General features: G+C 71.5%; 53 protein-coding genes and 1 tRNA gene (1 of these 54 running past the window's edge). 33 read left to right on the top strand and 21 right to left on the bottom strand.

Annotated features, from left to right (window positions below; translation table 11 throughout):
* On the bottom strand, nt 1-561 hold the 5' portion of the coding sequence (locus ABT001_RS28775; protein ID WP_351283343.1) for a hypothetical protein. It extends 54 nt beyond the left edge of the window; 561 of the gene's 615 nt are visible here — the first part of the coding sequence; it begins with the start codon at nt 559-561; its stop codon lies beyond the left edge, outside the window.
* 223 nt (nt 562-784) lie between these two features.
* On the opposite strand from ABT001_RS28775, the gene ABT001_RS28770 reads away from it, so the two are divergent.
* A complete protein-coding gene (locus ABT001_RS28770) occupies nt 785-3,613 on the top strand; it encodes a penicillin acylase family protein (protein ID WP_351283341.1) in 2,829 nt (942 codons plus the stop codon).
* Nucleotides 3,614-3,667: 54 nt separating this feature from the next.
* On the opposite strand, the gene ABT001_RS28765 is transcribed toward ABT001_RS28770, so the two are convergent.
* On the bottom strand, nt 3,668-4,933 hold the full coding sequence (locus ABT001_RS28765) for an exo-beta-N-acetylmuramidase NamZ family protein (RefSeq protein ID WP_351283338.1): 1,266 nt from the start codon (nt 4,931-4,933) through the stop codon (nt 3,668-3,670).
* 171 nt (nt 4,934-5,104) lie between these two features.
* Here ABT001_RS28765 and ABT001_RS28760 point away from each other — a divergent pair, with 171 nt between their 5' ends.
* The 4 genes from ABT001_RS28760 to ABT001_RS28745 all read left to right on the top strand — a co-directional run bounded on the left by ABT001_RS28760 (nt 5,105) and on the right by ABT001_RS28745 (nt 9,969).
* A complete protein-coding gene (locus tag ABT001_RS28760) occupies nt 5,105-5,869 on the top strand; it encodes an SDR family oxidoreductase (RefSeq protein ID WP_351283336.1) in 765 nt (254 codons plus the stop codon).
* A complete protein-coding gene (locus tag ABT001_RS28755; RefSeq protein ID WP_351283333.1) occupies nt 5,866-7,533 on the top strand; it encodes an AMP-binding protein in 1,668 nt (555 codons plus the stop codon). The genes ABT001_RS28760 and ABT001_RS28755 overlap by 4 nt, the downstream gene beginning before the upstream one ends.
* A 36-nt stretch (nt 7,534-7,569) precedes the next feature.
* Nucleotides 7,570-8,163, top strand: coding sequence for a TetR/AcrR family transcriptional regulator (locus tag ABT001_RS28750; protein WP_351283330.1), 594 nt, complete (start codon nt 7,570-7,572; stop codon nt 8,161-8,163).
* Between the two features lie 498 nt (nt 8,164-8,661).
* Nucleotides 8,662-9,969 carry a M28 family metallopeptidase gene (locus ABT001_RS28745; RefSeq protein WP_351283327.1) on the top strand — a complete coding sequence of 436 codons (1,308 nt, stop codon included), beginning with the start codon at nt 8,662-8,664 and terminating at the stop codon, nt 9,967-9,969.
* Between the two features lie 45 nt (nt 9,970-10,014).
* Here ABT001_RS28745 and ABT001_RS28740 read toward each other — a convergent pair whose 3' ends face one another.
* Both ABT001_RS28740 and ABT001_RS28735 read right to left on the bottom strand, forming a co-directional pair.
* Nucleotides 10,015-11,229: an acyl-CoA dehydrogenase family protein gene (locus ABT001_RS28740; RefSeq protein WP_351283324.1), complete on the bottom strand. Its 1,215-nt coding sequence runs from the start codon at nt 11,227-11,229 to the stop codon at nt 10,015-10,017.
* A gap of 7 nt (nt 11,230-11,236) precedes the next feature.
* A complete protein-coding gene (locus tag ABT001_RS28735; RefSeq protein WP_351283321.1) occupies nt 11,237-12,259 on the bottom strand; it encodes a phosphotransferase family protein in 1,023 nt (340 codons plus the stop codon).
* A gap of 233 nt (nt 12,260-12,492) precedes the next feature.
* Here ABT001_RS28735 and ABT001_RS28730 point away from each other — a divergent pair, with 233 nt between their 5' ends.
* Nucleotides 12,493-13,428 (top strand): NADP-dependent oxidoreductase, encoded by a 936-nt coding sequence (locus tag ABT001_RS28730; RefSeq protein WP_351283319.1) that lies wholly within the window; start codon nt 12,493-12,495, stop codon nt 13,426-13,428.
* A gap of 12 nt (nt 13,429-13,440) precedes the next feature.
* Here the strand turns inward: ABT001_RS28730 and ABT001_RS28725 are convergent, their stop codons facing one another.
* Genes ABT001_RS28725 through ABT001_RS28710 form a run of 4 tightly spaced genes read right to left on the bottom strand, consistent with a single transcriptional unit; the run spans nt 13,441 to nt 15,575 of the window.
* Nucleotides 13,441-13,752: a DUF202 domain-containing protein gene (locus tag ABT001_RS28725; protein WP_351283317.1), complete on the bottom strand. Its 312-nt coding sequence runs from the start codon at nt 13,750-13,752 to the stop codon at nt 13,441-13,443.
* Nucleotides 13,749-14,144: a YidH family protein gene (locus ABT001_RS28720; RefSeq protein WP_351283314.1), complete on the bottom strand. Its 396-nt coding sequence runs from the start codon at nt 14,142-14,144 to the stop codon at nt 13,749-13,751. The genes ABT001_RS28725 and ABT001_RS28720 overlap by 4 nt, the downstream gene beginning before the upstream one ends.
* Nucleotides 14,141-14,671, bottom strand: coding sequence for an NUDIX hydrolase (locus ABT001_RS28715; RefSeq protein WP_351283311.1), 531 nt, complete (start codon nt 14,669-14,671; stop codon nt 14,141-14,143). The genes ABT001_RS28720 and ABT001_RS28715 overlap by 4 nt, the downstream gene beginning before the upstream one ends.
* A complete protein-coding gene (locus tag ABT001_RS28710) occupies nt 14,658-15,575 on the bottom strand; it encodes a DMT family transporter (protein ID WP_351283308.1) in 918 nt (305 codons plus the stop codon). The genes ABT001_RS28715 and ABT001_RS28710 overlap by 14 nt, the downstream gene beginning before the upstream one ends.
* A gap of 160 nt (nt 15,576-15,735) precedes the next feature.
* Between ABT001_RS28710 and ABT001_RS28705 the strand changes: the two genes are divergently transcribed.
* Nucleotides 15,736-17,391, top strand: a complete 1,656-nt coding sequence (locus ABT001_RS28705; RefSeq protein WP_351283306.1) for an FAD-binding dehydrogenase — start codon at nt 15,736-15,738, stop codon at nt 17,389-17,391.
* Between the two features lie 182 nt (nt 17,392-17,573).
* Entirely contained in the window at nt 17,574-18,797 is a 1,224-nt protein-coding gene (locus ABT001_RS28700; RefSeq protein WP_351283304.1) for an outer membrane protein assembly factor BamB family protein, read from the top strand.
* On the opposite strand, the gene ABT001_RS28695 is transcribed toward ABT001_RS28700, so the two are convergent.
* A complete protein-coding gene (locus ABT001_RS28695; RefSeq protein ID WP_351283302.1) occupies nt 18,776-19,270 on the bottom strand; it encodes an ASCH domain-containing protein in 495 nt (164 codons plus the stop codon). The genes ABT001_RS28700 and ABT001_RS28695 overlap by 22 nt on opposite strands.
* 242 nt (nt 19,271-19,512) lie before the next feature.
* Here ABT001_RS28695 and ABT001_RS28690 point away from each other — a divergent pair, with 242 nt between their 5' ends.
* From ABT001_RS28690 to ABT001_RS28675, 4 genes are all read left to right on the top strand, one after another.
* The gene (locus ABT001_RS28690) at nt 19,513-20,475 is read left to right on the top strand and encodes a hypothetical protein (protein ID WP_351283299.1); all 963 of its coding nucleotides are present in this window, start codon (nt 19,513-19,515) and stop codon (nt 20,473-20,475) included.
* A 35-nt stretch (nt 20,476-20,510) separates the two neighbouring features.
* On the top strand, nt 20,511-22,073 hold the full coding sequence (locus ABT001_RS28685; RefSeq protein ID WP_351283297.1) for an APC family permease: 1,563 nt from the start codon (nt 20,511-20,513) through the stop codon (nt 22,071-22,073).
* A 132-nt stretch (nt 22,074-22,205) separates the two neighbouring features.
* Entirely contained in the window at nt 22,206-22,871 is a 666-nt protein-coding gene (locus ABT001_RS28680; protein WP_351283362.1) for a molybdopterin-dependent oxidoreductase, read from the top strand.
* On the top strand, nt 22,813-23,478 hold the full coding sequence (locus tag ABT001_RS28675) for a cytochrome b/b6 domain-containing protein (protein ID WP_351283294.1): 666 nt from the start codon (nt 22,813-22,815) through the stop codon (nt 23,476-23,478). The genes ABT001_RS28680 and ABT001_RS28675 overlap by 59 nt, the downstream gene beginning before the upstream one ends.
* Nucleotides 23,479-23,491: 13 nt before the next feature.
* Here ABT001_RS28675 and ABT001_RS28670 read toward each other — a convergent pair whose 3' ends face one another.
* On the bottom strand, nt 23,492-24,889 hold the full coding sequence (locus tag ABT001_RS28670; RefSeq protein ID WP_351283292.1) for a GntP family permease: 1,398 nt from the start codon (nt 24,887-24,889) through the stop codon (nt 23,492-23,494).
* An 11-nt stretch (nt 24,890-24,900) separates the two neighbouring features.
* Nucleotides 24,901-25,410 (bottom strand): gluconokinase, encoded by a 510-nt coding sequence (locus tag ABT001_RS28665; protein WP_351283289.1) that lies wholly within the window; start codon nt 25,408-25,410, stop codon nt 24,901-24,903.
* 147 nt (nt 25,411-25,557) lie between these two features.
* Between ABT001_RS28665 and ABT001_RS28660 the strand changes: the two genes are divergently transcribed.
* The 3 genes from ABT001_RS28660 (at nt 25,558) to ABT001_RS28650 (ending at nt 28,053) form a co-directional block, all read left to right on the top strand.
* Nucleotides 25,558-26,259: a FadR/GntR family transcriptional regulator gene (locus tag ABT001_RS28660; protein WP_351283287.1), complete on the top strand. Its 702-nt coding sequence runs from the start codon at nt 25,558-25,560 to the stop codon at nt 26,257-26,259.
* Nucleotides 26,260-26,338: 79 nt separating this feature from the next.
* On the top strand, nt 26,339-27,424 hold the full coding sequence (locus tag ABT001_RS28655; RefSeq protein ID WP_351283285.1) for an S-(hydroxymethyl)mycothiol dehydrogenase: 1,086 nt from the start codon (nt 26,339-26,341) through the stop codon (nt 27,422-27,424).
* Nucleotides 27,424-28,053: an MBL fold metallo-hydrolase gene (locus ABT001_RS28650; protein WP_351283282.1), complete on the top strand. Its 630-nt coding sequence runs from the start codon at nt 27,424-27,426 to the stop codon at nt 28,051-28,053. Before ABT001_RS28655 ends, ABT001_RS28650 begins: the two co-directional genes overlap by 1 nt.
* Nucleotides 28,054-28,065: 12 nt before the next feature.
* Here the strand turns inward: ABT001_RS28650 and ABT001_RS28645 are convergent, their stop codons facing one another.
* Nucleotides 28,066-29,004 (bottom strand): pseudouridine synthase, encoded by a 939-nt coding sequence (locus ABT001_RS28645; protein WP_351283279.1) that lies wholly within the window; start codon nt 29,002-29,004, stop codon nt 28,066-28,068.
* A gap of 114 nt (nt 29,005-29,118) precedes the next feature.
* Nucleotides 29,119-29,206, bottom strand: a tRNA-Leu gene (locus ABT001_RS28640).
* A gap of 192 nt (nt 29,207-29,398) precedes the next feature.
* On the opposite strand from ABT001_RS28640, the gene ABT001_RS28635 reads away from it, so the two are divergent.
* The 3 genes from ABT001_RS28635 to ABT001_RS28625 all read left to right on the top strand — a co-directional run bounded on the left by ABT001_RS28635 (nt 29,399) and on the right by ABT001_RS28625 (nt 32,040).
* Nucleotides 29,399-30,733, top strand: a complete 1,335-nt coding sequence (locus tag ABT001_RS28635) for a M20/M25/M40 family metallo-hydrolase (RefSeq protein WP_351283276.1) — start codon at nt 29,399-29,401, stop codon at nt 30,731-30,733.
* A gap of 151 nt (nt 30,734-30,884) precedes the next feature.
* Nucleotides 30,885-31,118: a chaplin ChpH gene (chpH, locus tag ABT001_RS28630; RefSeq protein ID WP_351283273.1), complete on the top strand. Its 234-nt coding sequence runs from the start codon at nt 30,885-30,887 to the stop codon at nt 31,116-31,118.
* A gap of 139 nt (nt 31,119-31,257) precedes the next feature.
* A complete protein-coding gene (locus ABT001_RS28625; RefSeq protein WP_351283271.1) occupies nt 31,258-32,040 on the top strand; it encodes a chaplin in 783 nt (260 codons plus the stop codon).
* 58 nt (nt 32,041-32,098) lie between these two features.
* On the opposite strand, the gene ABT001_RS28620 is transcribed toward ABT001_RS28625, so the two are convergent.
* Nucleotides 32,099-32,287, bottom strand: coding sequence for a DUF5703 family protein (locus tag ABT001_RS28620; protein ID WP_351283270.1), 189 nt, complete (start codon nt 32,285-32,287; stop codon nt 32,099-32,101).
* A gap of 47 nt (nt 32,288-32,334) precedes the next feature.
* Here ABT001_RS28620 and ABT001_RS28615 point away from each other — a divergent pair, with 47 nt between their 5' ends.
* Complete coding sequence (locus ABT001_RS28615) at nt 32,335-33,021, top strand: hypothetical protein (RefSeq protein ID WP_351283268.1); 687 nt, start codon at nt 32,335-32,337, stop codon at nt 33,019-33,021.
* 64 nt (nt 33,022-33,085) lie between these two features.
* Here ABT001_RS28615 and ABT001_RS28610 read toward each other — a convergent pair whose 3' ends face one another.
* Nucleotides 33,086-35,326 carry a helix-hairpin-helix domain-containing protein gene (locus tag ABT001_RS28610; RefSeq protein WP_351283265.1) on the bottom strand — a complete coding sequence of 747 codons (2,241 nt, stop codon included), beginning with the start codon at nt 35,324-35,326 and terminating at the stop codon, nt 33,086-33,088.
* Entirely contained in the window at nt 35,323-36,306 is a 984-nt protein-coding gene (locus ABT001_RS28605) for an aldo/keto reductase (RefSeq protein ID WP_351283263.1), read from the bottom strand. Before ABT001_RS28605 ends, ABT001_RS28610 begins: the two co-directional genes overlap by 4 nt.
* 143 nt (nt 36,307-36,449) lie before the next feature.
* Here ABT001_RS28605 and ABT001_RS28600 point away from each other — a divergent pair, with 143 nt between their 5' ends.
* Together ABT001_RS28600 and ABT001_RS28595 are read left to right on the top strand one after the other, a co-directional pair.
* Nucleotides 36,450-37,502: an LLM class F420-dependent oxidoreductase gene (locus ABT001_RS28600; protein ID WP_351283260.1), complete on the top strand. Its 1,053-nt coding sequence runs from the start codon at nt 36,450-36,452 to the stop codon at nt 37,500-37,502.
* Nucleotides 37,503-37,743: 241 nt separating this feature from the next.
* Nucleotides 37,744-38,532, top strand: coding sequence for a ferritin-like domain-containing protein (locus ABT001_RS28595; protein WP_351283258.1), 789 nt, complete (start codon nt 37,744-37,746; stop codon nt 38,530-38,532).
* 18 nt (nt 38,533-38,550) lie between these two features.
* On the opposite strand, the gene corA is transcribed toward ABT001_RS28595, so the two are convergent.
* Nucleotides 38,551-39,537, bottom strand: coding sequence for a magnesium/cobalt transporter CorA (gene corA, locus ABT001_RS28590; RefSeq protein ID WP_351283256.1), 987 nt, complete (start codon nt 39,535-39,537; stop codon nt 38,551-38,553).
* Nucleotides 39,538-39,589: 52 nt separating this feature from the next.
* Here corA and ABT001_RS28585 point away from each other — a divergent pair, with 52 nt between their 5' ends.
* The 4 genes from ABT001_RS28585 (at nt 39,590) to mshC (ending at nt 43,184) form a co-directional block, all read left to right on the top strand.
* A complete protein-coding gene (locus ABT001_RS28585; protein WP_351283254.1) occupies nt 39,590-40,300 on the top strand; it encodes a histidine phosphatase family protein in 711 nt (236 codons plus the stop codon).
* A gap of 106 nt (nt 40,301-40,406) precedes the next feature.
* Nucleotides 40,407-40,997, top strand: coding sequence for a DUF3090 domain-containing protein (locus ABT001_RS28580; RefSeq protein ID WP_351283252.1), 591 nt, complete (start codon nt 40,407-40,409; stop codon nt 40,995-40,997).
* Nucleotides 40,961-41,824, top strand: coding sequence for an SCO1664 family protein (locus ABT001_RS28575; protein ID WP_351283249.1), 864 nt, complete (start codon nt 40,961-40,963; stop codon nt 41,822-41,824). Before ABT001_RS28580 ends, ABT001_RS28575 begins: the two co-directional genes overlap by 37 nt.
* Nucleotides 41,825-41,954: 130 nt before the next feature.
* Complete coding sequence (gene mshC, locus ABT001_RS28570; protein ID WP_351283246.1) at nt 41,955-43,184, top strand: cysteine--1-D-myo-inosityl 2-amino-2-deoxy-alpha-D-glucopyranoside ligase; 1,230 nt, start codon at nt 41,955-41,957, stop codon at nt 43,182-43,184.
* Nucleotides 43,185-43,273: 89 nt separating this feature from the next.
* Here mshC and ABT001_RS28565 read toward each other — a convergent pair whose 3' ends face one another.
* Nucleotides 43,274-44,341 (bottom strand): PAC2 family protein, encoded by a 1,068-nt coding sequence (locus ABT001_RS28565; protein WP_351283244.1) that lies wholly within the window; start codon nt 44,339-44,341, stop codon nt 43,274-43,276.
* A 231-nt stretch (nt 44,342-44,572) separates the two neighbouring features.
* On the opposite strand from ABT001_RS28565, the gene ABT001_RS28560 reads away from it, so the two are divergent.
* Both ABT001_RS28560 and ABT001_RS28555 read left to right on the top strand, forming a co-directional pair.
* Nucleotides 44,573-45,892: an L-fuconate dehydratase gene (locus ABT001_RS28560; RefSeq protein WP_351283241.1), complete on the top strand. Its 1,320-nt coding sequence runs from the start codon at nt 44,573-44,575 to the stop codon at nt 45,890-45,892.
* The gene (locus ABT001_RS28555; RefSeq protein ID WP_351283239.1) at nt 45,892-46,665 is read left to right on the top strand and encodes an SDR family NAD(P)-dependent oxidoreductase; all 774 of its coding nucleotides are present in this window, start codon (nt 45,892-45,894) and stop codon (nt 46,663-46,665) included. The genes ABT001_RS28560 and ABT001_RS28555 overlap by 1 nt, the downstream gene beginning before the upstream one ends.
* 12 nt (nt 46,666-46,677) lie before the next feature.
* Here ABT001_RS28555 and ABT001_RS28550 read toward each other — a convergent pair whose 3' ends face one another.
* Together ABT001_RS28550 and ABT001_RS28545 are read right to left on the bottom strand one after the other, a co-directional pair.
* Complete coding sequence (locus ABT001_RS28550; protein ID WP_351283236.1) at nt 46,678-47,349, bottom strand: FadR/GntR family transcriptional regulator; 672 nt, start codon at nt 47,347-47,349, stop codon at nt 46,678-46,680.
* A gap of 78 nt (nt 47,350-47,427) precedes the next feature.
* Nucleotides 47,428-48,324, bottom strand: a complete 897-nt coding sequence (locus ABT001_RS28545; protein WP_351283233.1) for a LysR family transcriptional regulator — start codon at nt 48,322-48,324, stop codon at nt 47,428-47,430.
* A 102-nt stretch (nt 48,325-48,426) separates the two neighbouring features.
* On the opposite strand from ABT001_RS28545, the gene ABT001_RS28540 reads away from it, so the two are divergent.
* The 6 genes from ABT001_RS28540 (at nt 48,427) to ABT001_RS28515 (ending at nt 54,166) form a co-directional block, all read left to right on the top strand.
* Nucleotides 48,427-48,528 carry a putative leader peptide gene (locus ABT001_RS28540; protein WP_351283230.1) on the top strand — a complete coding sequence of 34 codons (102 nt, stop codon included), beginning with the start codon at nt 48,427-48,429 and terminating at the stop codon, nt 48,526-48,528.
* 284 nt (nt 48,529-48,812) lie between these two features.
* On the top strand, nt 48,813-49,928 hold the full coding sequence (gene sfnG / locus ABT001_RS28535) for a dimethylsulfone monooxygenase SfnG (protein WP_351283228.1): 1,116 nt from the start codon (nt 48,813-48,815) through the stop codon (nt 49,926-49,928).
* A 32-nt stretch (nt 49,929-49,960) separates the two neighbouring features.
* Nucleotides 49,961-51,178, top strand: coding sequence for an acyl-CoA dehydrogenase family protein (locus ABT001_RS28530; protein WP_351283225.1), 1,218 nt, complete (start codon nt 49,961-49,963; stop codon nt 51,176-51,178).
* 79 nt (nt 51,179-51,257) lie between these two features.
* The gene (gene ssuE, locus ABT001_RS28525; RefSeq protein ID WP_351283222.1) at nt 51,258-51,812 is read left to right on the top strand and encodes an NADPH-dependent FMN reductase; all 555 of its coding nucleotides are present in this window, start codon (nt 51,258-51,260) and stop codon (nt 51,810-51,812) included.
* Nucleotides 51,805-52,986: an SfnB family sulfur acquisition oxidoreductase gene (locus ABT001_RS28520; protein ID WP_351283220.1), complete on the top strand. Its 1,182-nt coding sequence runs from the start codon at nt 51,805-51,807 to the stop codon at nt 52,984-52,986. The genes ssuE and ABT001_RS28520 overlap by 8 nt, the downstream gene beginning before the upstream one ends.
* Before the next feature lie 22 nt (nt 52,987-53,008).
* Nucleotides 53,009-54,166, top strand: coding sequence for an LLM class flavin-dependent oxidoreductase (locus tag ABT001_RS28515; protein ID WP_351283217.1), 1,158 nt, complete (start codon nt 53,009-53,011; stop codon nt 54,164-54,166).
* A gap of 40 nt (nt 54,167-54,206) precedes the next feature.
* On the opposite strand, the gene ABT001_RS28510 is transcribed toward ABT001_RS28515, so the two are convergent.
* A complete protein-coding gene (locus ABT001_RS28510; RefSeq protein WP_351283215.1) occupies nt 54,207-55,265 on the bottom strand; it encodes an LLM class flavin-dependent oxidoreductase in 1,059 nt (352 codons plus the stop codon).
* Nucleotides 55,266-55,547: the final 282 nt, after the last annotated feature.

Genomic DNA, 55,547 nt, shown 5'->3' with positions numbered 1-55,547 from the left:
CGCGCCCGCCGTCAGGACGGGCCGGGGGACCGCGATGCCGCAGCCGGTGCAGACCGGACCCGCCCACGGTTCCCGGTCCGGGTCCCGCCGCCACACGATGCCGGTCCCCGCGCAGACCGGGCACGTGGAGCCGGGTGCGGCTCCGAGGGCCGCGATCAGCCGTGCCAGCACCTCGGCCAGGGGGGCGCGCGGGTGGACCCCGGGATCCTCGCAGTGCGCGATCCCGTTGCCGCCCCACGTCCACCGGTGCCAGTCGTCGAATGTTCCGGGCCGGCGCAGCCCGTCATGCTTCTCGCGGCGCCTCCGCTCGGCGAAGCCCGCCTCGTACGCGAGCCAGACGGCCCGCGCCTCCTCCAGTTCCTCCAGTGCGCGGATCAGGCGCACCGGTTCGGGAGCCCTGTCCTCGGGCTCGATCCCGTGCCGGGCGCACAGATGATCCCAGGTCGCCCGGTGACCGTACGGGGCGAACCGCTCCAGGCATTTGCGCAGCGAGTACCGCCGCAAAGCCAGATCACCCCGTGGATCGCGGACCTGTCTCGCAAGACTCCGGAAACCGGCCATATGGCACTGCCACCTCCGTCGCTCGTACTTCGGCGTCAAGGGATGGACGTACGACTGCCCGATTCGGCTCCATCCAAGGGTGAATGCGTCCACGTGCTGAGACGGGCCACGTGGGGCCGCGCGCCGGGCGTGTGGTGATTCGGAAAAAGTGACTGGTGTTCATCTTACTCGTGGGGTGTACCGCCAGTAACCTCCGGCGCATCGGCCACTCGGAGGAGCACGCATGCCCCCTCGCACCCGCACGCTCGGAGCCGCCGCAGTCGCGGCCGTCCTCGCCCTCGGTACGTCCCTGCTCGCCGCCGCCCCCGGCGCCGGAGCGGCGGAGCCGGAACCCGTCGCCGTCATCGACCACTGCGGCAGCCGGTGCGCGGACATCCTGCCGCCCGGGGAGAACGGCAACGCCACCCTCGTCGAGATCCTCGGGAACAAGGCGTTCGGCACGCACCCCGCGCACAGCGACGACCAGCTCGACCGCTACAACGGCCTGGTCGCGGGCCATACGGGTCTCACCGACCAGAAGCTGACCGACTTCTTCAACGACGCCTCCTTCGGGGTCGCGGCCGACCAGGTCGAGTCCGTGACGAAGCCCCGCGAGGACGTCACGATCACCAGGGACAAGAAGAGCGGTGTCCCGCACATCAAGGGCACCACCCGCTACGGCACCGAGTTCGGCGCCGGTTTCGCCGCCGGACAGGACCGGCTGTGGCTGATGGACCTCTTCCGCCACATCGGACGCGGCCAGTTGACCTCCTTCGCCGGAGGAGCGCTCGCCAACCAGGGCCTGGAGCAGCAGTTCTGGCCACAGGCCCCGTACACCGAGGCGGACCTCGAGGCCCAGGTCGAACGCATCCGGACCACCGAGGGCGCGCGCGGTGAGCAGGCGATGGCCGACGCGCAGGCCTACGTCGACGGGATCAACGCCTACCGGGTGAAGTCGAAGAGCGGCCGCTACTTCCCGGGCGAGTACGTACTCACCGGGAAGATCGACTCCATCACGAACGTCGGCGAGATCCAGCCGTTCGGGCTGACCGACCTGATCTCGATCGCCTCGGTCGTCGGGGGACAGTTCGGCGGGGGAGGCGGCGGCGAGGTCCAGGCCGCGCTCTCGCTGCTCGCCGCCCAGCAGAAGTACGGCGTCGAGGAGGGCACCCGGGTCTGGGAGTCCTTCCGGCAGCGCAACGACCCCGAGGCCGTGCTCACCGTCCACGACGGCACGTCGTTCCCGTACGCCGGCAAGCCCGACAAGGCCCGGGGCACCGCCCTGCCCGACGCGGGCTCCGTCACCCCCGAACCGCTGATCCACGACCGGACGGGCTCGGCGGGCACGGACAGGAAGACACCGGTGAAGGCGCCGGCCGCGCTCGAACCGCTGCAGGGCATGTACGACGACGGAGTCATCCCGGAGGGCTCGCTGCCCGGAGCCGGCGACGGAGCGCAGAGGCGAGGCATGTCCAACGCCCTCCTGGTGTCCGGCAAGCACACCGCGAGCGGCAACCCGGTCGCCGTCATGGGCCCTCAGACCGGCTACTTCGCACCGCAGCTGATGATGCTCCAGGAACTCCAGGGCCCCGGCATCAGCGCCCGTGGCGTCTCCTTCGCCGGAGTCGGCATGTACGTCCAGATGGGCCGTGGCCAGGACTACGCCTGGAGCGCCACCTCGGCGGCCCAGGACATCACCGACACCTACGCCGTCGAACTCTGCGAACCCGACGGTTCCGCGCCCACCAAGGACTCCACGCACTACCAGGACGACGGCACCTGCACGGCCATGGAGAAGCTGGAGCGCGTCAACTCCTGGAAGCCCACCGTCGCCGACTCCACGGCCAAGGGCTCCTACCGGATGAGGGTGTGGCGCACGGACCACGGCCTCGTCACCCACCGCGCCACGGTCGACGGCACGCCGGTCGCGTACACCTCGCTGCGCACCACCTACCGGCACGAGGCCGACTCGATCGTCGGCTTCCAGCTGCTCAACGACCCGGCCTACGTGACGGACGCCGCCTCCTTCCAGCAGGCCGCGAGCCACATCGACTACGCCTTCAACTGGTTCTACGCGGACTCGCGCACCACGGCCTACTACAACAGCGGCATGAATCCCGTGCGCGCGCCAGGGGTGGACGCCGCGCTGCCCGTCAAGGCCGAGAAGGCGTACGAATGGCGGGGCTTCGACCCGGAGGCCAACACGGCGGACTACACCCCGTTCGCCGAGCACCCGCACTCCAGCGGCCAGGACTACTACATCTCCTGGAACAACCGGCAGGCGAAGGACTACTCCACCGCCGCGTTCGGCTTCGGCGCCGTGCACCGGGGCGACCTGCTCGACGACCGGGTGTCCGAACTGGTCGAGGAGGGCGGTGTGACCCGCGCCTCCCTCACCCGCGCCATGGCGGAGGCGGCCCTCACCGACCTGCGCGGCGAGCAGCTGCTGCCCGAGCTCCTGAAGGTGCTGCGCTCCCAGCCGGTCACCGACCCGGAACTCGACGCGGTGGTCCAGCGGCTGGACTCCTGGCGGGCGTCCGGGGCCCAGCGCAAGGAGACCGGCGCCGGATCGCACACGTACGCACACGCCGACGCGGTACGCGTCATGGACGCGTGGTGGCCGAAGCTGATCGAGGCGGAGTTCCGTCCTGGCCTCGGTGACGACCTCTACGCGGCGTTCACCGCGAGCCTGGGCACCGACGAGTCCCCGGCCGCCAGCCACGGGCCGAGCGGGGCGCACAGCGGCTCCGCCTTCCAGTACGGCTGGTGGGGCTTCGCCGACAAGGACCTGCGCCAGGTCCTCGGGCAGTCCGTCGAGGGGCCGCTGGCGAAGACGTACTGCGGCAACGGCGACCTGAGCGCCTGCCGGGCCGCGCTTCTCAGCACCCTGAAGGAGGCGGCGGCCACACCGGCCGCCGAGGTCTACCCGGGGGACGACAGCTGCGGGGCCGGTGAGCAGTGGTGCACCGACGCGATCATCCACCGCCCGCTGGGCGGGATATCGCACAGGTCCATCCACTGGCAGAACCGGCCCACCTACCAGCTGGTCGTGGAGTTCCCCTCGCACCGCTGAGTCCGAGCCCGTTCCCCGTCCCGCCGACGGGGAACGGGCTCACCGGCCCGGCACTCACCGGTACAGCAGGAACTCCCGCCGCACCCGCCGGAACGCCGCGAGGTCCTCCTCCCAGGCGCCCACCACCTCGTCGGTGTCCGCCCCGGCGTCGATCATCGTGCGGACCCGGGTGTTGCCCGTGAGCTTGTCGATCCAGTTGTCCGCCCGCCAGGCGAATCCGCTCCACGTCCGCTTCGCCGTGACCAGCAGGGCGATCCCGGTGCGTACGGGGTCGAAGGCCTCCCGGTCCTGGACGTGCACCTGTACGCCGCCCACCGTCTTCCCCTCGAACTTCGAGAACGACGGCGCGAAGTACGCCTCGCGGAACGCCACACCCGGCAGCTCCAGCGCGTTCGCAGCAGCCGCCCACCGGTGGTCGATCCCCTCCGCCCCCAGCAGCTCGAAGGGGCGGGTGGTGCCCCGGCCCTCGGAGAGGTTCGTTCCCTCGAACAGGCAGGTGCCCGGGTAGACCAGCGCCGTGTCGGGTGTCGGCATGTTGGGGCTCGGCGGCACCCACGGCAGGCCCGTCCCGTCGAAGAAGTCCGTCCGCCGCCACCCGGACATCTTCACCACGTCCAGGTCCACAGGCCCGGCCGACAGGAACTCCGCGTTGAAGAGCAGCGCCAGCTCCGCCACGGTCATGCCGTGCGCCTGCGCGATCTCCCGGCGCCCCACGAACGTGGCGAAGGCAGGATCGAGCACGGGCCCCAGCGCCGCCCGTCCGGTCACCGGGTTCGGCCTGTCCAGGACGACGAACCTCTTGCCCGCGAGCGCCGCCGCCTCCATGCAGTCGTACAGGGTCCAGATGTAGGTGTAGAACCGGGCTCCCGCGTCCTGGATGTCGAAGACCACCGTGTCCACGCCGGAGGCGGTGAAGACGTCGGCCAGCGGCTGTCCGCTCTTCAGGTACGTGTCGTGGACCGGCAGCCCGGTCGCCGGGTCGTCGTACCGGCCTTCCGAGCCGCCCGCCTGTGCGGTCCCCCGGAAGCCGTGCTCAGGGCCGAAGACGGCTGTCAGATTCACCCGGTCGTCGGGGTGCATCGCGTCGACGATGTGCCCGACGTCCGAGGTGATCCCGGTCGGGTTGGTGACGATGCCGACCCTCTGCCCGGCGAGCAGCCGGTACCCGTCGGCAGCCAGCCGCTCGAAACCGGTACGGACCCGGGAGCGCCCGCCGGGCCCCCGGCCGGCCGCCGCGGCCGCCCCAGGGCCCGCGGCGGTCGCCGCCAGGGCTCCCATCGCACCGCCGGCGGCCAGCACACCACGTCTGGACAGGGTCATTGCGGTACCTCCGTGATCGCGCCGACAGTCATGGCCACGCACGCTAGCGCGGGTGCGGGTCGCACGGAACGGCCGCGACCGGGCAGATTCCCAGTCCTGCCCCGGACCCCTTCCCCGATCACATACCGACTGGTTAGTCTGCCGTGAAGACGGCTGAGAGAGGCGGGACCGATGGACACGGTGCAGGGCGCTGGCGTAGTGGTGACGGGAGCCGGAGGCGGCATCGGGGCCGCTCTCGCCCGGAGGTTCGCCGCCGAGGGGGCGCGGGTCGTCGTCAACGACCTCGACGCCGACCGGATCAAGCCGCTGGCCGAGGAGATCGGCGGCACCGTCGTGGCCGGCGACGCCTCCGGCATCGTGGACGCCGCCCGCGACGCGCTCGACGGCACGGTGGACATCTACTGCGCCAACGCCGGCCTCGCCTCGGGAGGTGACGCCTTCGCCGAGGAGGACGTCTGGGCCAGGGCCTGGGACGTCAACGTCATGGCGCACGTCCGCGCGGCCAAGGCGCTCCTGCCGGAGTGGCTGGAGCGCGGCAACGGCCGCTTCGTCTCCACCGCGTCCGCGGCGGGGCTGCTGACGATGATCGGCGCCGCACCGTACAGCGTGACCAAGCACGGTGCGGTCGCCTTCGCCGAGTGGCTCTCGCTGACCTACCGGCACCGGGGCGTCAAGGTCCACACCATCTGCCCCCAGGGCGTGCGTACGGACATGCTCACCGCGGCCGGCTCCGCGGGCGACCTCGTGCTGGCGCCCACCGCCATCGAGCCCGAGGCCGTCGCAGACGCCCTGTTCGACGCGATGGAGCAGGACCGCTTCCTCGTCCTGCCGCACCCCGAGGTCGCCGGCTACTACCGCGCCCGGGCCAAGGACCCCGACCAGTGGATCGGCAACATGAACAAGCTGCAGCAGAAGTGGGAGGGAGCCGGCGCATGACCGACTCGATCTACGCGGCCAAGCCCTGGACCGCCCTGCTCAGCGAGGCCCAGCTCGCGCCCCTGCACCCGGCCGAAACCATGGTGCACGCCTTCCGCGCGGCCGTCGGACGGGCCCCGGACCACACCGCGCTCGCCTACTTCGACGGGCGCCTCAGCTATCGCGAGACCGACGAGCTGTCCGACTCCGTGGCGGGGCACCTCGCGGCCGAGGGGCTACGGCGTGGCGACCGGGTCGCGATCATGCTCCAGAACACCCCGCACTTCGTGCTCGCGCTGCTCGGCGCCTGGAAGGCCGGCGCGACCGTCGTCCCGCTCAACCCGATGTACAAGTCCGGCGAGGTCGGGCACGTACTGAGCGACGCCGGCGTCACCGCGCTGATCTGCTCGGACCGGGCCTGGGAGTCGTACCTGCGGGCCACCGCCGAGGCGGCTCCGGACGTGCGGATCGCCGTCACGGCCTGCGAGCTCGACCTCCAGTCGACCGACGACCCGCGCGTGCTCGGCTTCGAGCGGCTCCCCGCGCCAGGACCTGACGACTGGGCCTCCGACCTGGTGGCCGTGGCCCGCCGTGGCCTCGCAGCCCCCGGGGACCGGGAGCTCACCGCCGCCGACACCGCCCTCATCAGCTACACCTCCGGGACCAGCGGCACCCCCAAGGGGGCCATGAACTCCCAGGGCAACATCATGATCAACGCCGAGCGGCAGCGGGTCGGCCACCCCATCGAGGAGGGCGCGTCCTACTTCGCACTCGCTCCGCTCTTCCACATCACTGGCATGGTGTGCCAGCTCGCCGCCTGCGTCGCCAACGCGGGCACCCTGGTCCTCGTCCACCGCTTCGAGACGAGCGTCGTCCTGGAAGCCTTCACGGAGCACCGCCCGGCCTACACCGTGGGCCCGTCGACCGCCTTCATGGCGCTCGCCGCGCACCCGGGGGTCACCCGGGAGCACTTCGCCTCCTTCAAGGTGATCTCCTCGGGCGGGGCGCCGCTGCCGCCCGCCCTGGTCGAGAAGTTCCGCGACGGCTTCGGCCCGTACATCCGCAACGGCTACGGACTCACCGAGTGCACCGCGCCCTGCGCCGCCGTGCCGCCGGAGCACGAGGCACCCGTCGATCCCGTCTCCGGGACCCTCTCCGTCGGAGTCCCCGGCCCCGACACCCTGGTGCGGATCATCGACGAGAGGGGCGACGACGTCCCCTTCGGCGAACAGGGCGAGATCGCCGTGCGTGGGCCGCAGGTCGTCTCCGGCTACTGGAACCTGCCCGAGGCCACCGAAGCCGCGTTCCCCGACGGGGAACTGCGCACCGGGGACATCGGCTTCATGGACACCGCCGGCTGGCTCTACGTCGTGGACCGCAAGAAGGACATGATCAATGCCTCCGGCTTCAAGGTCTGGCCCCGGGAGGTGGAGGACGTCCTCTACACCCACCCGGCGGTCCGCGAGGCGGCCGTCGTGGGCGTTCCCGACGCCTACCGGGGAGAGACCGTGCGGGCCTACGTCAGTCTGCGGCCGGGCGCCGGGACGGAACCCGGCGAGCTCAGCGCGTACTGCAAGGAACGGCTGGCCGCGTACAAGTACCCGCGCGAGGTCGAGATCCTGACGGAGCTCCCGAAGACGGCGAGTGGGAAGATCCTCAGGCGGGAACTGCGTTCCCCCCGTTAGAACAGTTCACGCGGTACGAGAGGGCAGGTGGCGGCAATGGCCAAGGCGACGGACGGGGACGGTACGCCCGTCCCCCAGAGGCTGCTGGCCGCCGCCACCCGGCTCTTCGCGGAGCAGGGCTACGACCGGACCTCCGTCCAGGAGATCGTCGAGGCGGCGGGCGTCACCAAGGGGGCGCTCTACCACTACTTCGGCTCCAAGGAAGACCTCCTGCACGAGGTCTACGCCCGGGTGCTGCGCCTCCAGCAGGAGCGGCTCGACGCCTACGCCGACGCCGAGGAGCCGATCGAGCGGCGCCTGCGTGACGCGGCGGCGGACGTGGTCGTCACCACCATCGACAACCTCGACGACGCCTCGATCTTCTTCCGCTCGATGCACCACCTGAGCCCGGAGAAGAACAAGCAGGTGCGGATCGAGCGCCGCCGGTATCACGAGCGTTTCCGTGCCCTGATCGAGGAGGGCCAGCGGGCCGGGGTGTTCTCCGCGGCCACCCCCGCCGACCTGGTCGTCGACTACCACTTCGGCTCGGTCCACCACCTGTCCACGTGGTACAGCCCGGACGGCCCGCTCAGTCAGCAGGAGGTCGCGGACCACCTGGCCGACCTGCTGCTGAGGGCTCTGCGCCCCTGACGGTCCGTCTCGGACGGTCAGTCCCGGTCCGGTATGCCCAGGGCGGCGAGCAGCAGCGACGAGAGCTCCTCGGCGAAGACCGCCGATCCGGTGAGGGCCTGACGCACGCGTTCCTCGTCGGGTGTCAGGCCGGCCGCCGCCGCCCAGGCCAGGGCCCCCGCACGGCGGGCTCGGCCGGGAAACGGTCCAGCGGTATGCCGTGGTCGCCGGCCACGGACCGGACCATCAGTGTTCCTCCGGAATTTCCCATGGTTCCCACGCCACGGACCGCCACTGACAGTCCCGTGGCACGTCCGGCGTGACCGATAAACGGACGACCTTGTCCGAATCCCACCCTTGACGGTACTCGGTCATCTCGCCGAGCATCGGGGGCGCGCTTCCAGCCCCACCGCTCAAGGTCCTACCGCTTCCCGCCCCACCGCTCCAGTCCCCGGGCCGTGCACGTCCCGGGGACCCCCGCACGTTCCGTCAGTCCCCGAACGGAATCCGGAGCCCCCGATGAGACCTGCCCGACTCGGAACCCTGTCCGCCGCCGCGCTCGCCGTCGCGGCCCTGCTGGCCACCGCCGCACCGGCCGTCCAGGCCGCGCCCGTAGCCGTCGCCGCGGCCCCCGACATCCCGCTCGCCAACGTCAAGGCGCACCTCACCCAGCTCCAGTCGATCGCCACCGCGAACGGCGGCAACCGCGCCCACGGCAGGCCCGGTTACAAGGCGTCCGTCGACCATGTGAGGGCCGAGCTCGACGCCGCCGGATTCACCACGGCACTCCAGCAGTTCACCTCCGGTGGAGCAACCGGCTACAACCTGATCGCCGACTGGCCGGGCGGCGATCCCGGTCAGGTCCTGATGGCAGGCGCCCATCTCGACTCGGTGGCGTCCGGCGCCGGCATCAACGACAACGGCTCCGGCTCGGCCGCCGTGCTGGAGACCGCCCTCGCGGTCTCCCGGGCGCAGCTCGCACCCGACAAGCACCTGCGCTTCGCCTGGTGGGGCGCCGAGGAACTGGGGCTCGTCGGATCGAAGTACTACGTCAACAGCCTGTCCACGGCCGAACGCGCCAAGCTCACCGGGTACCTGAACTTCGACATGATCGGCTCGCCCAACGCCGGTTACTTCGTCTACGACGACGACCCGGTCATCGAGCAGACCTTCAAGGACTACTTCGCGGGGCTGGCGGTACCCACCGAGATCGAGACCGAGGGTGACGGCCGCTCCGACCATGCCCCGTTCAAGAGCGCCGGCGTGCCCGTCGGAGGCCTGTTCACCGGGGCGAGCAACACCAAGACCAGTGCCCAGGCCCAGAAGTGGGGCGGTACGGCCGGTCAGTCCTTCGACCGCTGCTACCACTCCTCGTGCGACACGACGGCGAACATCGACGACACGGCCCTGGACCGCAACAGCGACGCGATCGCCCACGCCGTCTGGACCCTGTCGGCGGGCACGGTCACCCCGCCGGCCGGCACGGTGTTCAGCACCACCGTGGACGTCGCCGTGCCCGACAACGGGGGCGCCGTGACCTCGCCGCTCGCCGTCACCGGCCGTACGGGCAACGCCCCTTCGGCACTGAAGGTGGCCGTCGAGATCAAGCACACCTACCGCGGTGACCTGGTCGTCGACCTGCTCGCCCCGGACGGCACCGCGTACCGGCTGAAGAACTCCAGCAGCGGCGACTCGGCCGACGACGTCAGCGCGACGTACACCGTCAACGCCTCGGGCGAGGCCGCGAACGGCACCTGGAAGCTCCGGGTCCAGGACGTCGCCGCGCAGGACACGGGCTACGTCGACAGCTGGCAGCTCACCTTCTGACCCACCGGGGAGGCGGCCACCCGGGCGCCTCCCCGCACCGGTGACTCAGAGGTACTTCTTGATCTCGCGCCGCGCCAGCGACCGCTGGTGCACCTCGTCCGGTCCGTCGGCGAGCCGCAGCGTCCGTGCCGACGACCAGAGTTCGGCCAGCGGGTAGTCCTGGCTGACACCGCCGGCGCCGTACAGCTGCACCGCCTTGTCGAGGATGTCGACCACCGCGCGCGGGGTGGCGATCTTGATCGACTGGATCTCGGTGTGCGCCCCGCGGTTGCCCACCGTGTCCATCAGCCAGGCCGTCTTCAGCACCAGCAGCCGCAGTTGCTCCACCGTCACCCGGGCGTCCGCGATCCAGTTCTGCACGACGCCCTGCTGGGCCAGCGGCTTGCCGAACGCCGTGCGGGCCACGGCCCGCCTGCACATCAGCTCGATCGCGCGCTCGGCCATCCCGATCAGCCGCATGCAGTGGTGGATCCGGCCCGGCCCCAGCCGCGCCTGCGCGATGGCGAAGCCGCCGCCCTCCTCGCCGATCAGGTTCGATGCGGGCACGCGCACGTCGGTGAAGACGACCTCGGCATGGCCGCCGTGCGAGTGGTCCTCGTAGCCGTACACCTGCATCGCCCGGCGCACCTCCACGCCCGGGGTGTCGCGCGGGACCAGGATCATGGACTGCTGGCGGCGGATGTCCTCGTTGTCCGGATCCGTCTTCCCCATCACGATGAAGACCGCGCAGTCCGGGTTCATCGCCCCGGAGATGTACCACTTGCGCCCGTTGATGACGTACTGGTCGCCCTCGCGCGCGATCCTGGTCTCGATGTTCGTCGCGTCGGACGAGGCCACCTCGGGCTCCGTCATCGCGAACGCCGATCGGATCTCCCCGGCGAGCAGCGGCTCCAGCCACCGCTTCCTCTGTTCCTCGGAGCCGAACTGGGAGAGCACCTCCATGTTCCCGGTGTCCGGGGCCGCGCAGTTCAGCGCCGTGGGCGCCAGGTGCGGGCTGCGGCCGGTGATCTCCGCCAGCGGGGCGTACTGGAGGTTCGTCAGTCCGGCACCGTACTCCGCGTCGGGCAGGAAGACGTTCCACAGGCCCTGCCTGCGCGCCTCCGCCTTCAGGTCCTCCACGATCTGCGGGGTGTCCCATGGCGACGCCAGCCGCGCGCGCTGCTCCTCGGCGACCTCCTCGGCGGGGTACACGTGCTCGTCCATGAACGTGAGCAGCCTGGTGCGCAGCTCTTCGGTACGGGCGTCGAATGCGAAGTCCACGGGGTGATCAGCCTTCCTTGAGGGTGGTGAGGCCGTGCGCGATGAAGACCGGGACCAGGTCGCCGATGCGGTCGAAGCCGGCGCCGACGGTCTGGCCCAGGGTGTAGCGGTAGTGGATGCCCTCGAGGATCACGGCGAGCTTGAACCACGCGAAGGCCGTGTACCAGGAGATGGCGGAGGTGTCGCGGCCGGACCGGGCCGCGTAGCGCCCGATGAGCTCGGCGGGGGTGGGGTGGCCCGCGGCGCCGCTCGTCGTGGAGACCGGTGACTCGGGCAGGCCCAGGTCGGAGCTGTACATCACCAGCAGACCGAGGTCGGTGAGCGGGTCGCCGAGGGTGGACATCTCCCAGTCCAGCACGGCCTTGATCCGGTCGTCCCGGCCGATCAGCACGTTGTCCAGGCGGTAGTCGCCGTGCACGACGGTGGGCGCGGGGGAGGTGGGGAGCCGTCGGCCGAGCGCGGCGTGCAGCTCGTCGATGCCGGCGAGCTCGCGGTTGCGGGAGGCGTCCAGCTGCTTGCCCCAGCGCCGCAGCTGCCGGTCCAGGAAGCCGTCCGGGCGCCCGAAGTCGCCGAGGCCGACGGCCGCGGGGTCCACGGCGTGCAGGTCCACCAGTGTGTCCACGAGCCCGAGGACGACGGCCCGGGTGCGGTCGGCGCCGAGCGGGGCGAGCTGTTCGGCCGTGCGGTACGGGGTTCCCTCGACGTACTCCATGACGTAGAAGGGCGAGCCGACGACCGCGTCGTCCTCACAGAGCAGGAGCGTCTCCGGCACCGGGACCGCCGTGGTGTGCAGGGCGCTGATCACCCGGTGCTCGCGCTTCATGTCGTGCGCGGTGGCGAGCACATGGCCCAGCGGAGGCCTGCGCACGACCCACTGCCCGGAGCCGTCGGTGACGACGTAGGTGAGGTTCGACCGGCCACCCTCGACGACCCGGGCGTCGAGCGGTCCGTTCACCAGCCCCGGCCGCTCACGGTCGAGATGGCCGCGCAGCCGGTCGAGATCGAGACCTGGCGGGTGGACTGGGCTCATGGGGCGCACCTCCGGGGCGGTTGGACGGTCGGCACCATGATGCCGACCAGTCGGTATGTCGTCCAGTGCCTGCCCGGAAAAGGAGAGGTGATCTCCGGCTCCCCGGTCAGGGCCGCAGGGCTGATCTCACCGGGGCGGCGAGGCCCCGAGCGCGTACAGGTCCACCGGATCCCAGGTGCCGGGCGGTCACGGCCTGAGTTGCGGACACCTCCACCCGCCCCGATCGTCGGAACATGAAGGCGATCAGTTACAGCAGCTACGGCTCGGCCGACGTACTGGAGTACGGCGAGCGGCCCGACCCGAAGGTCGGGCCCGACGCGGTCCTGGTGAAGGTGCGGGCAGCCGCCGTGAACCCCGTCGACTGGAAGGCCCGCGAGGGGTATCTCCAGGCGGGGCTGGAAGCGGTGTTCCCCGTCATCCCCGGCTGGGACGTCTCCGGTGTCGTGGTCCAGCCGGGCGCGGCCGTGGACGAGTTCGCGGTGGGGGACGAGGTCATCGGCTACGTACGCGAGGACTTCCTCTCGCGCGGCACCTTCGCCGAGTACGTCGCCGCGCCCGTGCGCACCCTCGCGCGCAAGCCGCTGAGCATCGGCTTCGAGGAGGCGGCGGGCCTGCCGCTGTGCGGCCTCACCGCCCACCAGGTGCTGCACCGCACCCTGAAGGTCCAGGAGGGCGAGACCGTCCTCGTCCACGCGGCCGCCGGCGGCGTCGGGTCGCTCGCCGTCCAGCTCGCCCGGCACGCGGGCTGCCGGGTCGTCGGCACGGCAGGGCCCCACAACCACGACTACGTACGCCGGCTGGGCGGGGAACCCGTGGAGTACGGCGACGGGCTGGCCGCCCGGCTGAGGGAACTGGTCCCCGAAGGCTTCGACGCGGCGTTCGACACGGTCGGCGGCGAAGCGCTCCGGGTCTCCGCCGAGACCCTCGCGCCCGGCGGCCGGCTCGCGTCCATCGCGGACGCCGAGGTCTTCTCCTACGGCGGGCGCTACGCCTTCGTGCGGCCCGACGCGGCGGACCTCGCCCATCTCGCCGAACTCGCCGAGCAGGGCATCATCGCCGTCCACGTCGACCGGGTCTTCCCGCTGGAGCGGGCCGCCGACGCCTACCGGCTCAACGAGGAGGGCCGCACCCGGGGCAAGATCGTCGTCACCGTGGACTGGGAGGGCTGAGCGGGGCCCCGGTCAGAACAGCGTCACGACGGCGAGCACCGCGAGCGCGACCGTGCACGCGGCCGCCGTCAGCGCGTGGCGGGGCGACAGCGCGGCGGGCCGCGCGGTACCCATGCCCGTCACCCGGCGGTGGGCCACTCCGAGGAACCCCAGCCAGGCCAGCAGGCTCAGCGCCACCGCGAACACCCCGGCACCGGTCGCCCCGACGTGCAGTGCCTGCCGGACCGCGAGCAGCGCCACCACCGTGCACGTCAGAGTGGTGCGGCGCCAGGCCAGCCGGGTCCGCTCGGGCTGGAGACCGGGATCGCGCCCCTCGGTGGTCACCGGCCCTCCCAGCCGAACAGGACCACCACCACCATCGCGAGGGCCACCACGGCGACCACGAGGCCGAGCAGCGCGGGGAAGCGCGACACCGGCAGATCCTCCCCCCGCCGCATCGCGCGCTCGCACCGCACCCAGTGGTTGACGGACCGCAGCGCGCAGAGCACCCCGGCCGCCAGCAGCCCGAGCGCCAGGCCGGCGCGGACGCCCCAGGCCAGTGAGGGCAGGAACTGGTCGACGGCGAAACCGCCGCCGACGAGCGCGAGAGCCGTCCGGATCCAGGCCAGGAAGGTGCGCTCGTTGGCGAGGGAGAAGCGGTAGTCCGGGGTGTCGCCCTCCTCCCGGATCCGCTCCGGGGCGAACCACAGCCGCAGTCCCCGTACGAAATCGCTCACGCGGTGGCTCCCGCTCCGCGTCCGGCCCGGAACTCCCGCAGCCGGTGGTACGTCTCCAGCCCGTCGGGCACCCACGTCCAGTCACCGAGGCGCGCCTCCAGCTCGGCATCGGTCAGGAAGGTGTGCCAGGCGACCTCCTCGGCCTGCGGCCTGACCGGAAGTTCGCAGCGCACCTCGTAGACGGACGACCACCAGGTGTGCCGGGGGCTCTCGTAGAGGTACGTGAAGAGGTGCGTGGGGCGGGGGAGCCCGGAGACCCCCAGCTCCTCCTCGGCCTCCCGCAGTGCCGCCTCGTCGTACGACTCGCCCGCGCCGACGACACCGCCGACGAACATGTCGTGGTGCGAGGGGAAGACCAGCTTCGTGGCCGTCCTGCGGTGCACGAACAGCCGGCCCGCCGCGTCCCGGGCCTCGACGAAGACGCAACGGTGGCGCAGGCCGCGCGCCGTCGCCTCGCCCCTGGGCGCCTGCCCGACGACCTCGTCGTTCTCGTCGACAATGTCCAGTACCTCGTCAGCCGGAGTCATGGGGCCCATCCAACATCAGCCGGTCCGCCGCGGTGGATCCGTGTCTCCGCTTCCCCTCGGGCATCGCAGGATGCAGCCCCAGGAGCACGATCCCGGCCACGATCGCCGCAAGCCCCACGGCCTGCCAGGCAAGGGCGCCCGTGTCGGTGCGCACCCGGTCGCCGAGGAATCCGATGCCGCAGATGATCCCCGCCAGCGGCTGCGCGGCGGTCAGCGCCGGCAGGGACATCCGCAGCGGCCCGGCCTCGAACGCGCTCTGGACCAGGACCAGTCCGGTCACTCCGAGGACGAGGACGACGTACGGCTGCCAGGTGGTCAGCATCGCCGCCCAGCCGTCGTCGGCCAGCCGCTCCCCGCTGACCCTGGTCAGGGCGTCCTGCAGGCCGTAGAGCAGCCCCGCCGCCAGCCCGAGCAGCACAGGGGTCCCACGCGTACGCGGGTGCCTGGCGCTCGCGGTCAGGATCACGGCGACTCCCGCCACCACGCCGATCACCAGCCACTGCCGCAGCGACGCCGTGACCGCCTCGCCGCCGCGGGGCTCGCCGGCCAGCAGGAACGCGGTGACCCCGCCCGCCAGCAGGCAGAGGCCTCCCCAGCCCTGTTTCCCCAGCCGCTGGCCCGTGCGGTGCCGTGACAGTGCCATCGCGAAGAGCAGGTTGGTCGCCAGGAGAGGCTCCACGACCGACACCTCGCCCTGGCCGAGCGCCAGGGCGCCGAGGGCCATTCCGCAGACCATCAGGCCGAGCCCGGCCAGCCAGCTCGGCACCCGCATGAGGTCGAGCAGCAGCCTGGGGGAGAGGAAGTCGCTCAGGGGCGCGCGGCGGGCGGCGTCCTGCTGGAGGACGAATCCGAAGCCCAGGCAGCAGGCCGCGCCCACCGACAGCAGCAGTACCAGCACCGACACGGTCCGACGATAGCCCGACGACCCCGCCGGATCGGTGAGGGCGCCACCGGCAGGACGGTTGACGTGGACGTGGCCCGTACCGAAGATCTGACCCACAAGTAACTTCGCCCGCCCCGCCAGCCGGCTGCACCGCACCGCACCGCTCCGAAGGATGGAACCCATGCCGTACGACGCTGATGTGATCGTGATCGGGGCAGGACTCGCGGGGCTGGTGGCCACCGCCGAGCTCGTCGACGCGGGCCGCTCGGTGATCCTGCTCGACCAGGAACCCGAGCAGTCCATCGGTGGCCAGGCGCACTGGTCCTTCGGCGGCCTCTTCCTCGTCGACTCGCCCGAGCAGCGCCGGCTGCGGATCAAGGACAGCCGCGACCTGGCCCTCCAGGACTGGTACGGCACGGCCGGCTTCGACCGTGCGGAGGACCACTGGCCACGGCGGTGGGCCGAGGCGTACGTCGACTTCGCGGCAGGGGAGAAGCGGTCCTGGCTGCACGCCCAGGGGCTGCGGCTCTTCCCCGTCGTCGGCTGGGCCGAACGCGGCGGCTACGACGCGAACGGCCACGGCAACTCCGTCCCCCGCTTCCACATCACCTGGGGCACCGGCCCCGGCGTCGTCGCCCCCTTCGAGCGGCGGGTCCGCGAAGGCGTCGCGAAGGGTCTCGTCCACCCCCGCTTCCGCCACCGGGTGACCGGCCTCGGCCGCTCGGCCGGAGCGGTCGACACGGTCACCGGCGAGATCCTCGCGGAGAGCGGCGCCGAGCGGGGCACCGCGAGCAGCCGTGAGGTCACCGGCACCTTCGAGCTCAGGGCGCAGGCCGTGATCGTCACCTCCGGAGGCATCGGCGGCAACCACGACCTCGTGCGCGCGCAGTGGCCCGAGAGGCTGGGCACGCCGCCGGAGAAGATGCTCTCCGGTGTCCCCGCCCACGTCGACGGGCTGATGCTGGGCATCGCCGAGAAGGCCGGCGCCCACCACATCAACAAGGACCGGATGTGGCACTACACGGAGGGCATCGAGAACTGGAGTCCGATCTGGGACAAGCACGGCATCCGCATCCTGCCCGGCCCGTCCTCCCTCTGGCTGGACGCCCGCGGCAAGCGGCTCCCGGTCCCGCTCTTCCCGGGCTTCGACACGCTGGGCACCCTCGAACACATCATGCGGTCCGGCCACGGCTACACCTGGTTCGTCCTCGACCGGAGGATCATCGGCAGGGAGTTCGCGCTCTCCGGTTCCGAGCAGAACCCGGACCTGACCGGGAAGTCGGTGCGCGACGTGATCGGCAGGGCGCGCGCCGATGTCCCCGGCCCCGTGCAGGCGTTCATGGACAAGGGCGTGGACTTCGTCGTCGAGAAGGACCTCGGCGCGCTCGTACGGGGAATGAACGCCCTCACCGGTGAAGGGCTCATCGACGAGGAAGCCCTGCGCGGCGAGATCACGGCCCGCGACCGAGAGGTCGCCAATCCCTTCACCAAGGACCTCCAGATCACGGCGATCAACGGAGCCCGCGCCTATCTGGGCGACCGGCTGATCCGCACGGCGAAGCCGCACCGCATCCTCGACCCGGCGGCGGGCCCGCTCATCGCCGTACGGCTGAACATCCTCACCCGTAAGTCCCTCGGAGGGCTGGAGACCGACCTGTCCTCCCGCGTCCTGACCGGGGACGGTGCCCCGCTGCCCGGGGTGTACGCGGCGGGGGAGGCGGCGGGCTTCGGCGGCGGCGGGGTCCACGGGTACCGCTCCCTGGAGGGCACGTTCCTCGGCGGCTGCATCTTCTCGGGCCGGACCGCGGGCCGGGCGGCGGCGGAGGCCACGGGCTGACGGACGCCCCGGCGGTGACGGCTGACGGGGCGTCCGGCCCCGGTGGTGACGGGAGCTTCACGAGCTTGTCCCGATTGTGTGCCGTCACGGGGGGCGGCCGAAAAGCGACGGTAGCCTTGCGGCGCTCAGGACGTCCCGGGTCCTGGGACGTCGTACCAGGTGAACCGAAGCGGGGGACGGACATGGTCGGACGTGGCGGGAACGCGATGTCGCGCAGGCAGATACTCAGGCTGGCCGGGACGGGGCTCGGGCTGGCCGTGCTCGGGGCCGGGGCCGTGGGATGCGGTCCCGAGGAGGACGCTCCGGCCGGCGGCGCCACGCCGGGCGCGGAGAAGAACGGCGATGCCTTCACCACCCCGCCGCCCGGCACCGCGCCCGAGCCGCTGTGGCAGGCGGACACGGCGAACACCAGCCTCTCCGGGAGCGGCGCGCTCGCCGTGGCCGACGGCCTGGTCCTGGTGGCGGGCGACCCCCTCGTGGGACGGGACGCGGTGAGCGGCAAGGAGACGTGGTCACGCGCCGGCATCACCACGCCGGGCGCCCAGCTCGTCCTCGGCGGGGGCACGCTCCACCTCGCCAGTGCGGAGTACGACGGCGACGTGGTGGGGCTGGATCCGGCCACGGGCAAGGAGACCTGGCGCAGCCGCCTGGGCGACGAGTACCAGCAGCCGCGCCCCATGGCGGCCGACGAGAGCCGGGTCTACGTGCTGGCCGGCATCCTGGAGAAGGACTTCACCTCGCCGAACAACGTGATCGCCGCGATCGACACCGCCTCGGGCAAGGTCGCCTGGCGCGAGCAGCGCGACGCGGGGACCGAGGAGTACGGCATCAACGCCGCGGTCGTCGGCGAGCACCTCGTCTACACGGACTACCGCGAGAACGTGACCGTCCGGGACACCGCCACCGGTAGGCAGGTCTGGACGAAGAAGCTCGGCCGGTCCAACCACCGCCGGTTCGCCGTGCACGAGGAGCTGGTGGTCGTGGCGGACGGACAGCGGCTGCGGGCGTTCGAACTGTCCGGGGGCAAGGAGCGCTGGTCGCTCACCACGGAGGAGTTCAGCAGGTTCAACGACCCGCATCTGCTGGACGGCGTGCTCTACGCCTCCGACAGTGCGCGCGGCCTGTGGGCGGTGGACCCCGCCACGGGCAAGGAGATCTGGCACAACGAGGACCTGCGGGACACGGCGACGCAGGCGTGGCAGTTCGTCAAGGTGGGCGGCGTGCTGTACGGCGCCACCGAATTCGACAAGGACGGCGGGGTGCACGCCTTCGACGCGGCGACCGGGAAGCTGCGCTGGACCTACAACGACGGGACCGGCGACATCCAGCGTTGGTACGTGGCGGCGGCGGGCGAGCGGCTGGCCGTGATGCACGGGAAGCGGCTCTACGCGCTCCCCGCGGTCTGACCGGTCCCGTCCCGCGGTCCCGGCTGCCGCGAACCGTGCGCGGCGGCCGGGACGAGCCGTTCCACCACCCGGAAGCGCTCCGCCACGATCATCGTGTCGTCGTCCACGGTGAACAGCGGGTCACCGAGCGCCTCCCGCATCTCCTCGCCGTGCCAGAACGCCTCGTGTCCCGCGCGCCACTGGGCCACCGAGGTGTAACCCTCGCCCTCGTCCAGGGCGTGCCGCAGATCCACGGCCCCCAGCGGCAGCACCCGCACCTCCGTCAGCTCGACCACGGCGACCTCCCGGCCGTCGGAGTCGACCAGAGCGGACCGCTCGCCCACGGGAGGGAGCTCCTCCCGCTCCATCTCGTACTCCAGGAGCAGCCCGGAGGTGGAGACCTTCTCGCCCGACAGCACGGCCGCCACCAGCCGGTCGCGCAGGGGCCCGGGAAAGGCGAGGACGAGGGGTTTGAGCGCTTCACGGTTCTCCATCGCGGCAGTGTGGCACGTGTCACGCCCTCCTCGCCCGTCGGTGCCGCAGGCGGCGCGCGAACTGCGTGAATGGTTCAGTCCACTCCCCGGAACCGGTCAACTCCGGTGTGGATCAAGGTGGTTGGGGGCGGGTCGACCTTGACGCAGAGCATTGCCTACCGCTTTGCTGTGCGCGATCGCCTGCTCGCACACAGCATCGAAATGTGCTGGTGTCATGTCGAAGCCGAAAAGGAAACCCGCGGATGTCTCCGCCTCCGCCGCCCCTGGGCCGTGCCCGCCGTAAGGGCGGACGCCCGGACCACGCCTTCGACCCGGCGCTCGACGACAGCGAACTCATCGACGCACGCGGACAGTTCATCCAGGGGCGCTGGACCAGGGCCCGCGCCCTGCTCGTCGCGACCGGGAGGGACTGGGACCGCCGGGGCCATCGCGTGCTCTCCCTCGCCGCCGTCCCGTCCGCCACCGGCTGGGCGGATGACTGGCTGCTCGCCGAACCCGACAGCTCCGACGCCAGGACGCTGCTCGCCTGCGCCACCGTGATCCGCGCCCAGCGACCCGAGGCGACCGCCGCCGACGGCGACCGGGCCCGCGAAGCCTGCCGGGCCGCCGTCGAGAGCGACCCCGCCGACCCCACCCCCTGGCTCGGCCTGATGATGCTGGCGCGGACGCACGGCACCCACGGGGCTGCCGCCCGGCACTTCGAGGAGATCCGCGCCCGCCACCCCGAACACCACCACGCCCACCACCTCATGACGGCCGTCCTCGCCGAGGCGCACCCCGAGAGCGACCCGCTCCACGAGGTGTACGACTTCGCCGCGTGGGCCGCCGAACAGGCCCCGGCGGACTCGCCGCTCGCCGTGCTCCCCGTGGTCGCCCACGCCGAGCGCTACAGGGTGCTGGCCGCTGCCGGTGCCGTGTCCGACGAACCGGCGGCCTCGGGCCACTGGTCGGGACGCCGGGCCAGACAGGTGATGAAGGCGGCCTTCGACTGGTGGCTCGAGTGGGAGCGCGAGGACCACCCGCGCCACCGCGCCGACCTCAACTTCCTCGCCCACGCCAAGACCTGCGAGGGCCGCCCCGCCGAGGCCGCCGCGATCTTCCACCGCATCGGACCCCATGCGACCGAAGCCCCGTGGTCGTACGCCGGACGTGACCCGTATCCCGCATTCCTCGCCGCGCGCACCCGCGCGATCGGCGCCCCCTGACGCACAGTGATATCGACGAAGGGACCACCCCCGCCATGTCGACGGGCAGAACAGGTACGAGCGAGACCGGCACCACCGGCGACACCGGCGGGATCAACACCTACAAGGGCGAGGAACGCGCCCTGCGCGCCGACCGGCTCGGCACCCCCGGGTTACTCCTGTCCGTCCTCGCCGCCAGCGCCCCCCTGATGGTCGTCGCGGGGGTGATGCCGACCGTCTTCGGGGTGATGGGCATCGTCGGGCAGCCCCTGCTCTACGTCATCCTCGGCATCGTCCTGATGCTGTTCGGCGTCGGCTACGCGGAGATGAGCCGGCACGTCCACAACGCAGGCGCCTTCTACGCGTACATCGCCCGCGGCCTCGGTCCCACGGCCGGCGCGGGCGCCTCGCTCGTCGCCCTGGTCGCCTACAGCGCCATGCAGGTCGGCATCTACGGCATCCTCGGCTTCGAGGTCTCCGGCCTCTTCGCCACCTATCTCGACATCGAGCTCCGGTGGTGGATACCCGCCCTCGCGGCCGTGGCCGTCGTCGGCGCACTGGGCTGGCTGAAGATCGACCTCAACGCCAAGGTCCTCGGCGTACTGCTCGTCATCGAGTGCGCCCTCGTCGTGATCTTCGACATCGCCGCCGTCGGCGATCCCGGCCCCGAGGGACTCTCCCTGCACGCGTTCGACCCCGAGACCCTCACCGGCGCGGGCCTGGGCACCGCCCTCTGCTTCTGCATCGCCGCGTTCGTCGGCTTCGAGCAGGCCCCCGTGTACGCCGAGGAGACCAGCAGGCCACAGGTCGTCGTGTCCCGTGTGATGTTCCTGGCCGTCGGCTACGCAGCCCTGTTCCTCGCCGTCAGCTCCTGGGCCCTGACCGTCGCCGCGGGTCCCTCCTCCATCGCGGACACCTCCTTGGAGGAGGGCCCGGGGATGCTCTTCGGCCTCACCGAGGAGCGGCTCGGCGCCACCTTCACCGACGTCCTGCACGTCCTGTTCGTGACCGGCATGTTCGCCGCGCTGCTCAGCTTCCACAACGTGGTCGCCCGCTACGCGTTCGCCATGGGCCGGGAGGGGCTGCTGCCCGCCGGCTTCGGCCGCACCAACAAGTCGAGCGGGGCCCCTGCCACCGGCTCCGTGCTCCAGTCCGCGGTGTCCGTCGTGATCGTGCTGGCCTTCGCCCTCACCGACGACAAGCCGGCCGGGGACCCCACCGCGCCGGTCCTGCACCTGTTCACCTGGATGGGCAACGTCGGAGCGCTCGGCGTCATCGTGCTGATGGCGGCCGCGTCCTTCGCCGTCATCGCGTTCTTCGTACGGCGCGGTGCCGGCCGCGCCCAGGCGCCCCGGCTCGTCGCCTCCGCACTCGCGGGCCTCGCCCTGCTGGCCATCGCCGTGTTCACCGTCCGGGACTTCGACGTCCTGGTCGGCTCCGGCCCCGGCTCGACGCTGAACTGGCTGCTGCCCGGCGTCATCGTCCTGGCCCTCGTCGGCGGCCTGGCCTACGGGGCGCTGCTGCGCCGCACCAGGCCGGACGTCCACGCGAGGATCGGACTCGGCAACGAGGCCTTTCAACTGGAGAAGGCGGCCGAGAGCGGCCAGGGCCCGCGCTGACCCGCTTCCTTTCGGAAGTGTGACGCCCGCCCGCGGGCCCTGGTGGCGGACGGCCGCGGGTGGTCGACTGGGAGGGTGAACAATCATCCTCCTGCCGACGGCACACCCGTCGGCCGCCGTCTGGTGCTCACCATGCTCGGCCTCGGCGCCGCGGGGGTGGCGGCCGCCCCCGTGCTGCAGCGCACGCTGGAGAGCGGGCTGGGCGCGGTCGCGGACAAGGACCCCACCGGACTCACGGGCCTGCTGCCCAACGGCGGTGGGTTCCGCTACTACTCGGTCGTCACCTCCGTGCCCGAGAGGACCACCGCCGACTACCGGCTCACCGTGGACGGCATGGTCGACCGCCCGACGACGTACACGCTGGACTCGCTCAGGGCACTTCCGCAGACCCGGCTCGTGCGCGACGTCCAGTGCGTCACCGGCTGGCGGGTGCCCGAGACCCCGTTCGAGGGAGTCAGGCTCTCGGCGCTGCTGGACGCGGCAGGGGTACGGCCCGGTGCGAGCACGATCCGGTTCACCTGTTTCGACGGCGCCTACAGCGAGAGCCTCACCATCGGACAGGCCAGGCGCCCGGATGTCCTGGTCGCCCTGCGCATGCAGGACAAGCCGCTGGTCCACTCGCACGGCGGCCCGGTCAGGCTCTACGTGGCACCGATGTACTTCTACAAGTCGGCGAAATGGCTGTCCGGGATCACCGTCACCGACTCCGTGCGCCCCGGATACTGGGAGGAGCTCGGCTATGACGTCGACGCCTGGGTCGGCCGGTCCAACGGCCGCGAAGACGCCCCCACCGTCTGAGCCCTCGTCGAGGCTCCGGCGCTTCACCGTCGCGGAGCGCTGGGTGCACCGCACCACGGCGTGGCTGACGCTGCTCTGTGTCGCCACGGCCGCCTGTCTGTACATCCCCCAGCTCGCGGAACTCGTCGGCCGCCGGCGCCTCGTGGTCACCGTGCACGAGTGGTCCGGGCTGCTCGTCCCCGTGCCGCTGCTGGCCGGGCTGGTCTCCCGCGCCCTGCGCGCCGACCTCTCCCTGCTCAACCGGTTCGGACCGCACGACCGGCAGTGGCTGCGGGCCGCCCTGCGCCGCGACCGCACGCCCGGATCACGGCCGGCCGGGAAATTCAACGCGGGCCAGAAGCTCTACGCGGCCTGGATCGCGGGCGCCGTGCTCGTGATGCTGGGCACCGGGCTGCTGATGTGGTTCACCGATCTGGCCCCGCTGGTGTGGCGCACGGGGGCGACCTTCGTCCACGACTGGCTGGCGCTCGCGATCGGCATCGTCCTCGCCGCACACATGGCGAAGGCGCTCGCCGACCCGGAGGCACGCCGAGGCATGCGTACCGGGTCGGTCGAGCGCCACTGGGCCCGTTCCGAGCACCCGCTGTGGCGGGAGCCGGAGGAGTAGGACGGCCGGACCGCTACAACACCAGCGACAGCAGCATGATGAAGCCCAGCGAGACGACGGAGATGATCGTCTCCATCACCGACCAGGTCTTGATCGTCTGCGGGACGTCCATGCCGAAGTACTCCTTCACCAGCCAGAACCCCGCGTCGTTGACATGGCTGAAGAAGAGCGAGCCCGCACCGACCGCGAGGACGAGCAGCGCGACGTGCGACGTCGACAGGTCGGCGGCGAGCGGGGCGACCAGACCGGCCGCGGAGATGGTGGCCACGGTCGCCGAGCCCGTCGCCAGCCGGATCGCGACGGCGATCAGCCAGCCGAGCAGCAGGGCGGGGATCGACCAGTTCTCGGAGAACTCCAGGATCATCTGGCCGACACCGGCGTCGATCAGGGTCTGCTTGAACCCGCCGCCGGCGCCCACGATCAGGAGGATGCCCGCGATCGGGGCGAGCGACTTCTCGACGGTGCCGGAGAGACGGCCCTTGGTGAACCCGGCCGCACGGCCCAGGGTGAACATGCCGACGATCACGGCTGCGAGCAGCGCGATCAGCGGCGAACCGATGACGTCGGTGACCCGCTGGACGTGGTTCTCCGGGTCGTCCACCACGATGTCGACGAGTGCCTTGATCAGCATCAGCACGACGGGGAGCAGGATCGTCGCCAGGGTCGCGCCGAAGCTCGGCCGACGGTCCAGTTCCTCCGACGGGCGCTGCGGGATCATCTTCTCCGGCGGCTGGATGTCCACCCAGCGGGCGGCGTAGCGGGAGAAGACCGGACCCGCGATGATCACGGTGGGGATGGCCACCAGTACGCCGAGGGCCAGCGTGACACCCAGGTTGGCACCGAGGGCGTCGATCGCGACCAGCGGACCGGGGTGCGGGGGGATCAGCCCGTGCATCACGGAGAGACCGGCGAGCGCGGGGATCCCGATCCGCATCAGGGAGTAGTTGCCGCGCTTGGCGACCAGCAGCACCACCGGAATCATCAGGACGATTCCGACCTCGAAGAACAGCGGAAGTCCGATGATCGAGGCGATCAGGACCATCGCCCACGGCATGGCCCGGCCGCTCGCCCTCGCGAGGATCGTGTCGACGATCTGGTCGGCGCCGCCGGAATCGGCGAGCAGCTTGCCCAGGATGGCGCCGAGGGCGATGAGGACACCGACACCCGCGACGGTGGAACCGAGGCCCGCGGTGAAGCTCGCGATGGTCTTCGCCGGGTTGGCCCCGGCGAACGAGCCGAGCGCCAGCGAACCGATGGTCAACGCGAGGAACGCGTGCATCTTGAACTTGGTGATGAGCAGGACGATGACGGCGATACCCGCCAGGACTGCGATGCCCAGCTGTGCGTTGCCGGCCGAAGTGATCGGTTCGACGGCATCCGCTGCCAGCATCTCGACGCTGAGACTGGTCACGGTGGTGTTCCTTAGTTCGCGAGCTGCCGCAGCGCGGCGACGGCCCGGTCGGTGATTTCCTCAGGAGTGCCGGACACGTCGACGGAGACGCCCGCCTCGTCCTCCTGCAGGGGCTGCAGGGTGGCGAACTGGGAGTCGAGCAACGCGGTCGGCATGAAGTGGCCCTTGCGGTCCGCCATGCGGCGTTCGATGAGGGCCCGGTCTCCGGTCAGATGAAGGAAGACGGCATCAGGGGCCCCGGTCCGGAGCCGGTCGCGGTAGACGCGCTTGAGCGCCGAGCTGCTGACCACGCCGCCGAGCCCCGCCCGGCCGTGTGCCCACTTCCCGATCGCGTCCAGCCACGGCCACCTGTCGTCGTCGTCCAGCGGCGTGCCGGCGGTCATCTTGGCGATGTTGGCCGGCGGGTGGAAGTCGTCGCCCTCGGCATAGGGGACGCCGAGCGCGTCGGCGAGCAGAGGACCGATCGTGGTCTTGCCGGTGCCTGCTACGCCCATCACCACGACGACATGGGGGGTGCTCATTGGGTGCCTCGCTGTCTTCATCGACATTCGGTCCGTCGACGTCGGTCCGTCGCGCTACTGAAACCCATTACATACGACTTATTCAAGTAGCTGTGACATAAACGTCGTACTTTTTGTTCCCGCAGGCCGCCCCGTAGGCTTGTGGGCATGACCACACCTGCCCAGGGGCTCCATACGCATGTGCTGGACGCCCTGGGTCTGGAGATCGCGGCGGGTGACTGCCCGCCCGGCCGGGTGCTGCGCACCGATGAGCTCGCCCAGCGCTTCGACGTGTCGCGCACCGTCGTACGCGAAGTGATCCGCGTCCTGGAATCCATGCACCTGGTCGAGTCCCGGCGCAGGGTCGGAGTGACCGTGCGGCCCACCGACGAGTGGAACGTATACGACCCCCAGGTCATCCGCTGGCGCCTCGCCGGATCCGACCGGCCCCGGCAGCTGCGCTCCCTCACCGTGCTGCGGTCCGCCGTGGAACCCGTCGCAGCGGGCCTCGCGGCCCGGCACGCCAGCGCCGAGCAGTGCGCCGCCCTCACCGAATGCGCCCTCGGCATGGTCGCGACCTCGCGCGGCCAGCAGCTGGAGGGCTACCTCCGGCACGACATCGCCTTCCACCGCATCGTGCTCAACGCCTCCGGCAACGAGATGTTCGCGCGGCTGGGCGACGTCGTCGCGGAGGTCCTCGCGGGGCGTACCCACCACCAGGTGATGTTCGAGGACCCGGACCCGGCCGCCGTCACGCTCCACGTCCGGCTCGCCGAAGCGGTACGGGAGGGTGACTCGGCGGAGGCCGAACGGCTGACCAAGGAGATCGCCGTCGGCGCGCTCCACGAACTGGACGTCCTCGCCCCCTGAGCAGGGGGCCCGCCCCGGTACGGTGGTCGGTGAACGATCTTCAGCAGAAATCGGGACAGTCGGGATGGGAGACCACGGTATGGCGCAGCAGGTGAAAGGTGTCATCGCACCGGGGAAGAACGAGCCGGTACGGGTCGAGACGATCATCGTGCCCGACCCGGGACCCGGTGAGGCGGTCGTGAAGATCCAGGCGTGCGGCGTCTGCCACACCGACCTCCACTACAAGCAGGGCGGCATCAACGACGACTTCCCGTTCCTGCTCGGCCACGAGGCCGCGGGTGTCGTGGAGTCCGTCGGCGACGGCGTCACCGACGTCGAGCCCGGAGACTTCGTCGTCCTCAACTGGCGTGCGGTGTGCGGCCAGTGCCGCGCCTGTCTGCGCGGCCGCCCCTGGTACTGCTTCGACACCCACAACGCGAAGCAGAAGATGACCCTCCTGGACGGCACGGAGCTCTCCCCGGCGCTCGGCATCGGCGCGTTCGCGGAGAAGACCCTCGTCGCCGCGGGCCAGTGCACCAAGGTCGACCCCGGGGTCTCCCCGGCGGTCGCCGGACTGCTCGGCTGCGGCGTCATGGCCGGCATCGGCGCCGCCATCAACACCGGCCAGGTCGGCCGCGGCGACTCCGTCGCCGTCATCGGCTGCGGCGGTGTCGGCGACGCGGCGATCGCCGGAGCCAGGCTCGCGGGAGCGGCGAAGATCATCGCGGTCGACATCGACGACCGCAAGCTGGAGACGGCGAAGAAGATGGGCGCCACCCACACCGTCAACTCCCGCTCGGACGACCCCGTCGAGGCGATCCGCGCACTGACCGGCGGCAACGGCGCCGACGTCGTCATCGAGGCGGTCGGCCGCCCGGAGACGTACAAGCAGGCGTTCTACGCCCGGGACCTCGCCGGAACCGTCGTCCTCGTCGGCGTCCCCACCCCGGAGATGCAGGTCGAACTCCCGCTCCTCGACGTGTTCGGACGCGGCGGTTCGCTCAAGTCCTCCTGGTACGGCGACTGCCTGCCCTCGCGTGACTTCCCGATGCTCATCGACCTGCACCAGCAGGGACGCCTCGACCTGGGCGCCTTCGTCACCGAGACGATCCAGCTCGACGAGATCGAGCAGGCGTTCGCCCGGATGCACGACGGCGACGTCCTGCGCTCGGTGGTGATCCTCTGATGGCCGCCCGCATCGACCACCTGGTCACCTCCGGCACCTTCGCCCTCGACGGCGGGGAGTGGGACGTCGACAACAACGTCTGGATCGTCGGCGACGACACCGAGGCCGTCGTCATCGACGCCGCCCACGACGCCGCCGCGATCCAAGCGGCGCTCGGCGGCCGTACGCTGCGCGCGATCATCTGCACCCACGCGCACAACGACCACATCGACGCCGCTCCCGCCCTCGCCGACGCGACCGGGGCGCCGATCCTGCTGCACCCGGACGACCTGCCGCTCTGGAAGCAGACCCACCCGCACCGCGCCCCCGACGCCGAACTGGCCGACGGCCAGGAGCTGGAGGTCGCCGGGACGCGCCTCACGGTGCTGCACACCCCGGGCCACGCACCGGGCGCCGTCTGCCTCCACGCCCCGGGGCTGAACACCGTCTTCACCGGCGACACGCTCTTCCAGGGCGGGCCCGGCGCCACCGGGCGGTCCTTCTCGCACTTCCCGACGATCATCGACTCGATCAGGGACCGGCTGTTCGCCCTCCCGCCGGAGACCGCCGTCCGGACCGGACACGGTGACTCCACCACCATCGGCGCGGAGGCCCCGCAGCTGGAGGACTGGATCAACCGCGGGCACTGACCGCGGCGGGGCTCACCGGTCCGGCCACGCGGAGAGCCGCAGCCCGCTCTCGAAGCGGTGCGGCTCACCCGTGACCGGATCGGTGAACTCCAGCGTCTTCGCCAGCAGTTGCAGCGGGCGCGCGTAGTCCTCGTGCTCCGGCTCGGGCTCCACCACCGGATAGACCGGATCGTTCACCAGCGGCAGCCCCAGCGCGTTCATGTGCACCCGCAGCTGATGGGTGCGGCCCGTCGCCGGCAGCAGACGGTAGCGGCCCAGGGCGCCCCGGTGCTCCAGCAGCTCGACCCGGCTCTCACTGTTCGCAGGCCCCGGCTCCTCGCGCGCCGCGATGACCCCGCGCTCCTTGACGATCCGGCTCCGCACGGTACGGGGAAGCGCGAGCCGCGGATCGTACGGAGCCACCGCCTCGTACTCCTTGCGCACCAGCCGGTCCCGGAACAGCGTCTGGTAGGCGCCCCGGTCGTCCGGCCGTACGACGCAGAGCACCAGGCCCGCCGTCAGCCGGTCCAGCCGGTGGGCGGGCTGCAGTTCCGGCAGGTCCAGCTCCCTGCGCAGCCGGGCCACCACGGTCTGCGTGATGTGCCGGCCGCGCGGGGTCGTCGCGAGGAAGTGCGGCTTGTCGGCGACGACGAGACGCTCGTCCCGGTGGACCACGCCCACCGGGTACGGCACGGGCTCCTCCGGCGCGAAGTCCCGGTGGAACCAGAGACGGCGCCCGGCCGTGTACGGCTCGTCCGCACGCACCGCACCGCCGTCCTCCCCGACGAACCTGCCCTCCGCAAGCATGACGTCCACGCGCCCGGCGCCGATCGCCCCGGCGAACCGGTCCAGCAGATGCTCCCGGACGGTCGGCCAGGCGCCGTCCGGGTCCTCGGGGAGTCTGACCCGCACCGGATCGACACCGTCCCGCTGGGGGAGCGGGGCGGCGGGTGGCCTGGCCCGTCTTCGCATGGGTTCGTTCCTTGCCGCGGGGGCCGGAGAGGCCGACAACGACGAATCTCCGGAGAGTCGTACGACTCTCCGGAGATTCGGTAACACATCGGGACGATCCAATGAACGTCTCGCTGGTGTCCGAGGGGGGACTTGAACCCCCACGCCCGATAAAGGGCACTAGCACCTCAAGCTAGCGCGTCTGCCATTCCGCCACCCGGACCGGGTGTGTCTTCCGGGGCCCTGCCCGTTCCGACGTGGAAAACAATAGCAAACCTTCGGGGGTGCTCGATCACGCCCCGGGCATGCCCGGGGCGTGTGAACGACGCATGACGGGGGCCGGGCGGCCTTGGGTGTGCGGAGCCGGCGCGCGAGGATGAGGGGGAGCACCACCGCGACAGTGGAAGGAAGCAGCGTGAGCGAGACCAACACGGCCCGGGCCGGCATCGGCGAGACCGCCGAGAATGAGGTCGTGGACCTCTGTCGTGACCTGATCCGGATCGACACCAGCAATTACGGCGATCACTCGGGCCCCGGTGAGCGGGCCGCCGCCGAGTACATCGCCGAGAAGCTCGCCGAGGTCGGGCTGGAGCCGAAGATCATCGAGTCCCACAAGGGCCGTGCCTCGACCGTGGCCCGGATCGAGGGCGAGGACTCCTCCAGGCCGGCGCTCCTGATCCACGGCCACACCGACGTCGTGCCGGCCAACGCGGCGGACTGGACGCACGACCCGTTCTCCGGGGAGATCGCGGACGGGTGCGTCTGGGGCCGTGGCGCGGTCGACATGAAGGACATGGACGCGATGACCCTCGCGGTCGTACGGGACCGCATGCGCAGCGGCCGTAAGCCCCCGCGTGACATCGTGCTGGCTTTCCTCGCCGACGAGGAGGCCGGCGGCACGTACGGGGCCCGCCACCTCGTCGACAACCACCGGGACCTCTTCGACGGCGTCACCGAGGCGATCGGTGAGGTCGGCGGCTTCTCGTTCACCGTGAACGAGAACCTGCGGCTGTACCTCGTGGAGACCGCGCAGAAGGGCATGCACTGGATGCGGCTCACCGTGGACGGCACCGCCGGACACGGCTCGATGACCAACGACGACAACGCCATCACCGAGCTCTGCGAGGCCGTCGGCCGGCTCGGGCGGCACAAGTGGCCGGTCAGGGTGACCAAGACCGTGCGGTCCTTCCTGGACGAGCTGTCCGACGCGCTGGGCACTCCGCTCGACCCCGAGGACATGGAGGCCACGCTCGCCAAGCTCGGCGGGATCGCCAAGATGGTCGGAGCCACCCTGCGCAACTCCGCCGCCCCGACCATGCTCGGCGCCGGGTACAAGGTGAACGTGATCCCGGGACAGGCCACCGCGCACGTGGACGGACGCTTCCTGCCCGGTTACGAGGAGGAGTTCCTGGCCGACCTCGACCGGATCCTCGGGCCGCGGGTGAAGCGCGAGGACGTGCACGGCGACAAGGCGCTGGAGACCGGCTTCGACGGCTCCCTGGTGGACGCGATCCAGCTCGCGCTCAAGGCCGAGGACCCGATCGCCCGCGCCGTGCCGTACATGCTCTCGGGGGGCACCGACGCGAAGTCCTTCGACGACCTCGGCATCCGCTGCTTCGGCTTCGCCCCGCTGAAGCTCCCGCCGGAGCTGGACTTCGCCGGCATGTTCCACGGTGTGGACGAGAGGGTTCCGGTGGACGGCCTGAAGTTCGGCGCCCGGGTGCTCGACCGGTTCATCGGCCACTCCTGAATTCCCCGATGCGCCGCGACAGAATTCGCCTGTCTGTGCGTACTCATCAGAAAGGGTGAAAGGGGCCGCGTGCTCGTAGCCCCGTCACTCCCTCCTCGTTACATGTGATGCGGTCCGCGGCTGGGACCGCACTTGTCAACCAGGAGGAATAATGATCAAGAAGGTCGTCGCAATCGCGGCTGCTACCGGTGGTCTCGTGCTCGCGGGTGCGGGTATGGCTTCCGCCGACGCCGGTGCCCAGGGTGCCGCCATCGGCAGCCCCGGCGTGCTCTCGGGCAACGTCGTTCAGGTGCCGGTCCACGTTCCGGTGAACGTGTGCGGCAACACGATCAACGTGATCGGGCTGCTGAACCCCGCCTTCGGCAACACCTGCGTCAACGCGTGACGATGCGCGTCAACCCGTGAGGGTGTGAGTCCGGTCGGCCCCGGAGTGCGCTCCATGCACTCCGGGGCCGCTGGGCATTCGGTCCCGGCCACGACTGTGCCCGGGACATTTCGGTAGGCAGAAGGCAGGAAAGCAACCTATGCGACAGGTCACACGTAAAGGCCTGATCACCATGGCAGCGGCGGGCGGCGTGCTCGCGCTCGGCAGCGGTTACGCGCACGCCGACGCGGGTGCGGCGAGCGGCGCGTCGAATTCACCGGGAGTGCTCTCGGGGAATTCGATCCAGGTCCCGATCGATGTACCCGTCAACGTGTGCGGAAACTCCGTGGACGTCGGCGGTCTGCTCAATCCCACGAGCGGAAACGACTGCGGAAACGGATCTGCGGATCCAGGTCACGCGTACACCTCGGACGGCGGATCCTCGTCCGGACACGGGTCCGGAGGTCAGGCTTCCGGACACGGCTCCGGGAGCCAGGCGTCCGGTCACGAGAACGTCCAGGACAGTGGAGCGGGGACGGGCCGGCACCGTGCGTCCGGTACCTCGGCACAGGCGGAGACGACCGGTTCCCCGGGGATCCTCTCCGGCAACCAGGTGCAGGCACCGGTCGAGATCCCGGTGAACCTCTGCGGCAACAGCGTGACCATCGGCGGACTGCTCAACCCGGTCTTCGGCAACGACTGCGAGAACGACACGGAGACGGCCCCACCTCCCGTCGTGCCGCAGACACCGCAGACACCGCACACCCCGGAGCGGCCGGCCACGCCGGACGCGCCTCCGGCTCCCGAGACCCAGCTCGTGGCGGGCGAGCAGCTCGCGCACACCGGTGGCGGCGGGCTCGACCTGCTCGTCCCGGCGGGCGCCGGCCTGCTGCTCGCCGGTGCGGGCACGGTCCTGTACCGGCGTTCGCGGAGCGCCGCGTAGCGGTACGGAGACATCCGGTGTGACGAGCGGGTTCCGCATGGGCGGAGCCCGCTCCCTGCTACCAGGTGGGCCGGAGCTGGCGGATGATGCGGCGGCGCAGCCGCACCCGGCGGCTGCCGTCATGGCGCAGCGCAAGCCGGTCCAACTCCCAGTGCCCGTACTCGGCATGGTCGGTCAGCAGTCTGGCCGCTTCCTTGCGGGACACCCCGCGCGGCACGTACACGTCGATGAATTCGTATTCCGGCATCGCATCTATTGTGCGGGCAGGCCCCCGGTACGGATAGCGTCTGTCCCATGTCTGATGCTGCGCAGCCCACCGCTGCCGAGGTACGCGCCGCCGCCGATGCAGTCAAAACCGCGCTCGACCGCCACCTGCAGGCAGTCGAACGCCGTACCGGGGACGACGACCCCGCTGTGTACGACGCGTTCAACGCACTGGCCGCTGCGGCCGAGGTCTACGACGAACTGCTCTACGACCGCTACGACGAGGTCACCCCCTTCGAGATCCCCTCCGCCGAGGACTCCCTCCCGCCGTACGCGGGTCCGGAGGAACCGCACGCCGTCAGCGTCCTGATCAGGCGTGACTACGCGGTGGCGGAGCCGGCGCGGCTGCTCGCCCAGGCGGAGCGGCTCGCCGACCTCGATCCGGAGGGGCACGAGGGTGAGGCCCTGCCGACCGGGGGTGCCGGTGTGCACGCCGCGCTTGGGGTGGTGTTCGGCGAGTACGAGGCGGATGAAATCGCCTCCCGGCACCATGAGTTCGGCCTGGAGGAGGGGGACTCCACCCTCTGGGTCTCCGCCGCGGAGGAGCTCCCCGAGCCGGGGGAGTGGCTCCGGGCGCCGTTCGACGAGGTGGATCCCGCCATGGTGGTCTGCCGCTTCGACGTCAGCTCGGTCTTCGACGAGGACGACGACATGGCCGACGAGGCGGAAGAAGACGCGGAAGAAGACGCGGACGGGGCGGCCCCGGGCCGCGCCTGACCCCCCTGAGCACGGAGACGGCCCCGGTACCGCACCGGGGCCGTCTCCGTGCTCGGGTGACTGCCTACGAGGCGTCCGGAGCGGGCAGCGCCTCCAGCAGCGGGCGGAGCCGGGTCGTCCGCTCCTGCGCCGGGACCTCGGCCACCGCGCGTGGCAGGGCCTGGTCCACGCCGTGCACCACGGAGAGGTGCCGCTCGGCACGGCTGAACGCCGTGTACACCCAGGGCCTGCTGAGCGCCTGGGCGGCGTCCCCGGGCAGCACGACGACGACGGCGGGCCAGCGCATCCCGGCCGCCTGGTGGGCGCTGAGCGCCCAGCTGTGGCGCACCGAGGTCTCCACCCGGTCCTGCGGTACGACGACGGGGGTGCCCGCACAGTCCAGGTGCAGGCCCTCCTCGTCGGCCGACACGACCGAGCCGGGCACCGCCCTGCCGGGTGCGGGGACATGGACCACACGATCGCCGGGGTCGAAGCCGCCGAACCTGCCGGGTCCCGGATTGAGCCGCTGCTTGAGCGCCGCGTTCAGCGCCTTCGTGCCCGCCGAGCCGCCGTGCCCGACCGTGATCACCTGGGTGTCGGTGGAAGGTACGCCGATGGCACGCGGCACCGAGTCGGCCACCAGCTGCACCGTGCGGTGGACGGCCTCGCCCGCGTCCCGGACGGGAACGATCACCACTTCCCTGCCCGGCGCCTCGACCTGGGTGAGCTCTCCGATGCCGATGCCGGAGACCAGCTCGCCGATCGGCCCGGGGTCGGGAGTGCGCGAGATCACGTGCGGGCAGGAGCGCGCCGCGATCACATCGGCGAAGACCCGGCCGGCACCGGCCGAACCGAGCACTCCCGGGTCCCCGCTCAGGACGAGCCGTGTGCCGTCGGCGAGGGACTCCACCAGCATCGCGGCCGTCTCCACGTCGAGCTGCGGGGCGTCCAGCACCACCAGCACGTCGAGGGCGAACGCGCCGTCCGCGTCCCGGCCGGGCCCCTCCTCGCCGGAGAGCAGGGCGGAGAGCGTGACGGCGGCACCCGGATCACCGACCGCGTCCGCCAGCCTGCGCCGGCCGTCGGCGCTGTGGGTGGTGCCCAGGGCCCGGAGACCGAGGCCGTGCGCGGCGGCGAGGAGGGCGGCGGGTTCGGCGCGGGCGGCCTCGCCGCCGCTGTGGGCCACCAGGCCCGCGGTCGAGGCCGCCCGGATCAGTTCGCCGGCCGAGGGGGACGGGGCGGCGGCCGCCGCGTCCGTCCAGTCGGCGCTCCTGTCGCAGGAGTTGACCAGCCGGGCCAGACCGTCGGCGAGTGCCTCCTCGGCCAGGGCGTACCGGTCGAGCCCGAGCAGGACCCGCGCCGGTTCCGCGTCGGCCCGCGCCTCGCCCTCGGGCGCCTCGTCGGCCCCGTCCGCCGGCTCCGGCTCCATGGCGTCGGCACCGGCATCGGCTTCGTCGTCCTGGAAGACCAGCACCACGCCCTCGGCGACGGCGTGCTGGACCGCCTCCCCGGGATCGGCCACCGAGAAGGCGGCCAGTGCCGTGCGCACCTCGTCGGCGTCCTGCGCGGTGTGCCCCCGCAGAGCGGCCCGCTCCAGCAGCCAGGCCACCAAGGCCGCCGTACGCCGCTCGTCGTCGGGGCCGCACTCCGCGCCCAGCAGCGCACGCGCGAAGCCGTCCGCCTGCTCGGGCCGTACGCCGGGCAGGGCCAGCAGCTGCCACGGGTCCTCCCGGAGGACCTCGGCGGCGCCCTCGCCGAGCGTCGTCACCGCCGGCCGTGCCAGGACCTCGGGTGCCCCGCCCTCGGCGAGCACCGCCGCGACGGTGGCCGCGGCCTCGGGGGACGCGGCCCGCGGAGCCTGCTGCTCGGAGGGCCGTGAGGCGCGGTCGGGCGCGGCAGGAGCGGCAGGGGCCGCCCTGCGGGGTGCCGGCGGCGACGCGGGCGAGTCGAAGAAGGCGGTGCCCGGCCTCTCACCGCTCTCCACCGCACGGACCGCCGCGAGCAGATCCGCGGCCGGACCGCTCAGCTTCGTACCGGCCGGGATGGGGCCTTCCTTCTCGGCCTTGCGCTGCTCGATCCGCTCACGCAACTCGCGCTGTGCGGCCAGCTCGGCCTCGGCCTCCGACAGCGCGGGCGCCGCGGGGGCCTCGGGTGCCTGTCCCAGGTCCTGCGCGCCCTCCACGCCGTCGCCCGCCCCCTCCGCGCTCCCGGGAGCGCCCTCGTCGGGCGTGCCGGGCGTGTCAGCGGCCTGGGCGCCGGCGTCCTCGCCGGGCTCCTGGTCCTCGGCCGCGGGGTCCGGGGCTTCTTCCCGGGGGTGCGCAGTCACAGCGTGCTCCAGTCCTGATCGGGATAGCGGTGCACGGGCGCCGACACGTCGTCGAGCGCCTGGCAGATCTCGTCAGGAAGACTAAGCGCCTCCACCGACAACGCCTCGGTCAGCTGCTGCGCGTTGCGCGCCCCGATGACCGGAGCCACCACTCCCGGGCGGTCCCGGACCCAGGCGAGCGCGACGTGGAGGGGCGTCGTGGCGAGGCCGTCGGCAGCCGTGGCCACCGCGTCCACGATCCTGCTCGCCGCCTCGTCGAGGTACGGCTCGACGAACGGAGCCAGGTGCTCGGAGGCGGCCCGCGAGTCGGAGGGGGTGCCGGTGCGGTACTTGCCGGTCAGCACCCCGCGGCCGAGCGGCGACGACGGCAGCAGCCCCACCCCGAGGTCCAGCGCCGCCGGCAGCACCTCCCGCTCGATGCCGCGCTGCAGCAGCGAGTACTCCATCTGCGTACTGGCCAGCCGGGTGCGCCGGCCGGGCGCGGCGAGCTGCCACGTGGCCGCCTTGGCCAGTTGCCAGCCACTGAAGTTGGACACTCCGGCATATCTGACGCGCCCCGACGACACGGCCAGGTCCACCGCCTGAAGCGTCTCCTCCAGCGGTGTCACATGGTCGAAGGCGTGGATCTGCCAGAGATCGACGTAGTCCGTCCCCAGGCGCCGCAGGGACGCGTCGAGAGCGGCCAGCAGATGCCCGCGTGAACCGTCGAAGCGGCGAGAGGGATCGGGCACGCTGCCCGCCTTGGTCGCGACGACCAGATCCCGGCGCGGCACCAGGTTGCCCAGGAGGCGCCCCAGCAGGTGTTCGGCCTCCCCGCCGCCGTACACGTCGGCGGTGTCGACGAGGGTGCCGCCCACGTCCCAGAAGGCCTTGAGCTGGTCGGCGGCGTTGTGTTCGTCGGTGTCCCGGCCCCAGGTGAGGGTGCCCAGCCCGATCCGGGACACGCGAAGGCCGGTACGGCCGAGATGCCTCTGCTCCATGGGCGCTGAGGTTACTGGCCGAGCCCCCACGGGGTGGAGGCCTGTGGACGACCGCGGACCCCGGGCGAGCCTGCCGGACTCGGGCGCCCCGCGCTAGAGTCCCGCACGACAGGAACGTTACTGATCAGTAGAGGAGCGTGGGTATGCGGCTCGGCATCAATCTCGGTTACTGGGGTGCGGGGATGGACGACGACAACCTCGCCGTCGCCCAGGAGGCCGACCGGCTCGGCTACGACGTCTGCTGGGCGGCCGAGGCGTACGGCTCCGACGCGCCGACGGTGCTGGCCTGGGTCGCGGCCCGGACCGAGTCCATCGACGTGGGCTCCGCGATCATGCAGATCCCGGCCCGCCAGCCCGCCATGACGGCCATGACCGCCGCCACCCTCGACTCGCTCTCCGGAGGCCGCTTCCGCCTCGGACTCGGCGTCTCAGGACCGCAGGTCTCCGAGGGCTGGTACGGCGTGAAGTTCGACAGGCCGCTGGCCCGCACGCGCGAGTACGTCGAGATCGTGCGCAGGGCGATGTCCCGGGAGCGGCTGTCCTACGAGGGCGAGCACTGGACGCTGCCGCTGCCCGACGGCCCCGGCAAGCCCATCAAGCTGACGGTCCATCCGCAGCGCGAGCACATCCCGCTCTACATCGCCGCGATCGGGCCGAAGAACCTGGAGCAGACCGGCGAGATCGCCGACGGCGCCCTGCTGATCTTCCCGTCCGCCGAACACCTGGAGGAGACCGCGGTGCAGCACCTGCGGGCCGGGCGGGAGAAGGCCGGGAAGACGATGGAGGGCTTCGACGTCTGTCCGACCCTGCCGCTGGCGGTCGGCGACGACATCAACGGCCTCGCCGACATGTTCCGCCCGTACACCGCGCTCTACGTCGGCGGCATGGGCAGCCGCAAGCAGAACTTCTACAACCGGCTCGCCCAGCGCATGGGGTACGAGCAGGAAGCCGCCGAGATCCAGGACAAGTACCTGGCCGGTGACAAGGCCGGCGCCGCCGCCGCCGTACCGCACCGGCTCATCGACCAGACCACCCTGCTCGGCCCGGTGGACCGGATCGCCGACCGGATGCAGGCGTACGCGGCCGCGGGTGTCACGACGCTGACCCTCGCCCCGGCAGGCTTCACGCTCGACGAGCGGCTCGCCGCCCTGCGCGCGGGCACCGACGCCCTGGAGCGCTCCGGCCTCGCCGCGTAGCGTCCCCGGCGCAGCACCACGGCCGTGGTGGGGGCTCGGGGGCCTCCCCGCCACGGCCGTCTCCCGGAACAACGGGCGGGACGGGTCCCGGGTTACGCCCGGTACCCCTCCCGGCAGACCCGGGCAGGTCCGGCGGCCGCGAGGCGCCCGATCGGCCCTGCCCCGCCCTGCTCGTGTTGCCTACCGACGCGTACCGAATTTGACTGTGCCTCTGCGGACACCGGTGCGAAAGGTGGCAGTGATGCTCTCGGCAAAAGGCCTGTTCCAGGAGATCCTCGACGACGACGAGGCGTTCCGGCTGTTCTGCTCCATCGCCGCGGGCGGGGAGGCCCAGGGCGGTTGGGAGAACGGCCGCATCGCCGCGCTCGTCCCCTCGGGGCTACGTGAACTCGCGCCCAAGGTGGCCCGGCACGGCGCCGACGAGGACAAACACGGCCGGATCTTCAACGCGCTGCTGAAGCAGCGCGGACTCCAGCCGGTGGCGGTGCCCTACGAGACCGACTACACCCTCCTGCTGGAACGCCACGGCATCGGCCTGGCCCACGACCGGCTCGGCCGGGAGGAACCCCTCACCGAACGGGACATCATCGTCTACCTGGCCCACAGCAGGGTCACCGAACAACGCGCCTCCGAACAGATGCGGCTCCTGCTCAAGCACTTCGCCGAGCATCCCGTCCTCGGCCGCGCCGTGAAGATGATCTCGCGGGACGAGGACCACCACCTCGCCTACTGCCACGAGGAACTCCTCCGCTTCGCCCGCGCCGGACACGGCCGGACGATCCAGTCCGTGCTGCGGGAGTGCGCCAGGGCCGAGATCCGCGTGTACCGCGACGTCAGCCTCGCCGTGATGAACCACATGGGCTCCGTGCTGCGCTGGCCCCGCGCCAAGGCCGCCGTGCTCGCCGCGGGCATCCACGCGATGTACGCCTACGAGCGACTGGTGGGCTGGCGGCGCATGGTGAGCCTCGAACAGCCCGCCCTGCGCGACGCACTGGGCACACCGGCCGTACCCGAGACCGAATACGCCTGAGACGGGCCGCCGCCCCGGCTACAGCCAGCCGCGGCGCTTGAACAGGCGGTACAGCCCGACGACGGCGAAGCCCATCAGCGCGATGACCGCCGGGTAGGTCCACACCCAGCCGAGCTCCGGCATGTGCGTGAAGTTCATGCCGTAGATCCCCGCGACCATGGTCGGCACAGCGGCCATCGCGGCCCACGCCGAGATCTTCCGCATGTCGTCGTTCTGCCGGACACCCACCTGCGCCAGATGCGCGGACAGGATGTCCGAGAGCAGCCGGTCGAGTCCTTCCACGTGCTCGACGGCACGTGTCAGATGGTCGTTCACGTCCCGGAAGAACGGCTGCGAGTCCGTGTCGACGAACGGCACGCCCGCACTCGACAGCCTCGCCATCGGCGCGCCCAGCGGATTCGTCGCCCGCCGGAATTCGAGCACCTGACGCTTGAAGGTGTAGATGCTCGCGGCCGTGTTCTTGGAGTCCCCGGTTCCCGCCGGGGCGAAGACGTCGGCCTCCAGCTCCTCCAGGTCGATCTGGAGTTCCGCCGCGACCTCGATGTAGTGGTCCACCACGGCGTCGCTGACCGCGTAGAGCACGGACGTGGGCCCGTGCCTGAGGACCTCGGGCTCGGCCTCCAGCCGGCGGCGGACCGCCGCGAGCGGCGCACCCTCTCCGTGCCGCACGGTCACCACGAAGGAATCCCCTATGAACAGCATCAGCTCGCCGGCGCTCACGGTGTCGCTCTCCGGCTCGTAGACCACCGGTTTGATGACGACGAAGAGCGAGTCGTCGTAGATCTCCAGCTTCGGCCGCTGATGGGCCTGCAGGGCGTCCTCCACCGCCAGCGGGTGCAGCGAGAACTCGCTGCTGACCAGGTCGAACTCCTTCTCCGTCGGCTCGTGCAGCCCGATCCAGACGAAGGCGTCCCCGGCGGCACGTGCCTCGTCGAGGGCATCGGAGAAATCGGCGGGACCCTCGGTCCGGCGCCCGTCCCGGTAAATTCCGCAGTCGACGATCACCCGCGCATTGTTCCCTGCCGCACCGCGTTCACGCACCTCTAGGCTGGCAGGTATGCCCACGCTGCTTCTTGTACGTCACGGACGCTCGACCGCCAACACCTCCGGAGTGCTCGCGGGCCGGACCCCAGGTGTCTCCCTCGACGAACGCGGCGCCGAACAGGCCGCCGCACTGCCCGGCCGGCTGGCGGCGCTCCCGCTCGCGGCCGTGGTCAGCAGCCCGCTGCAGCGCTGCCGCGAGACGCTCCAGCCGCTGCTCGACGCCCGCCCGGACCTCACCCCGCACACCGAGGACCGGATCAGCGAGTGCGACTACGGGGACTGGTCGGGGCGCAAGCTCGCCGAGCTCTCCGACGAACCGCTGATGAAGGTCGTCCAGCAGCACCCCTCGGCCGCCGCCTTCCCCGGTGGGGAGTCCATGCGGGCCATGCAGGCGCGGGCCGTCGACGCGGTGCGGGACTGGAACGCCCGCATCGAGGCGGAACACGGCGAGGACGCCACGTATCTGATGTGCTCGCACGGCGACATCATCAAGTCGCTCGTCGCCGACGCGCTCGGCATGCACCTCGACCTCTTCCAGCGCGTCCAGGCCGACCCGTGCTCGGTCACCGCGATCCGCTACACACGGCTGCGCCCCTTCCTCCTCCGCCTCGGCGACACCGGCGACTTCGCGTCCCTGATGCCGCGGGAACAGGCCGTCGGGGCCGACGCGGCGGCGGACACGGCAACGGACGCGGCCGTCGGGGGCGGCGCTGGGGCACCGTGATCGCCGGGGGCAGTAGGGTGGACGCGCCGTAGAGGCCCTGTGGAAGATCCCGCGGGGCCCCAGGGCCCCGCCCCATCCGCCATCAGATTCTCAAGGGAGACAGGACGTGTCCCGTCAGGTGTTCCTCTACGACCCACCGGACCGTTTCGTGGCCGGTACGGTCGGGCTGCCTGGCCGCCGTACGTTTTTCCTCCAGGCATCCTCGCGGGGACGGGTCACGAGTGTGGCCCTGGAGAAGACCCAGGTCTCCGCGCTGGCCGAACGGATCGACGAACTCCTCGACGAGGTGGTCCGGCGGACCGGCGGCAACTCACCGGTGCCGGCCGTGGCACCCATGGACGTCACCGACACCGCACCGCTCGACGTCCCCGTCGAGGAGGAGTTCAGGGTCGGGACGATGGCACTCGCCTGGGACGGCGAGGAGCAGCGCATGATCGTCGAGGCGCAGGCTCTCGTCGAACTGGACGCCGACTCCGAGGACGACCTCGCGGAGGCGGAGGAGAAGCTCCTGCAGGACGAGGAGAACGGTCCGCCGATGCTGCGCGTCCGGCTGAGCGGTGCTCAGGCACGGGCGTTCGCCAAACGCGCGCTGGACGTCGTGAACGCGGGCCGGCCGCCCTGCCCGCTGTGCAGCCTCCCTCTCGATCCGGAAGGACACGTATGCCCGCGCCAGAACGGATACCGTCGCGGGGCCTGACGGAGGGCGGACTGCGCACCCTGCTGGCCGAGGGGGAGCTGACGGTCCTCGGCCAGGTCAGGGGCGCGTCGAACGCGGTGCTGTACTGCACGGTCGCCCACGAGGGCGAGGAACGCCCCTGTGTCTACAAGCCGGTCGCCGGCGAGCAGCCGCTGTGGGACTTCCCGGACGGCACGCTCGCCCGGCGCGAGGTCGCGGCGTACGAGATCTCCGAGGCCACCGGCTGGGGACTCGTACCGCCCACGGTCCTGCGGGAAGGCCCCTACGGCGAGGGGATGTGCCAGCTGTGGATCGAGGCGGAGCCCGACGACACCGCTGACGGTGACCGGTCGGCCGACGGTCTGCCGCCCCTGCTCGCGCTCGTCGAGGGCGACGAGCCGGGGGACGGCTGGAAGGCCGTCGGCCTCGCCGACGTGGGGGAGGGGAAGACGGCCCTGCTGGTGCACGCCGACGATCCCCGGCTGCGCAGGCTCGCGGTTCTGGACGCGGTGATCAACAACGGTGACCGCAAGGGGGGACACCTGCTCCCGGCACCCGGCGGGCGGCTGTACGGCATCGACCACGGCGTCACCTTCAACGCCGACGACAAGCTGCGGACGCTGCTCTGGGGGTGGGCCGGTGAGCCGCTGACGGCGGAGGCCGCAGAGGTCCTCGACCGGCTGTCCGCCGGGCTGGAACCGGGAGCGGCGCTCGCCACCCGGTTGGCGGAACTCATCACCGCGGCGGAGATGGATGCCCTGCGCGACCGGGTGGAGAGCCTCCGCGAGACCGGCCGCCATCCTCGGCCGAGCGGTGACTGGCCACCGATCCCCTGGCCGCCGGTGTAGCGGGACGGGGACCTGATCAAGTCTGTCCGGCGAGGAATGCACGCCGGCCGGAGACGCGCAAGAGCGCCTCTTCGGCCACGATCAGCCATCCGGTTCGTATCCGGAAGCAACGTCCGGTTACGCTCATGACATGCATGCCTGGCCCGCTTCTGAGGTCCCCGCCCTGCCTGGCAAGGGCCGCGACCTTCGGATCCACGACACCGCGACCGGCGGACGGATCACCCTTGACCCCGGTCCCGTCGCCCGCATCTACGTCTGCGGCATCACGCCGTACGACGCGACCCACATGGGTCATGCGGCGACCTACAACGCGTTCGACCTCGTCCAACGCGTGTGGCTCGACACCAAGCGGCAGGTTCACTACGTCCAGAACGTGACCGACGTGGATGATCCGCTGCTGGAGCGGGCCGTACGTGACGGCGAGGACTGGACCGAGCTCGCCGAGCGCGAGACGGCTCTCTTCCGGGAGGACATGACCGCCCTGCGCATGCTGCCCCCGAAGCACTACATCGGGGCCGTCGAGGCGATACCCGGCATCGTCCCGCTCGTGGAACGCCTCCGCGACGCGGGCGCGGCCTACGAACTCGACGGTGACGTGTACTTCTCCGTCGAGTGCGACCCGCACTTCGGCGAGGTCTCGGGCCTGGACGCCGAGGCCATGCGGCTGCTCTCCGCCGAGCGTGGCGGGGACCCGGAGCGCCTCGGCAAGAAGAACCCCCTCGACCCGATGCTCTGGATGGCCGCCCGCGAGGGCGAGCCGAGCTGGGACGGAGGCACCCTCGGGCGCGGCAGGCCCGGCTGGCACATCGAGTGCGTCGCCATCGCGCTGGACCACCTGGGCATGACCTTCGACGTCCAGGGCGGTGGCTCCGACCTCGCCTTCCCGCACCACGAGATGGGCGCCTCGCACGCCCAGGTGCTGACCGGCGAGCACCCCTTCGCCCGTGCCTACGTGCACGCCGGCATGGTCGCCCTGAACGGCGAGAAGATGTCCAAGTCCAAGGGCAACCTCGTCTTCGTGTCGGCACTGCGCCGGGACGACGTGGACCCCGCCGCGATCAGGCTCGCCCTGCTCGCCAACCACTACAGGTCCGACTGGGAGTGGACCGACCAGGTGCTCGACGACGCCGTCGAGCGACTCGCCCGCTGGCGTGCCGCGGTCTCCCGACCGGACGGGCTCTCCGCCGACGCCCTGGTCGAGGAGGTGCGGGAGGCGCTGGCCGACGACCTGGACTCCCCGGCCGCACTCGCCGCCGTGGACCGCTGGGCCGCCGCGCAGAGCGCGGACGGCGGCACGGACGAGGGCGCGCCCGGGCTCGTCTCACGGACCGTCGACGCCCTGCTGGGTGTCGCCCTGTAGTACTCCCGGACCGACGAACGGCCCCGGACCACGCGTCACGCGCGGTCCGGGGCCGTTTCACCGTCCGGAGGGGAGTCAGCCGAGGGGAGTCAGTCGTCCGAGGCGTCCTCGTCCGGCCCGGCCTGCGGCGGATCCTCGGGTGCGGGGCCCCCTTCGGCGTCCTGGGATTTGGCCCGGCCCTTGCCCGGCTCCGGGCCCTTCCCCTTGTCCGGGCGCGGCGGCTTCGGCGGTCTCGTGCGGCCGCCGGACGTGTCCCGCAGATACGGCACGTCACCGCTCTCCGTGGCGTGACCGCCCGGTGCCTGGCCCGGCCCGCCGATGTCCCTGCGCCGCAGATACCGCTCGAACTCACGGGCGATGGCCTCGCCGGACGCCTCGGGCAGCTCGGCGGTGTCCCGCGCTTCCTCCAGGGTCTGCACGTACTCCGCGACCTCACTGTCCTCGGCGGCCAGCTGGTCGACCCCGAGCTGCCATGCGCGGGCGTCCTCGGGCAGCTCGCCCAGCGGGATCCGCAGCCCGAGCAGATCCTCGAGACGGTTCAGGAGCGCCAGCGTCGCCTTCGGGTTGGGCGGCTGCGACACGTAGTGAGGCACCGCTGCCCAGAGGCTCACGGCGGGCACGCCCGCATGCGTGCAGGCCTCCTGGAGGATGCCCACGATGCCGGTCGGCCCCTCGTACCGGGTCTCCTCCAGATCCATGGTCCTGGCCAGGTCCGGATCCGAGGTGACCCCGCTGACGGGCACCGGCCTGGTGTGCGGGGTGTCGCCGAGCAGCGCCCCCAGGATGACGACCATCTCGACGCCCAGCTCATGGGCGAAGCCCAAGATCTCGTTGCAGTACGAGCGCCAGCGCATGGAGGGTTCGATGCCTCGGATCAGCACCAGGTCACGGGGCTTCTCGCCGCCGACCCGGACCACGGAGAGCCGCGTGGTGGGCCAGGTGATCTTCCGCGTGCCGCCGTCCAGCCACACCGTGGGCCGGTTGACCTGGAAGTCGTAGTAGTCCTCGGCGTCGAGCGCCGCGAAGACCTCGCCCTTCCACTCCCGGTCCAGATGCGCGACCGCTGTGGAGGCGGCGTCACCGGCGTCGTTCCAGCCCTCGAACGCGGCCACCATGACCGGGTCGACCAGCTCGGGTACCCCCTCGAGCTCGATCACCCAGGCCTCCTTCCGAAGTTCCCTTGTGTACGGACCAACCTTACGGCTTCCGTTCCCTTCCGCCCCAGGCCGTTTGCGTGCGGAGGTGAAGCGTGCCACCGCTTGATTCATCCGATCTGTCCCGAAGTCGAACTGATCAAACTTCGGACGGACCCTGGACTGCGAGGCCCGCAGCGGGCTATACATCGGATGACCAATGAGAGATCCGATGTTATTCCCCTGGGGGCGCACATGAGTCTGACCGTCATGGATTTCGAGGTCGACGACATCCGGTTTCCCACCTCGGAACAGCTGGACGGCTCGGACGCCATGAACCCCGACCCCGACTACTCCGCCGCCTACGTCGTCCTGCGCACGGACGGCGCGGGCGAGGAGGGGCACGGATTCTGCTTCACCATCGGCCGTGGCAACGATGTCATGGCCGCCGCGATCGAGAACCTCCGGCCCTACGTGGCCGGGCGTCCCGTCCCGCGCACCGCCGCGGACCTCGCCGCCCTGTACCGGACGCTCACGCACGATTCCCAGCTGCGCTGGCTCGGCCCCGAGAAGGGCGTGATGCACATGGCGGCCGGAGCGGTCGTCAACGCCGCCTGGGACCTCGCGGCGAAACTGGCAGGGAAGCCCGTCTGGCGGTTCCTCGCGGAGATGACCCCGGAGGAGCTCGTCTCCCTCGTCGATTTCCGCTACCTCACGGACGCCCTCACCCCGCAGGAGGCGCTCGGCATCCTCCGGGCCGCGGAGCCGGGCCGTGCCGAACGCACCGGGAGGCTGCTGGCCGAAGGCTATCCCGCGTACACCACGTCACCCGGCTGGCTGGGGTACGACGACGACAAGCTCGTACGCCTGGCCGAGGAGGCCGTCGCGGACGGCTTCACCCAGATCAAGCTGAAGGTCGGTGCCGACCTGGACGACGACGTCCGGAGGCTCGCGCTCGCGCGTGAGGCCGTCGGCCCCGGCGTCCGGATCGCCGTCGACGCCAACCAGCGCTGGGACGTGGCCGAGGCGGTGGAGTGGATGAACGCGCTCGCCCCGTACGACCCGTACTGGATCGAGGAACCGACCAGCCCCGACGACGTACTCGGCCACGCCGCCGTGCGCGCCGGGCAGCCGGTCAAGGTCGCCACCGGCGAACACATCGCCAACCGGGTCGTGTTCAAGCAGCTGCTGCAGGCCGAAGCCGTCGACTTCGTCCAGATCGACGCCGCACGCGTCGCCGGCGTCAACGAGAACCTCGCGGTCCTGCTGCTCGCCGCCAAGTACGGCGTCCCGGTGTGCCCCCACGCGGGGGGCGTCGGGCTGTGCGAACTGGTCCAGCACCTCTCGATGTTCGACTACGTCGCGGTCTCCGGCAGCCGTGAGGACCGCGTCATCGAATACGTCGACCACCTCCACGAGCACTTCGCCGACCCGGTCGTCATCGCGGACGGCCACTACGTCGCCCCGCGCGAACCGGGCTTCTCCGCCCGGATGCTCCCGGCCTCGATCGCCGCACACCGCTACCCGCAGGGCCCCGTCTGGCAGGCCCGCCGCACCCCCGAGGAGACCGGCTGATGGCCCGTACGCAGGATTTCGACGGACTGTCCGCCCTGGTGACGGGCGGCGCATCCGGTATCGGGGCCGCCGTGGCGACCCTGCTGCTCGCCCGCGGGGCGCGCGTCGCGGTCCTGGACCGCGACACCGAGGGGGCACCCGAGGGGGCGCTCGCCATCGAGGCCGACGTGACGGACGACGGCGCCGTACGGACCGCGGTCGACCGGGCTGCCGCCGAGCTGGGCGGGCTGCACACCGTGGTGTCCAACGCGGGAATCGGCTCGATCGGCACCGTCGAGGACAACCCCGACACGGAGTGGGTCCGCGTACTGGACATCAACGTGCTCGGTATGGTCCGCACCGCCCGCCATGCCCTGCCCCATCTGCGCCGCGCCGCCGCCGAGCGGCCCGGGGCCGTGTCGATCACCCAGACCTGCTCCATCGCCGCGACCGCGGGCATTCCGCAGCGCGCGCTCTACAGCGCGAGCAAGGGAGCGGTGCTCTCCCTCACCCTCGCGATGGCGGCCGACCACGTCCGTGAGGGCGTCAGGGTCAACTGCGTCAACCCGGGGACCGCGGACACGCCCTGGATCGGCCGTCTGCTCGGGCAGGCGGAGGACCCGGAGGCGGAGCGGGCCGCGCTCGACGCCCGCCAGCCGCTCGGACGCCTGGTGTCCGCCGACGAGGTGGCAGCCGCCGTCGTCTACCTGGCGAGCCCGGCGGCCGCGTCCGTCACCGGCACCGCGCTCGCCGTCGACGGCGGGATGCAGGGCCTGCGCCTGAGGCCGGCCTAGGTGTATTGACCCTCACAGGGTTGAGCGCAGCCACTGCTCCACGCTGGCCACGTGCACCGTCGCCCAGGACCGGGCCGCCTCGGCGTCCCGGTCCCGGAGTGCGGTGAGGATCGCCCGGTGCTCGCGCAGGGTGCGGCTGACCGCGTCCTCCTGCGTCAGCCCGCGCCACACCCTGGCCCTGGTGGTCGGGCCGGACAGGCCGTCCAGCAGGGAGCACAGCACGGAGTTGCCGCCGGCCTGGACGATGCTCCGGTGGAACTCCAGATCGCCCGCCACCAGCGCCTCCACCGAGGGATCGGGGCCCAGCGCGTCCAGCTGGGCGTCCAGGGCGTCGAGCTGTTCCTCCGTGATGCGCGACGCCGCCATCCCCGTGGCGGCCGGCTCCAGGATCCGGCGTACCGCGAAGAACTCCAGCACCGTGTCGTCGCGGTGGAAGTCCACCACGAAGCTGAGGGCCTCCAGGAGCAGTTGCGGGTCGAGGCTGGTGACGTAGGTGCCGTCGCCCTGACGCACGTCGAGGATCCGGATCAGTGACAGCGCGCGCACCGCCTCGCGCAACGAGTTGCGCGACAGGCCCAGTTCGGCCGCGAGCTCGCTCTCCTTGGGGAGCCGGTCGCCCGGGGCCAGGGCGCCTGAGACGATCATTCCCTTGATCTTCTCGATCGCTTCATCGGTGACGGCCATAAGGGGCCTCCTCGCACACAAGACATCCGATGTATGCCCCCATTATGCGGCCCGTGGCGGCTGCCGTGCCCCGCCCGTTCACAGACCCCGCGCACGCTCCACGAGGAGCCGGTGGAGGTCACGTGCCGCGCGGGGGACGGAGCCCGACCTGCGGCGCTGGAGCACCAGGAGAACGGCGGCGCCGACATCGTCGAGCGGCCGGCACACGATCGTGCCGCTGCGCTCCAAGGGATCGCCCACGACGCTGAAGTCGGGCAGCACCGTCGCGCCGAGCCCCTCCGCCACCATCAGTTTGCCCATCTCCGCGCCGTCCGTGGAGTACGAGAAGGCGGGGGAGCGTCCTGCGAGCAGCCGGTGCACGAACCGGTGCATGACGTAACCGGCGCGCATCACGATGAGGGGCTCCGCCAGGAGATCGCTCACCCGGACGGTCTCCCTGGCCGCCAGGGGGCTGTCGGGGCGCATGCAGACCACGGCCCGCCCGCGCAGCAGCTCCGTCGTGTGGAAGTCGGGCGGCATGTCGTCGCCCTGGAGGTAGTTGACGAGCCCGAGGTCGAACCCGCCTTCCAGGAGGGAGCGGTGGATCTCGGCCTGCTGCGCCCCGACGACCTCCACCTGGGTCATGGGATGGCTCGCACGGAACTCGCGCACCGCGGGCACGAGCAGGGGGACCGTCGCCGCGTTGACCGTCCCGAGCCGGATCATCCGGCTGATGTGGTGCTGGTCGTCGGCCGCCCTCCGCAGCCGGTCGACCGCGTCGATCACACCGATGATGTGCGGCAGCAGCTCCCGGCCCTCGTCGCTGATCTTCGCACCGGAGCGTCTGCGGTCCAGGAGATCCACCCCGAGCTCGCGTTCGAGGTTGCGCACGGTCTCGCTCAGCGCGGGCTGGGAGAGATGAAGCTCCTCGGCGGCCCGGCGCAGCGAACCCAGCCGTGTCACCGCCTCGATGTACTCGAGCTGTTCCACGCGCATGGCCACGCACCTCCGGGAGCGGGACGAGTGCACCGACACGGCCGGTTGAAGGGAAACCCTATCAACGGCTCGTGATTGCCTACTCGACTGCCGGCGCCGGAGATGGCTAGTGTGAGAGCCATGAAGGACCGACGGAATTTCACGCAGCGACGTCATATCGACCTCGCACGTGTCGCCAGTGCGTTCTGTTGTCGCGAAGTCTGAGGGACCCCTCCTTCGCGCACCGCTCCATCCTGTTCTGACCAGGACGGGCCCGCCCGTTTCCGGGATCTCCCCCCGCCGGTGACCCGGCACTCCTCGCCGACGCCCGTACCGCTTCGCGCCGCACCGCCGCCTCGCGCCGCTCCCCGCCGCCCAAGGCCGTCCGTGTCGCCGCGTGCCGGTCCGCGCGCCGTGCCGTGCGGCCCCGTGCCGTAACGCGCCGACCTGTACCGAGGACTGCCCGGCCACCCAGCCCTGCCCGCTCACCCCCGACTCCGGGAGTCCTCATGCCCATTTCGCAATCCGTCGACCCCTTGCGCTTCGCGTACTGGGTGCCCAACGTCAGCGGCGGCCTGGTCACCAGCCGGATCGAACAGCGCACCGACTGGGGCTACGACTACAACCGTGAGCTCGCCGTGCTCGCCGAGAACAACGGCTTCGACTACGCGCTCAGCCAGGTCCGTTACATGGCCAGTTACGGCGCCGAGTACCAGCACGAGTCGACCTCCTTCAGCCTCGCCCTGCTGCTGGCCACCGAGCGGCTCAAGGTCATCGCCGCCGTCCATCCGGGCCTGTGGCACCCGGGCGTACTCGCCAAGCTGGGCGCGACCGCCGACCACCTGTCCAAGGGGCGGTTCGCGGTCAATGTCGTCAGCGGATGGTTCAAGGACGAGTTCACCGCGCTCGGCGAACCCTGGCTGGAGCACGACGAGCGCTACCGCCGCTCGGAGGAGTTCATCCGGGCCCTGCGCTCCGTCTGGACCGAGGACCACGCCGAACTGGCCGGCGACTTCTACCGGATCCGGGACTTCTCGCTCAAGCCCAAGCCGCTCAACACCGCCGACCGCCCGCACCCGGAGATCTTCCAGGGCGGCAACTCCACGGCCGCCCGGGCCATGGCGGGCCGGGTCTCCGACTGGTACTTCAGCAACGGCAAGGACTTCGACGGCGTCACCGAACAGATCCAGGACGTGGCCAGGTCCGCCGCCGCAGCAGGCCGCACCGCCCCGAAATTCGGGCTCAACGGCTTCATCATCGCCCGTGACACCGAGGCGGAGGCCCGCGAGACCCTCCGGGAGATCGTCGCCAAGGCCGATTCCGAGGCCGTCGAGGGCTTCGGCTCCGCGGTCAAACAGGCCGGACGGTCCGCCGCCGACGGCAGGGGCATGTGGCAGGACTCCTCCTTCGAGGACCTCGTCCAGTACAACGACGGCTTCCGTACGGGCCTGATCGGCACCCCGGAACAGATCGCCGAGCGGATCGTCGCCTACAAGCGGCTCGGCGTCGACCTCCTCCTCCTGGGCTTCCTGCACTACCTCGAAGAGGTCGAGTACTTCGGCAGGAAGGTGCTGCCCCTCGTCCGCGAACTGGAGGCGCAGCAGCCCGAACCCGCCCGCTCCTGAACCACCCCGCACCCCACCACGAGAGGTCCACGATGAGCACCGTCGCACCCACCGACTGGCAGACCAGGCCCGCCCCCCAGGACGCCCAGGGCTGGACCGCCCGCGCCGCCGAGGTCGCCGCCGTCCTCGCCACCGACGCCGCAGCCCGTGACAAGGCCGGCGCCACGCCCCACGCCGAGGTCCGGCTCCTCAAGGACTCAGGCCTCGTCACCCTCCTCGGCCCCGCCACGCACGGCGGCGCCGGCCAGGACTGGACCACTGCCTACCGCGTCGTGCGCGAGGTCTCCAAGGCCGACGGTTCCATCGGCCAGCTCCTCGGCTACCACTACCTCTGGAACTGGGCCGCCCGTCTCGTCGGCACCAGGGAACAGTGGGAGCACGTCGAGGCCCAAGCCGCCCGCAACCAGTGGTTCTTCGGCGGCGCGGTCAACCCCCGCGACAACGACGTGACCGTCACCGAGGACGGTGACGACCTCCTCTTCACCGGCCGGAAGACCTTCTCCACCGGCAGCCGGGTCTCCGACGTCACCGTGCTGGAAGGTGTTCTGGAAGGCACCGACAAGCACGTCTTCGCCATCGTCCCCTCCGACAGCGAGGGACTGACCTTCCACGACGACTGGGACAACATCGGCCAGCGGCTCACCGAGAGCGGCGGCGTCACCCTCGACGGCGTACGCACCCCCTGGTCATCGGCCGCAGGATTCGTCGACAAGGAGTTCCTTCCCCGGACGTACAACACCCTCAACGTCCCCGTCATCCAGCTGGTCTTCGTCAGCTTCTACCTCGGCATCGCCGCCGGAGCCCTGGAGACCGCGGCCGGCTACACCCGCACCAAGTCACGCTCCTGGCTGCACGGCGGCTACGACAAGGCCGTCGACGAGCCCTACGTCATCGACATCTACGGCGACCTCACCGCGAAGCTCTGGGCCGTCGAGGCCCTGGCCGACGCCGTCGCCCTCGAAGGCCAGGCGCTGCACGAGGACCCCGACGCCGTCACCGAGCAGACCCGTGCCGCGTTCGAGGTCCGCGTAGCCGCAGCCAAGGCCCGCGCCACCGACGTCGCCCTGGAGGTCACCAGCAAGATCTTCGAGGTCACCGGCGCCCGCGCCACCGCGTCCGCCGAGGGCTTCGACCGCTTCTGGCGCAACGTCCGCACCCACACCCTGCACGATCCGGTCGCCTACAAGCGCCGCGAGGTCGGCCGGCACGTCCTCACCGGGGAACTGCCCGAGCCCACCTGGTACTCCTGACCGCCCCCGGCGTGCCCGTACCCGCACGGGCACGCCGGCCCCCGGGTGTCTTTCGACCACCACCACGAATAGAGGGCCCATGGCCACCGTCCTGTCCGTCTCGGGAAGCCCCTCCGCCACCTCCCGCACCGCCCGGCTGCTGCGCCACCTCGACACACAGCTCGCAGACCGGGGCCACACGGTCGTTCCGTTCGACGTCCGCACACTTCCCGCCGACGCCCTGCTGCGCGCCGACTTCGGCCATCCGGCCGTGGCCGGAGCCCTGGACCTGTTCGCGGCGGCCGACGGAGTCGTCATCGGCACACCCGTCTACAAGGCGGCCTACTCCGGCCTGCTCAAGTCCCTCCTCGACCTCCTGCCGCAGTACGCCCTCACCGGGAAGACCGTCCTGCCGCTGGCCACCGGCGGCAGCACCGCGCACGTCCTGGCCATCGACTACGCGCTGCGGCCCGTGCTCAGCTCGATGGGGGCCACCCACATCACCCAGGGCTGGTTCGTCCTGGACCGGCACATCTCGGTGTCCGCCGACGGAACCCTCACCGTCGAAACCGCCGACGCCGAGGCGCTCGGCGCGATCCTCGACGGGTTCGCCACCGCGCTGGAGAGCCGTGCACCGGTGGCCGTCCATGGCTGAGATCATCCGCGACGACGCCCAGGCACTGAAGAAGGCCGCCGAACTGGCCGCGGAATTCCGTACGGGAGCCCCGCGGCGCGACGCCGGACGCCTGCTGCCCCGCGCCGAACTGGACAAGCTCTCAGCGTCGGGTCTGCTGGCCGTCACCGTCCCGGCGGCTCACGGCGGCGCGGACGTAGGCGCGGTCACCCTCGCCCGGATCTTCCGGCTGCTGGCCTCGGCGGACGCCAGCATCGCGCAGATCCCGCAGAGCCACTTCGCGTACGTCAACGTGATCCGCAGGCAGGGCACACCGGAGCAACAGGCCTTCTTCTACGGCGAACTGCTGGCCGGCAAGCGGCTCGGCAACGCCCAGTCGGAGGCCGGGACCAAGCACGTCCAGGACATCCGCACCCGGCTGGAGCCCGCAGCCGACGGCTCGTACCTGCTGACCGGGGTGAAGAACTACGCGACCGGCGCGCTCTTCGCCGACTGGATCCCCGTGCTCGCCCTCGGCGCCGACGAGAAGCCGTACGTCGCCTACGTCCCGGCCGGCACCCCCGGCGTCACCGTCGTCGACGACTGGGACGGCATGGGCCAGCGCACCACCGCCAGCGGGACGGTGCGGCTGGAGGAGGTACCCGTGCCCGCCGACCGGGTGTTCGCCCACCATCTGACCTTCGAGGGCCCCCAGCTGCACGGCGCGGTCGCGCAGCTGCTGCACGCCGCGATCGACAGCGGGATCGCGGCCGGGGCGCTGGCCGAAGCGGCGGACTTCGTCCGGACGAAGAGCCGTCCCTGGTTCGAGAGCGGGTACGACACGGCGGCCGAGGATCCGCTGCTCATCCAGCGGTTCGGCGAACTCGACCTCCGGGTACGGGCCGCCGACGCGCTCCTGGACACGGCGGCCCGTGCGGTGGACACCGCCCAGGCCACCCTGACCGACGAGACCGCCGCGGCGGCGTCCCTCGCCGTCGCCGCCGCCAAGGTGTACGCGGCGGGCGCCGCCGTCGACGTGGCGGGAGCCCTCTTCGAGGTGGCCGGCACCCGCTCCGCCCTCGACTCGCTGAATCTGCACCGGCACTGGCGTGACGCCCGCACCCACACGCTCCACGACCCCGCCCGCTGGAAGATCCAGCACCTCGGCCGCCATGCCCTCAACGGCACCCGTCCACCCCGCCACGGCCTGCTGTGACGCCCCCGATCGGAGATCACCGGTGACTCTCACCTTCCACTGGTTCCTGCCCACCAACGGCGACAGCCGGCACGTCGTCGGAGGCGGCCACGGCACCCCCGTCACCGCGGCGGGCGGCGACCGCCCGCCCACCGTCCGCTACCTCGCCCAGATCGCGCGCGCCGCCGAGGACCTCGGCTTCGAGGGGGTCCTGACGCCCACCGGCGCCTGGTGCGAGGACGCCTGGCTGACCACCGCCATGGTCAGCCAGCACACCGAACGGCTGAAGTTCCTGGTCGCCTTCCGGCCCGGCTTCGTCTCGCCCACGCTCGCCGCGCAGATGGCCGCCACCTACCAGCGCCAGACCGGAGGACGGCTGCTGCTCAACGTGGTGACGGGCGGGGAGAGCCACGAGCAGCGCGCCTACGGCGACTTCCTCGACAAGGACGCGCGCTACGCCCGTACCGGCGAGTTTTTGGAGATCGTCCGGGACCTGTGGAACGGCAGGACGGTCGACCTGAAGGGGGAGCACCTCACCGTTGAGGACGCCCGGCTCACCCGGGTCCCCGACCCGGTGCCCGAGGTGTACTTCGGCGGCTCCTCGCCCGCCGCCGGCGTGGTCGCGGCCCGGCACGCGGACGTCTACCTCACCTGGGGCGAACCGCCCGCCCAGGTAGCCGGGAAGATCGCCTGGATACGGGGGCTCGCGGAGCGGGAGGGGCGCACCCCGCGCTTCGGGATCCGGCTCCACGTCATCGCCCGGGACACCTCCGAGCAGGCCTGGGCCGAGGCGGACCGCCTTCTGGCGGGCTTCGACCCCGCCACGGTGCGCTCCGTCCAGGAGGGCCTGGCCCGCAGTGAGTCCGACGGGCAGAAGCGGATGCTCGCCCTGCACGGCGGCGGTCGCGACGGCCTGGAGATCCACCCCAACCTGTGGGCGGGCATCGGTCTGGTCCGCGGTGGCGCGGGCACCGCCCTCGTGGGCAGCCACGAGGAGATCGCCGAACGTGTCGAGGAGTACCACCGTCTCGGCATCGACGAGTTCATCCTCTCCGGCTACCCGCACCTGGAGGAGGCGTACCGGTTCGGCGAGGGCGTCCTGCCCCGGCTCGCGGCCCGCGGACTCTGGGCCCACCCGGAAGGCCCGGCCGAGCCCGGGCCCGCCCAGGTTCCCTTCGCCGGGGCCCCGGCGGGGGCCTGAGCCCCGGGCCCCGGGCTCCGTGGGGCCCGGGGCCCCGGGATCACTCCCAGAGGGTGGTGGCCGCCTCGCGCCGGAGGACCGGGGCGATCTCCTCGGCGAACCGCTGGAGCGTCTCCAGCTGTTCGCCGAGGGACAGGCCGAAGCCGTCCACCGTGATCGACTGCAGGTCGTGCCGGTACACCGCGTGGTAGCCGAGGACCTTGTCGATGATCTGCTGAGGCGAGCCGATGAGCTGCGGCCCGTTCGCGATCGCGTCCTCGATCGTGCGGAACGGGGTGTTGTAGCCGGCCCTGCCTTCCAGGTGCGGCTTGAAGGTCTGGGCGACCCTGGCCTCGTACAGCTCCTTGTAGCGCTCGACCGCCTGCCGCGGGGTGTCCGCGATCAGCAGCCCGCCCGACCCCGCCGCCACCCGTGCTCCCGCCGGATCGTGCCCGTACGCCTCGAACCGCTCCCGGTAGTGGGCGATCAGCCTGGCGTACGCCTCACGCGGCTGGACCGCGTTGGCGGTGAAGAGCGGATCACCGTGCTTCGCCGCCAGTTCGGGGGAGTTGAGGCTGGTCGCCGAGCCGTGCCAGACGCGCGGCGCACCGGCGTACGGACGCGGCACGGTCGTCACGTTCTTCAGTGACGGACGGAACTCACCTTCCCAGTCCACTCCCTCCTCGGTCCACAGCCGCCGCAGCAGCTCGTACCTCTCCTTCTGCAGATCCCACTGCCGCTGCTCGTCGAGCCCGAACAGGTCGAAGTGGCCGGCCTCCGCGCCCTTGCCCACGACCAGCTCGATCCGGCCCCGGGCGATCTGGTCGAGTGTCGCGAAGTCCTCCGCCACCCGTACCGGATCGAGGATCGCGACCACCGTGACCCCCGTCAGCAGCCGGATGGTGCCGGTCCGGGCGGCCAGCGCACCCAGTACCACTCCGGGACTGGACGAGAGGAACGGCCCCGTGTGCCGCTCCCCGACCGCGTACGCGTCGAAGCCGAGGCGCTCCGCCGCCACCCCGGTCTCGATCACCTCGCGGAACCGTTCCGAGGCCGGGAGGAGTTCACCCGTCAACGGGTGCGGGGAGTGGCCGATGAGGGAGAGCACGGAGAACTTCACAGCAGTGGTTCCTTCCGTTCGTGCCCGGGGTGCGGGAGCGGCGGGACGAGATCCGGCACCGTTGAGCGCCGCCGACAGGTGTAATTCCCCTTGTGCGGTCACCCTTCCACTGTCCCCGCCTCATATTGCGCCCGTGTGGCCGCGATGTGGCACGGCACCGGCACACGCGGAGGGGCGGCTCCGGGAAGGATGCTGTTGGCGAATGCCCCTTCGTCGTGACGTCGGCCTGATCCATCTCGTTGGTGGGTCAGGCCGACGTTGTGTTTGGGGTGGGCAGATGTC

It is taken from the genome of Streptomyces sp. NPDC002793, from assembly GCF_040295485.1.
GTDB lineage: Bacteria > Actinomycetota > Actinomycetes > Streptomycetales > Streptomycetaceae > Streptomyces.
The sequence above is the reverse complement of the archived record's forward strand: the minus strand, read 5'-3'. Positions and strand labels throughout refer to the sequence as shown.

Bases quoted from the DNA above. Each gene is read 5' to 3' on its own strand.
- ABT001_RS28770 (WP_351283341.1), top strand. From the start codon at position 785: ATGCCCCCTCGCACCCGCACGCTCGGAGCCGCCGCAGTCGCGGCCGTC.
- ABT001_RS28765 (WP_351283338.1), bottom strand. From the start codon at position 4,933: ATGACCCTGTCCAGACGTGGTGTGCTGGCCGCCGGCGGTGCGATGGGA.
- ABT001_RS28760 (WP_351283336.1), top strand. From the start codon at position 5,105: ATGGACACGGTGCAGGGCGCTGGCGTAGTGGTGACGGGAGCCGGAGGC.
- ABT001_RS28755 (WP_351283333.1), top strand. From the start codon at position 5,866: ATGACCGACTCGATCTACGCGGCCAAGCCCTGGACCGCCCTGCTCAGC.
- ABT001_RS28750 (WP_351283330.1), top strand. From the start codon at position 7,570: ATGGCCAAGGCGACGGACGGGGACGGTACGCCCGTCCCCCAGAGGCTG.
- ABT001_RS28745 (WP_351283327.1), top strand. From the start codon at position 8,662: ATGAGACCTGCCCGACTCGGAACCCTGTCCGCCGCCGCGCTCGCCGTC.
- ABT001_RS28735 (WP_351283321.1), bottom strand. From the start codon at position 12,259: ATGAGCCCAGTCCACCCGCCAGGTCTCGATCTCGACCGGCTGCGCGGC.
- ABT001_RS28730 (WP_351283319.1), top strand. From the start codon at position 12,493: ATGAAGGCGATCAGTTACAGCAGCTACGGCTCGGCCGACGTACTGGAG.
- ABT001_RS28715 (WP_351283311.1), bottom strand. From the start codon at position 14,671: ATGACTCCGGCTGACGAGGTACTGGACATTGTCGACGAGAACGACGAG.
- ABT001_RS28705 (WP_351283306.1), top strand. From the start codon at position 15,736: ATGCCGTACGACGCTGATGTGATCGTGATCGGGGCAGGACTCGCGGGG.
- ABT001_RS28700 (WP_351283304.1), top strand. From the start codon at position 17,574: ATGGTCGGACGTGGCGGGAACGCGATGTCGCGCAGGCAGATACTCAGG.
- ABT001_RS28695 (WP_351283302.1), bottom strand. From the start codon at position 19,270: ATGGAGAACCGTGAAGCGCTCAAACCCCTCGTCCTCGCCTTTCCCGGG.
- ABT001_RS28690 (WP_351283299.1), top strand. From the start codon at position 19,513: ATGTCTCCGCCTCCGCCGCCCCTGGGCCGTGCCCGCCGTAAGGGCGGA.
- ABT001_RS28685 (WP_351283297.1), top strand. From the start codon at position 20,511: ATGTCGACGGGCAGAACAGGTACGAGCGAGACCGGCACCACCGGCGAC.
- ABT001_RS28680 (WP_351283362.1), top strand. From the start codon at position 22,206: ATGCTCGGCCTCGGCGCCGCGGGGGTGGCGGCCGCCCCCGTGCTGCAG.
- ABT001_RS28675 (WP_351283294.1), top strand. From the start codon at position 22,813: ATGACGTCGACGCCTGGGTCGGCCGGTCCAACGGCCGCGAAGACGCCC.
- ABT001_RS28665 (WP_351283289.1), bottom strand. From the start codon at position 25,410: ATGAGCACCCCCCATGTCGTCGTGGTGATGGGCGTAGCAGGCACCGGC.
- ABT001_RS28660 (WP_351283287.1), top strand. From the start codon at position 25,558: ATGACCACACCTGCCCAGGGGCTCCATACGCATGTGCTGGACGCCCTG.
- ABT001_RS28655 (WP_351283285.1), top strand. From the start codon at position 26,339: ATGGCGCAGCAGGTGAAAGGTGTCATCGCACCGGGGAAGAACGAGCCG.
- ABT001_RS28650 (WP_351283282.1), top strand. From the start codon at position 27,424: ATGGCCGCCCGCATCGACCACCTGGTCACCTCCGGCACCTTCGCCCTC.
- ABT001_RS28645 (WP_351283279.1), bottom strand. From the start codon at position 29,004: ATGCGAAGACGGGCCAGGCCACCCGCCGCCCCGCTCCCCCAGCGGGAC.
- chpH (WP_351283273.1), top strand. From the start codon at position 30,885: ATGATCAAGAAGGTCGTCGCAATCGCGGCTGCTACCGGTGGTCTCGTG.
- ABT001_RS28625 (WP_351283271.1), top strand. From the start codon at position 31,258: ATGCGACAGGTCACACGTAAAGGCCTGATCACCATGGCAGCGGCGGGC.
- ABT001_RS28620 (WP_351283270.1), bottom strand. From the start codon at position 32,287: ATGCCGGAATACGAATTCATCGACGTGTACGTGCCGCGCGGGGTGTCC.
- ABT001_RS28615 (WP_351283268.1), top strand. From the start codon at position 32,335: ATGTCTGATGCTGCGCAGCCCACCGCTGCCGAGGTACGCGCCGCCGCC.
- ABT001_RS28605 (WP_351283263.1), bottom strand. From the start codon at position 36,306: ATGGAGCAGAGGCATCTCGGCCGTACCGGCCTTCGCGTGTCCCGGATC.
- ABT001_RS28600 (WP_351283260.1), top strand. From the start codon at position 36,450: ATGCGGCTCGGCATCAATCTCGGTTACTGGGGTGCGGGGATGGACGAC.
- ABT001_RS28595 (WP_351283258.1), top strand. From the start codon at position 37,744: ATGCTCTCGGCAAAAGGCCTGTTCCAGGAGATCCTCGACGACGACGAG.
- ABT001_RS28585 (WP_351283254.1), top strand. From the start codon at position 39,590: ATGCCCACGCTGCTTCTTGTACGTCACGGACGCTCGACCGCCAACACC.
- ABT001_RS28575 (WP_351283249.1), top strand. From the start codon at position 40,961: ATGCCCGCGCCAGAACGGATACCGTCGCGGGGCCTGACGGAGGGCGGA.
- mshC (WP_351283246.1), top strand. From the start codon at position 41,955: ATGCATGCCTGGCCCGCTTCTGAGGTCCCCGCCCTGCCTGGCAAGGGC.
- ABT001_RS28560 (WP_351283241.1), top strand. From the start codon at position 44,573: ATGAGTCTGACCGTCATGGATTTCGAGGTCGACGACATCCGGTTTCCC.
- ABT001_RS28555 (WP_351283239.1), top strand. From the start codon at position 45,892: ATGGCCCGTACGCAGGATTTCGACGGACTGTCCGCCCTGGTGACGGGC.
- ABT001_RS28550 (WP_351283236.1), bottom strand. From the start codon at position 47,349: ATGGCCGTCACCGATGAAGCGATCGAGAAGATCAAGGGAATGATCGTC.
- ABT001_RS28545 (WP_351283233.1), bottom strand. From the start codon at position 48,324: ATGCGCGTGGAACAGCTCGAGTACATCGAGGCGGTGACACGGCTGGGT.
- ABT001_RS28540 (WP_351283230.1), top strand. From the start codon at position 48,427: ATGGCTAGTGTGAGAGCCATGAAGGACCGACGGAATTTCACGCAGCGA.
- sfnG (WP_351283228.1), top strand. From the start codon at position 48,813: ATGCCCATTTCGCAATCCGTCGACCCCTTGCGCTTCGCGTACTGGGTG.
- ABT001_RS28530 (WP_351283225.1), top strand. From the start codon at position 49,961: ATGAGCACCGTCGCACCCACCGACTGGCAGACCAGGCCCGCCCCCCAG.
- ssuE (WP_351283222.1), top strand. From the start codon at position 51,258: ATGGCCACCGTCCTGTCCGTCTCGGGAAGCCCCTCCGCCACCTCCCGC.
- ABT001_RS28520 (WP_351283220.1), top strand. From the start codon at position 51,805: ATGGCTGAGATCATCCGCGACGACGCCCAGGCACTGAAGAAGGCCGCC.